The sequence below is a fragment of the Nocardioides jiangxiensis genome (assembly GCF_030580915.1).
Classification (GTDB): domain Bacteria; phylum Actinomycetota; class Actinomycetes; order Propionibacteriales; family Nocardioidaceae; genus Nocardioides; species Nocardioides jiangxiensis.
Genome location: NZ_JAUQTA010000001.1, coordinates 1361332 through 1418185 on the forward strand (window position 1 = coordinate 1361332; position 56854 = coordinate 1418185).

49 protein-coding genes (2 of these 49 running past the window's edge) are annotated in these 56854 nt (G+C 71.9%); 20 read left to right on the plus strand and 29 right to left on the minus strand.

Features of this window, described 5'->3' with window-relative positions:
* The 7 genes in view from Q5722_RS06640 to Q5722_RS06670 are tightly spaced (at most 15 nt apart) and all read left to right on the plus strand, a layout consistent with a single transcriptional unit that may run on beyond the window.
* On the plus strand, positions 1-378 hold the 3' portion of the coding sequence (locus Q5722_RS06640; protein ID WP_305027420.1) for an anti-sigma factor. 324 nt of this gene lie to the left of the window's left edge; the window shows 378 of its 702 coding nt (coding positions 325-702); its start codon lies beyond the left edge, outside the window; its stop codon occupies positions 376-378.
* Complete coding sequence (locus tag Q5722_RS06645) at positions 378-2375, plus strand: FAD-dependent oxidoreductase (RefSeq protein ID WP_305027421.1); 1998 nt, start codon at positions 378-380, stop codon at positions 2373-2375. The genes Q5722_RS06640 and Q5722_RS06645 overlap by 1 nt, the downstream gene beginning before the upstream one ends.
* Positions 2372-3688: an SAM-dependent methyltransferase gene (locus Q5722_RS06650; protein ID WP_305027422.1), complete on the plus strand. Its 1317-nt coding sequence runs from the start codon at positions 2372-2374 to the stop codon at positions 3686-3688. The genes Q5722_RS06645 and Q5722_RS06650 overlap by 4 nt, the downstream gene beginning before the upstream one ends.
* Positions 3685-4983 carry an SAM-dependent methyltransferase gene (locus Q5722_RS06655; protein WP_305027423.1) on the plus strand — a complete coding sequence of 433 codons (1299 nt, stop codon included), beginning with the start codon at positions 3685-3687 and terminating at the stop codon, positions 4981-4983. The genes Q5722_RS06650 and Q5722_RS06655 overlap by 4 nt, the downstream gene beginning before the upstream one ends.
* A gap of 1 nt (position 4984) precedes the next feature.
* Positions 4985-5788 (plus strand): DUF1295 domain-containing protein, encoded by an 804-nt coding sequence (locus Q5722_RS06660; protein WP_305027424.1) that lies wholly within the window; start codon positions 4985-4987, stop codon positions 5786-5788.
* Positions 5788-6282 carry a glutathione peroxidase gene (locus Q5722_RS06665; protein WP_305027425.1) on the plus strand — a complete coding sequence of 165 codons (495 nt, stop codon included), beginning with the start codon at positions 5788-5790 and terminating at the stop codon, positions 6280-6282. Before Q5722_RS06660 ends, Q5722_RS06665 begins: the two co-directional genes overlap by 1 nt.
* 15 nt (positions 6283-6297) lie before the next feature.
* Positions 6298-6819: a pyrimidine dimer DNA glycosylase/endonuclease V gene (locus Q5722_RS06670; protein ID WP_305027426.1), complete on the plus strand. Its 522-nt coding sequence runs from the start codon at positions 6298-6300 to the stop codon at positions 6817-6819.
* Positions 6820-6847: 28 nt separating this feature from the next.
* Here Q5722_RS06670 and Q5722_RS06675 read toward each other — a convergent pair whose 3' ends face one another.
* From Q5722_RS06675 to Q5722_RS06705, 7 genes are all read right to left on the minus strand, one after another.
* Positions 6848-8014 carry an acyl-CoA dehydrogenase family protein gene (locus tag Q5722_RS06675; RefSeq protein WP_305027427.1) on the minus strand — a complete coding sequence of 389 codons (1167 nt, stop codon included), beginning with the start codon at positions 8012-8014 and terminating at the stop codon, positions 6848-6850.
* Positions 8014-10026, minus strand: a complete 2013-nt coding sequence (locus Q5722_RS06680) for an acetyl/propionyl/methylcrotonyl-CoA carboxylase subunit alpha (protein WP_305027428.1) — start codon at positions 10024-10026, stop codon at positions 8014-8016. The genes Q5722_RS06675 and Q5722_RS06680 overlap by 1 nt, the downstream gene beginning before the upstream one ends.
* Positions 10027-10033: 7 nt before the next feature.
* Positions 10034-11587 carry an acyl-CoA carboxylase subunit beta gene (locus Q5722_RS06685; protein ID WP_305028343.1) on the minus strand — a complete coding sequence of 518 codons (1554 nt, stop codon included), beginning with the start codon at positions 11585-11587 and terminating at the stop codon, positions 10034-10036.
* Between the two features lie 68 nt (positions 11588-11655).
* A complete protein-coding gene (locus Q5722_RS06690) occupies positions 11656-12825 on the minus strand; it encodes an acyl-CoA dehydrogenase family protein (RefSeq protein WP_305027429.1) in 1170 nt (389 codons plus the stop codon).
* A complete protein-coding gene (locus Q5722_RS06695; RefSeq protein WP_305027430.1) occupies positions 12822-14570 on the minus strand; it encodes an acyclic terpene utilization AtuA family protein in 1749 nt (582 codons plus the stop codon). The genes Q5722_RS06690 and Q5722_RS06695 overlap by 4 nt, the downstream gene beginning before the upstream one ends.
* Complete coding sequence (locus tag Q5722_RS06700; RefSeq protein ID WP_305027431.1) at positions 14567-15394, minus strand: TIGR03084 family metal-binding protein; 828 nt, start codon at positions 15392-15394, stop codon at positions 14567-14569. The genes Q5722_RS06695 and Q5722_RS06700 overlap by 4 nt, the downstream gene beginning before the upstream one ends.
* Complete coding sequence (locus tag Q5722_RS06705; protein WP_305027432.1) at positions 15391-16014, minus strand: TetR/AcrR family transcriptional regulator; 624 nt, start codon at positions 16012-16014, stop codon at positions 15391-15393. Before Q5722_RS06705 ends, Q5722_RS06700 begins: the two co-directional genes overlap by 4 nt.
* A gap of 136 nt (positions 16015-16150) precedes the next feature.
* Here Q5722_RS06705 and Q5722_RS06710 point away from each other — a divergent pair, with 136 nt between their 5' ends.
* The gene (locus Q5722_RS06710) at positions 16151-16651 is read left to right on the plus strand and encodes an RDD family protein (protein ID WP_305027433.1); all 501 of its coding nucleotides are present in this window, start codon (positions 16151-16153) and stop codon (positions 16649-16651) included.
* A gap of 180 nt (positions 16652-16831) precedes the next feature.
* Here Q5722_RS06710 and Q5722_RS06715 read toward each other — a convergent pair whose 3' ends face one another.
* The 3 genes from Q5722_RS06715 to Q5722_RS06725 are packed head-to-tail and all read right to left on the minus strand — an operon-like array spanning position 16832 to position 20819.
* Complete coding sequence (locus tag Q5722_RS06715) at positions 16832-19528, minus strand: FtsX-like permease family protein (protein ID WP_305027434.1); 2697 nt, start codon at positions 19526-19528, stop codon at positions 16832-16834.
* A complete protein-coding gene (locus Q5722_RS06720; RefSeq protein ID WP_305027435.1) occupies positions 19525-20250 on the minus strand; it encodes an ABC transporter ATP-binding protein in 726 nt (241 codons plus the stop codon). The genes Q5722_RS06715 and Q5722_RS06720 overlap by 4 nt, the downstream gene beginning before the upstream one ends.
* A complete protein-coding gene (locus Q5722_RS06725; RefSeq protein WP_305027436.1) occupies positions 20247-20819 on the minus strand; it encodes a PadR family transcriptional regulator in 573 nt (190 codons plus the stop codon). The genes Q5722_RS06720 and Q5722_RS06725 overlap by 4 nt, the downstream gene beginning before the upstream one ends.
* 145 nt (positions 20820-20964) lie before the next feature.
* Here Q5722_RS06725 and Q5722_RS06730 point away from each other — a divergent pair, with 145 nt between their 5' ends.
* Complete coding sequence (locus Q5722_RS06730) at positions 20965-21486, plus strand: hypothetical protein (RefSeq protein WP_305027437.1); 522 nt, start codon at positions 20965-20967, stop codon at positions 21484-21486.
* Between the two features lie 82 nt (positions 21487-21568).
* On the opposite strand, the gene Q5722_RS06735 is transcribed toward Q5722_RS06730, so the two are convergent.
* The 5 genes from Q5722_RS06735 to Q5722_RS06755 form a co-directional block, all read right to left on the minus strand.
* Positions 21569-23746, minus strand: a complete 2178-nt coding sequence (locus Q5722_RS06735; RefSeq protein WP_305027438.1) for a 3-hydroxyacyl-CoA dehydrogenase NAD-binding domain-containing protein — start codon at positions 23744-23746, stop codon at positions 21569-21571.
* Between the two features lie 30 nt (positions 23747-23776).
* Positions 23777-24988 carry an acetyl-CoA C-acetyltransferase gene (locus Q5722_RS06740; protein WP_369415014.1) on the minus strand — a complete coding sequence of 404 codons (1212 nt, stop codon included), beginning with the start codon at positions 24986-24988 and terminating at the stop codon, positions 23777-23779.
* Between the two features lie 135 nt (positions 24989-25123).
* Complete coding sequence (locus Q5722_RS06745; protein ID WP_305027439.1) at positions 25124-26722, minus strand: acyl-CoA carboxylase subunit beta; 1599 nt, start codon at positions 26720-26722, stop codon at positions 25124-25126.
* Positions 26719-27321, minus strand: a complete 603-nt coding sequence (locus Q5722_RS06750; RefSeq protein ID WP_305027440.1) for a TetR/AcrR family transcriptional regulator — start codon at positions 27319-27321, stop codon at positions 26719-26721. Before Q5722_RS06750 ends, Q5722_RS06745 begins: the two co-directional genes overlap by 4 nt.
* 46 nt (positions 27322-27367) lie before the next feature.
* Positions 27368-27913: a TIGR03086 family metal-binding protein gene (locus Q5722_RS06755; RefSeq protein ID WP_305027441.1), complete on the minus strand. Its 546-nt coding sequence runs from the start codon at positions 27911-27913 to the stop codon at positions 27368-27370.
* A 49-nt stretch (positions 27914-27962) separates the two neighbouring features.
* Here Q5722_RS06755 and Q5722_RS06760 point away from each other — a divergent pair, with 49 nt between their 5' ends.
* Positions 27963-28235, plus strand: a complete 273-nt coding sequence (locus tag Q5722_RS06760) for a DUF7218 family protein (RefSeq protein WP_305027442.1) — start codon at positions 27963-27965, stop codon at positions 28233-28235.
* 57 nt (positions 28236-28292) lie between these two features.
* Positions 28293-29189: an NAD(P)H-binding protein gene (locus Q5722_RS06765; protein ID WP_305027443.1), complete on the plus strand. Its 897-nt coding sequence runs from the start codon at positions 28293-28295 to the stop codon at positions 29187-29189.
* A 15-nt stretch (positions 29190-29204) separates the two neighbouring features.
* Here the strand turns inward: Q5722_RS06765 and Q5722_RS06770 are convergent, their stop codons facing one another.
* Positions 29205-29888 carry a CPBP family glutamic-type intramembrane protease gene (locus tag Q5722_RS06770; RefSeq protein ID WP_305027444.1) on the minus strand — a complete coding sequence of 228 codons (684 nt, stop codon included), beginning with the start codon at positions 29886-29888 and terminating at the stop codon, positions 29205-29207.
* 32 nt (positions 29889-29920) lie between these two features.
* Between Q5722_RS06770 and Q5722_RS06775 the strand changes: the two genes are divergently transcribed.
* Positions 29921-30790 (plus strand): prephenate dehydratase, encoded by an 870-nt coding sequence (locus tag Q5722_RS06775; protein WP_305027445.1) that lies wholly within the window; start codon positions 29921-29923, stop codon positions 30788-30790.
* Positions 30791-30972: 182 nt separating this feature from the next.
* On the opposite strand, the gene Q5722_RS06780 is transcribed toward Q5722_RS06775, so the two are convergent.
* From Q5722_RS06780 to Q5722_RS06790, 3 genes are all read right to left on the minus strand, one after another.
* A complete protein-coding gene (locus tag Q5722_RS06780; RefSeq protein WP_439652480.1) occupies positions 30973-32478 on the minus strand; it encodes a DEAD/DEAH box helicase in 1506 nt (501 codons plus the stop codon).
* Between the two features lie 207 nt (positions 32479-32685).
* Complete coding sequence (locus Q5722_RS06785; protein ID WP_305027446.1) at positions 32686-33690, minus strand: family 43 glycosylhydrolase; 1005 nt, start codon at positions 33688-33690, stop codon at positions 32686-32688.
* Positions 33691-33854: 164 nt separating this feature from the next.
* Complete coding sequence (locus tag Q5722_RS06790; protein WP_305027447.1) at positions 33855-34649, minus strand: crotonase/enoyl-CoA hydratase family protein; 795 nt, start codon at positions 34647-34649, stop codon at positions 33855-33857.
* A 69-nt stretch (positions 34650-34718) separates the two neighbouring features.
* On the opposite strand from Q5722_RS06790, the gene Q5722_RS06795 reads away from it, so the two are divergent.
* Positions 34719-35519, plus strand: coding sequence for a transglutaminase-like domain-containing protein (locus Q5722_RS06795; protein ID WP_305027448.1), 801 nt, complete (start codon positions 34719-34721; stop codon positions 35517-35519).
* A gap of 32 nt (positions 35520-35551) precedes the next feature.
* On the opposite strand, the gene Q5722_RS06800 is transcribed toward Q5722_RS06795, so the two are convergent.
* The 5 genes from Q5722_RS06800 to Q5722_RS06820 all read right to left on the minus strand — a co-directional run bounded on the left by Q5722_RS06800 (position 35552) and on the right by Q5722_RS06820 (position 44854).
* Entirely contained in the window at positions 35552-36457 is a 906-nt protein-coding gene (locus Q5722_RS06800; protein ID WP_305027449.1) for a transglutaminase family protein, read from the minus strand.
* Positions 36454-38997 carry a circularly permuted type 2 ATP-grasp protein gene (locus Q5722_RS06805; RefSeq protein WP_305027450.1) on the minus strand — a complete coding sequence of 848 codons (2544 nt, stop codon included), beginning with the start codon at positions 38995-38997 and terminating at the stop codon, positions 36454-36456. The genes Q5722_RS06800 and Q5722_RS06805 overlap by 4 nt, the downstream gene beginning before the upstream one ends.
* Positions 38998-39048: 51 nt before the next feature.
* Positions 39049-42366, minus strand: a complete 3318-nt coding sequence (locus Q5722_RS06810) for a transglutaminase family protein (RefSeq protein ID WP_305027451.1) — start codon at positions 42364-42366, stop codon at positions 39049-39051.
* A gap of 155 nt (positions 42367-42521) precedes the next feature.
* Positions 42522-43736: a fatty acid desaturase family protein gene (locus Q5722_RS06815; protein WP_305027452.1), complete on the minus strand. Its 1215-nt coding sequence runs from the start codon at positions 43734-43736 to the stop codon at positions 42522-42524.
* A 20-nt stretch (positions 43737-43756) separates the two neighbouring features.
* Positions 43757-44854, minus strand: coding sequence for a ferredoxin reductase (locus Q5722_RS06820; RefSeq protein ID WP_305027453.1), 1098 nt, complete (start codon positions 44852-44854; stop codon positions 43757-43759).
* A gap of 96 nt (positions 44855-44950) precedes the next feature.
* Between Q5722_RS06820 and Q5722_RS06825 the strand changes: the two genes are divergently transcribed.
* A complete protein-coding gene (locus tag Q5722_RS06825) occupies positions 44951-46123 on the plus strand; it encodes a PucR-like N-terminal domain-containing protein (RefSeq protein WP_305027454.1) in 1173 nt (390 codons plus the stop codon).
* A 10-nt stretch (positions 46124-46133) separates the two neighbouring features.
* On the opposite strand, the gene Q5722_RS06830 is transcribed toward Q5722_RS06825, so the two are convergent.
* Positions 46134-46775: a DUF1345 domain-containing protein gene (locus Q5722_RS06830; RefSeq protein WP_305027455.1), complete on the minus strand. Its 642-nt coding sequence runs from the start codon at positions 46773-46775 to the stop codon at positions 46134-46136.
* On the minus strand, positions 46775-47227 hold the full coding sequence (locus Q5722_RS06835) for a hypothetical protein (protein WP_305027456.1): 453 nt from the start codon (positions 47225-47227) through the stop codon (positions 46775-46777). Before Q5722_RS06835 ends, Q5722_RS06830 begins: the two co-directional genes overlap by 1 nt.
* An 87-nt stretch (positions 47228-47314) precedes the next feature.
* Between Q5722_RS06835 and Q5722_RS06840 the strand changes: the two genes are divergently transcribed.
* The 4 genes from Q5722_RS06840 to Q5722_RS06855 all read left to right on the plus strand — a co-directional run bounded on the left by Q5722_RS06840 (position 47315) and on the right by Q5722_RS06855 (position 52162).
* Positions 47315-48316, plus strand: coding sequence for a cation diffusion facilitator family transporter (locus Q5722_RS06840; RefSeq protein WP_305027457.1), 1002 nt, complete (start codon positions 47315-47317; stop codon positions 48314-48316).
* 73 nt (positions 48317-48389) lie between these two features.
* Complete coding sequence (locus Q5722_RS06845) at positions 48390-49478, plus strand: hypothetical protein (RefSeq protein ID WP_305027458.1); 1089 nt, start codon at positions 48390-48392, stop codon at positions 49476-49478.
* Between the two features lie 53 nt (positions 49479-49531).
* The gene (locus Q5722_RS06850; protein WP_305027459.1) at positions 49532-50989 is read left to right on the plus strand and encodes a flavin-containing monooxygenase; all 1458 of its coding nucleotides are present in this window, start codon (positions 49532-49534) and stop codon (positions 50987-50989) included.
* 297 nt (positions 50990-51286) lie between these two features.
* On the plus strand, positions 51287-52162 hold the full coding sequence (locus Q5722_RS06855; RefSeq protein ID WP_305027460.1) for a putative endonuclease domain-containing protein: 876 nt from the start codon (positions 51287-51289) through the stop codon (positions 52160-52162).
* A 72-nt stretch (positions 52163-52234) separates the two neighbouring features.
* Here Q5722_RS06855 and Q5722_RS06860 read toward each other — a convergent pair whose 3' ends face one another.
* Both Q5722_RS06860 and Q5722_RS06865 read right to left on the minus strand, forming a co-directional pair.
* Positions 52235-53383, minus strand: a complete 1149-nt coding sequence (locus Q5722_RS06860; RefSeq protein WP_305027461.1) for a CaiB/BaiF CoA transferase family protein — start codon at positions 53381-53383, stop codon at positions 52235-52237.
* Between the two features lie 79 nt (positions 53384-53462).
* Entirely contained in the window at positions 53463-53972 is a 510-nt protein-coding gene (locus tag Q5722_RS06865; RefSeq protein ID WP_305027462.1) for a DUF4396 domain-containing protein, read from the minus strand.
* 91 nt (positions 53973-54063) lie between these two features.
* On the opposite strand from Q5722_RS06865, the gene Q5722_RS06870 reads away from it, so the two are divergent.
* Both Q5722_RS06870 and Q5722_RS06875 read left to right on the plus strand, forming a co-directional pair.
* A complete protein-coding gene (locus Q5722_RS06870; RefSeq protein ID WP_305027463.1) occupies positions 54064-54633 on the plus strand; it encodes a PadR family transcriptional regulator in 570 nt (189 codons plus the stop codon).
* Positions 54630-56666 (plus strand): NADPH-dependent 2,4-dienoyl-CoA reductase, encoded by a 2037-nt coding sequence (locus Q5722_RS06875; protein ID WP_305027464.1) that lies wholly within the window; start codon positions 54630-54632, stop codon positions 56664-56666. The genes Q5722_RS06870 and Q5722_RS06875 overlap by 4 nt, the downstream gene beginning before the upstream one ends.
* Positions 56667-56669: 3 nt before the next feature.
* On the opposite strand, the gene Q5722_RS06880 is transcribed toward Q5722_RS06875, so the two are convergent.
* Positions 56670-56854: the 3' end of a pirin family protein gene (locus Q5722_RS06880; RefSeq protein ID WP_305027465.1), read on the minus strand. The gene runs 493 nt beyond the window's last position; only the last 185 of its 678 coding nucleotides appear in the window; its start codon lies off the right edge, out of view; its stop codon occupies positions 56670-56672.

A 56854-nucleotide genomic window follows, 5' to 3' on the forward strand; every position in this document is an offset into this window, starting at 1 on the left:
GCGGTGACGCACCCCTGGACCGATGACCGGGTGGACCCGGTGCAGCAGGTGATCGCCGCGTCCGACAGCGACCAGGCCACGGCGAAGGTCGACGGCGCGAAGCTGACCGTCTACCGCTCCGCCTCGCTCGGCAAGGCCGCCCTGGTCACCGACGAGCTGCCTGCTGCGGCGAAGGGCAAGGTCTACGAGCTCTGGCTGCAGGTCGACGGGGCGATGGTGCCGGCCGGCCTGCTGGAGGGTTCCGGCGACCAGGAGCTGCTGCTCACCGGCGACGCCTCGAAGGCCACCGCTGCCGGGATCACCGTCGAGCCCGACGGCGGCTCGCGGCAGCCGACCTCGACCCCGATCGCCCTCTTCGACCTCACCCAGGACACCTGATGACCAGCTCTGCACCGGCCCGGGAGACCCCGCGCCGGGTGGCTGTCGTCGGCTCCGGCGTCGCCGGGCTGACCGCCGCACACGTGATCGCGAAGTCGTCGAGGGTGACCCTGCTCGAGGCCGACGAGCGACTCGGCGGCCACGCCGACACCCACCGGGTGACGACTGCCGACGGGCGCGAGCTCGCCATCGACACCGGCTTCATCGTCCACAACGAGCGCACCTACCCCACCCTGCTCCGGCTCTTCCGCGAGCTGGGTGTGGAGACGCAGCCGTCGGAGATGTCGATGTCGGTGCGTGACGACACCACCGGCCTCGAGTACGCCGGAGCCCTCGGGCTGCAGGGCCTCTTCCCGACCCGGGCCAACCTGGGGCGGCGGAGGTACCTGCGCATGCTGGCCGAGATCCCGCGCTTCCACCGCGCGGCGCGCGCCCTGCTGGCAGCGCCGGAGGACGAGGACGAGCCGCTGGCTGCCTTCCTCGAGCGGCACGGCTTCTCGGCGTACTTCCAGCGGCACTTCATGGAGCCGATGGTCGCCGCGGTGTGGTCCTGCGACCCGGACACGGCCCTGGCCTACCCGGCGCGGTACCTGTTCACCTTCCTGCAGCACCACGGGATGCTCTCCGTCTGGGGCTCGCCGCAGTGGCGCACCGTGACCGGCGGCTCGCACGCGTACGTCGACCGGGTCGCCGCCGGCCTGCACGAGGTGCGGACCGGCACCAAGGTGACCTCGCTGCGCGAGCTCCCCGAGGGGGTCGAGGTGACCGACGGCAACGGCCGGACCGAGCTCTTCGACGCGGTCGTCGTGGCCACGCACCCGCACCAGGCGCTGGCCATGCTGGCCGAGCCGACGGCGACCCAGGCCGAGGTGCTGCGAGCGATGGAGTACTCCCCCAACACGGCCCAGCTGCACACCGACGCCTCGCTGCTGCCGCAGGCTCGGCGCGCGCACGCGTCGTGGAACTTCCGGCGCCGCAGCGAGGCCGCCGGGCGGGTGACGGTCACCTACGACCTCACACGGCTGCAGCGGCTCGACACCGACACCGCCTACCTGGTGACGCTCGGCGGCACCGACCTGGTCGACCCGGCCACGGTGATCGCGACGCGTGAGTACGAGCACCCGCTCTACACGCCGGAGTCGGTGGCCGCGCAGCGGCGCCTGCCGGCCTGCGACACCGACCGGATCGTCTTCGCCGGCGCGTACCACGGCTGGGGCTTCCACGAGGACGGCGCGCGGTCCGGGGCCCACGCCGCCGAGCGGCTCGGCTTCAGCTGGGACGCGCCGGCGGCACTGCCCCGGGGCGGCCGCGTCTACACGACGACCATCCGGCACAGCCGGCGTGCGCCGCGACGCACGTTCAGCTACCGGTCGCGGACGTGGCTGGTCGACCTCGACGACGTGCCTCCTGCGCGCCTGCACCGCGAGTTCCGGTCAGCCGACCACATCGGCGATCCGACGCGCTCGATCCGCGACAACGTCGTGGACTTCCTCGCGCGCCGGGAGATCACCGTCGACGGCCGGATCCTGATGCTGACGAACCCGCGTGCCTTCGGCTACTGCTTCAACCCGATCAGCGTCTTCTGGTGCCACCGCGCCTCGGGCGAGCTGGCCTGCGTGCTGATCGAGGTGCACAACACCTACGGCGACCGCCACGCCTACGTCGTCCACCCGGACGCCGACGGCCGTGCCACCGTGCCGAAGCAGATGTACGTGTCGCCGTTCCACGACACCTCCGGGGACTACCAGGTCAGCGTCCCCCGCCCCGACGAGCGGGTGGCGGTCGGGATCACCCTGCAACCGCAGGGCTTCGCCGCCACCCTCACCGGCACCGCCCTGCCGACCGGTCGGCGGGCCGCCCTCGGCACCGTCGTCCGCACCCCGTGGCCGGCGCTGCTCGGGCGCCTGCGCATCCAGTGGCAGGGCATCCGGCTCTGGCTGCGCCGTGTTCCCGTCCAGCCACGGCCCCACCACGATCCCCAGGAGGGAACCCGATGAGCGACACCTCCACGCTGCGTACCGCAGCGCCCCGGATCCGCCCGGACCTCGAGCTCTGGCCCGACCTGGCGCAGCTGCCCGAGGGCCCGCGGGCCCGGGTCTCGGCCCGGGTCGCCAACGGCATCCTGCGGGCCGTCTGCCGGCGCCTCGACATCCAGCTCGTCCACCCGGACGAGGCCCTGGACCCGACCCGCCCGGCGATCGTGCTGCACGACGAGGAGGAGTTCCTCCTCCGCGTCGGCAGCGACGGCCTGATCGGCTTCGGCGAGGCCTACCTCACCGGCGCCTGGGAGTCCCCCGACATCGCTGCCCTGATCGGCACCCTCGGTGCGAACATCGACCGGATCGTGCCCCGCTGGATGCAGCGGCTGCGCCGGGTCCACGTACGCCGCGAGCCCCGCCGCCACCAGAACACCATCGACGGCAGCCGGTCGAACATCTCGCACCACTACGACCTGTCCAACGACCTGTTCACGCTCTTCCTCGACCCGACGCTCTCCTACTCCTCGGCACTCTTCCCGTCCGAGGTGGTGCAGAACGACGGTCACCGGGTGGCCCTGGCGCCGGCCCCTCCCGCGGAGGACGCCAGCACCGCGCTGACCGCAGCCCAGCACCGCAAGATCGACCGCCTGCTGGACCAGGCCGGCGTCGGCGCCGGCACCCGCGTGCTCGAGATCGGCACCGGCTGGGGCGAGCTGGCCCTGCGGGCTGCTGCGCGGGGCGCGACCGTGCGCACCGTGACCCTGTCGCAGGAGCAGCTGGAGCTGGCCCGGGAGCGCGTCGCCGCTGCGGGCCTGGCCGACCGGGTGAGCATCGAGCTGCTCGACTACCGCCTCGTCGAGGGCGAGTACGACGCGGTGGTCTCGGTGGAGATGATCGAGGCCGTCGGCGACGAGTACTGGTCGACGTACTTCCGCAAGGTGGACGAGCTCCTCGCCCCGGGGGGCCGGTTCGCCCTCCAGGCGATCACCATGCCGCACGGCCGGATGCTCGCCACGCGCGACGACTTCACCTGGATCAAGAAGTACATCTTCCCCGGCGGGCTGCTCCCCTCGGTCGAGGCGATCGAGCGGATCACCGCCGCCGAGACCTCCCTCCGGGTCGCCGACCGGCTGTCGATGGGCGCCCACTACGCCGAGACCCTGCGGATCTGGGACCAGACCTTCTCCGCCGCCACCCCGCAGGTCCGGGCGCTCGGCTTCGACGTGACCTTCCTCCGGATGTGGCACTTCTACCTCGCCTACTGCCAGGGCGGCTTCGCCTCCGGCTACACCGACGTCCAGCAGATGACCTTCGTGAAGGAGTCCCGATGACCACCGCCCTGCGTGCCGTGAACAGCGCACCGGCCGACAGCGGCGTGGCCGCCGAGCTCGCCCGCGGCCTGCGCCCGTTCGTCGGCGGCGACCTCCCGGTCCGGCTCCGCGCGTGGGACGGCTCGGAGGCCGGCCCGGCCGACGGCCCTCTCGTCGAGATCCGTACGCCGGACGCCCTGCGCCGCCTCCTGTGGCGCCCCGGCGAGCTCGGGGCCGCCCAGGCCTACGTGACCGGCGAGATCGACGTCGAGGGTGACCTCGACGCCGCCCTGACCCATGTCTGGGACGTCGTCCGGCAGCGCGGCCTCGGTGGCCGCCCCGGCCCGGCGGCGTTCGCCGCGGCGATCGGCGCGGCCCTCCGCACGGGTGCCGTCGGGCGTCCGCCGGCGGCCCCGGCGAGCCAGGCGCGGGTGCACGGCCGGCTGCACAGCAAGCTGCGCGATCGGGCCGTGATCAGCCACCACTACGACCTGTCGAACGAGTTCTACGGCCGGATCCTCGACGAGACGATGGCCTACTCCTCGGCGTACTGGCGGAAGGCTCCGGGCACTCCGGGCTACACCCTCGCGGACGCCCAGCGCGACAAGCTCTCGCTGGTCTGCCGCAAGCTCGGCCTCGAGCCGGGCATGACGCTGCTCGACGTGGGCTGTGGCTGGGGCTCGCTCTCGCTGCACGCAGCGGAGCACTTCGGCGCGCAGGTCACCGGCGTCACCATCGCGGCCGAGCAGAAGGCCTACATCGACGAGCAGATCCGCCAGCGTGGACTGGAGGACCGGGTCACCATCCGCCTGCAGGACTACCGCGAGGTGGTCGGCCGCTGGGACGCCGTCGCCTCCATCGAGATGGGCGAGCACGTCGGCGAGGGCAACTACCCCGAGTACACCCGCGTCCTGGCCGGAACCGTCCGCCGCGGCGGCCGCGTGCTGGTCCAGCAGATGTCCCGTCGCGGACGGCACCCCGGCGGTGGCCCGTTCATCGAGTCGTTCATCGCACCCGACATGCACATGCGCCCGGTCGGCCGCACGGTGGACCTGATCGAGGACGCCGGCCTCGAGGTCCGTGACGTGCACGCCCTCCGCGAGCACTACGTGTGGACCGTCGACGCCTGGATGGAGAACTTCACCACCCACCGCGAGCACCTCACCGACCTGGTCGGCGAGGAGGTCATGCGGGTCTGGGAGCTCTACCTCGTAGGCGGCCGGATGGCCTTCCGCGACGGCCGCATGGGCGTCGACCAGATCCTGGCGGTCCGGCCCGGCGAGCCCCACACGCTGGCCCCCGAGCGAGGCTGGTGACATGACCGACCTGCTGCAGGTGCTCGCCGTCGAGGTCCTCGTCGTGGCCGCGGCGATGGCCCTGACGGCGTACGCCGCCCACCGCGCCGGGCGCTACTCCGTCGTCGACACCACGTGGGGCCTCGCCCTCGCGGCGGTCGCGCTGGTCGCGGCCCTCGGGGGAGCCTCCCTCGATGCGGGCGAGCCGTGGCGACGCTGGCTCCTGCTCGCGCTCGTCGCCGTCTGGGGCAGCCGGCTGTCGTGGCACATGCACCGTCGCAACAGCGGCCACGGCGAGGACCCGCGCTACGCCGCGATGCTCGCCGGGGCGACCCCGCTGCAGCGGGTGGTCAAGGTCTGGGTGACGCAGGGCGCTGCAGTCGTACTGGTGGGACTGCCGGTCACCGTCGCGGCGGTGACCACCGGCGGCTGGGCCTTCCTGGCTCCGGCCGGCGTGGCGCTCTGGCTGCTGGGCGTCTCCTTCGAAGCCGTCGGGGACGCCCAGCTGGCCCGGTTCAAGGCCGACCCCGCCAACCGCGGACGGATCATGGACCGCGGGCTGTGGTCGTGGACCCGGCACCCCAACTACTTCGGCGACGCCTGCGTGTGGTGGGGCATCTGGATGGTCTCGCTGACCACGCCGTGGTCGCTGCTGACCGTCGTCGCTCCCCTGGCGATGACCTACTTCCTGGTCTTCGCCACCGGCGCCCGCCTCCTCGACAAGCACATGGAGGGGCGCCCCGGCTGGGCGGAGTACGCCGCCCGGACCAGCATGTTCGTGCCCCTTCCGCCGCGACGTGCGCGGCGTGACCACCCGGAGGACTGATGACCACCCTCGCCGACTTCACCGCCAGCACCCTCGCCGGCGACGAGCAGCCCCTCGCGGCGTACGCCGGCCAGGTCGTGCTCGTCGTGAACACCGCCTCGCAGTGCGGCTTCACCCCCCAGCTCGCGGGCCTGCAGGAGCTGCACCAGACCTACGCCGACCGCGGCTTCACCGTGCTCGGCTTCCCGTGCAACCAGTTCGGCGGCCAGGAGCCCGGTTCGGCCGAGGAGATCGGCGCCTTCTGCCAGCGCAACTACGGGGTCGACTTCCCGATGTTCGCCAAGGTCGACGTGAACGGGAAGGCAGCCCACCCGCTCTTCCGCTGGCTGACGCACGAGCGCCCGGGTCGGCTGGGCCGCAAGATCCGCTGGAACTTCACCAAGTTCCTCGTCGACCGCGACGGCACGGTGCTGGCCCGCTACGGCAGCACGACGTCGCCGGCGTCCATCGCCCCGCGGATCGAGGCGGCGCTGGCCGAGCACCGGCTGGACTGAGGCACCGACCGGCGCATGCAGACCTTCCTCCCCTACCCCTCGTTCGCCGAGAGCGCGGCATCGCTCGACCGGCAGCGCCTGGGCAAGCAGCGCGTCGAGAACCTGCAGATCCTCCAGGTGCTCACCGGCTTCCGCCTGGTCACCTCGGAGCGGCCGCCGGGCTCGCCGCGGGCCGTGCCGCTGCCCCGCGAGCAGTGGCACCTCGTGCCACGGAAGGTGGGCGGCTGGTCGTTCCACCCCGCGGTGCTCATGTGGACCGGCCATCTCCCGGCGCTGGGCGCCTACCAGGAGGCGATCTGCGCGGAGTGGACCGCCCGTGGCTACCGGGACACGTGTGCGGAGAAGACGGCGGTCCTGCTCGAGGCGACCGGGCACGCGCAGGGCGACGCGGAGCTGCCGGCGTGGTTCGGCAGCGAACGCTTCCACGCCGCCCATCGCGGCACGCTGCTGGCGAAGGACCCCGACTGGTACGGCCGCTACGGCTGGACCGACGAGCCGGACCCGGACGGACTCTGGCCGGTCACCCGCGAGGGGTGACCGGCCAGGTCCTGGGTGCCCTCGGCTCTCAGTAGGACTTCGGCAGCCCGAGCGAGTGCATCGCGACGAAGTTGAGGATCATCTCGCGGCTGACCGGCGCGATCCGGCCCAGGCGCGAGGCGACCAGGAGGTTGGCCAGGCCGTACTCCTCGGTCATCCCGTTGCCGCCGTGGGTGTGGACCGCGACGTCGGTGGCGTTGCAGGAGACCTCGCCGCCGGCGTACTTGGCCATGTTCGCGTACTCGCCCGCGCCGAAGTCGTCCCCGGCGTCGTACAGCGCGGCCGCCTTCTGCCAGAGCAGGCGGGCCTGCTCGAGCTCGATCTTGATCTTCGCCAGCGGGTGCTGGATGCCCTGGTGGGCGCCGATCGGGACGTCCTTCCAGACCGACCGCTCCCTGGCGTAGTCGACCGCCTTCTCCAGCGCGTAGCGAGCCAGCCCGCACGACATCGCGGCGCCCATGATCCGCTCGGGGTTGAGGCCCGCGAAGAGCTGCCAGATGCCGCCGTCCTCGTCACCGACGAGCGCCTCGGCCGGCACGCGGACGTTGTCCAGGAAGAGCGTGAACTGCTTCTCCGGCGCCTTCCAGGCCATCGGGATCACCTGCCTGGAGAAGCCCGGCGCGTCGGTCGGCACCATGAACAGCGCCGGCTTCAGCTTGCCGGTCTTCGCGTCCTCGGTGCGGGAGACGATCAGGATCACCTGCGCCTCGTCGACACCGGAGATGAAGGTCTTCTGCCCGTTGAGCACCCACTCGTCGCCGTCCCGCGTGGCGGTGGTGGTGATGTTGTGGGCGTTGGAGCCGGCGTCCGCCTCGGTGATCCCGAACGCCGCGGTCACGCTTCCGTCGGCGATCTGCGGGATCCAGTGCTTCTTCTGCTCCTCGGTGCCGCAGCGCGCGATGATCGAGCCGACGATCGCCGGGCTGACCACCATCATCAGCAGCGGGGCACCGGCGGCGGAGGCCTCCTCGAGGACGGCCGCCAGGTCGGACATGCCGCCGCCCCCACCGCCGTACTCCTCGGGGAGGTTGACGCCGAGGAAGCCGTTGCGGCCCATCTCGAGCCACATCTCGGTCATCTTGCCGCCCTCGCGGGCCTGCTTCTCGACGAACTCGCGGCCGTACTTCGAGGCGAGCTTGCGGACGGCCTCGCGGAGCGCGACGCGCTCCTCCGGCTCGGTGAACATGGTGCTCATCAGCTCTCCTCGGAGTCGGTGCTGTCGGTGCTGTCGGTGTCGGGGGCGACGACGGCGAGCACGGCGCCCGCCTCGACCTGCTGCCCGACGGCGACGTCGAGCTCGGTGACCGTGCCGGCGTACGGCGCGGAGATGGTGTGCTGCATCTTCATGGCCTCCATGACCAGCAGCGGCTGGCCCTCGGCGACCGTGTCGCCCACCGCTGCGGAGACCGCGACGACCGAGCCCGGCATCGGGGCCAGCAGCGAGCCCGCAGCGACCTGCGTCGACGGGTCGACGAAGCGGGGCGCACGGATCAGCGCCACGTGGCCGAGCGAGGACTCGACGTCCACGTGGTCGCCGTCGACGTAGACCGTGAAGGTGCGCTGCACTCCGTCCTGCTCGAGGGTGACCTCGTCCGGCCCGGCTGCCAGGACGACGACACCGTCCAGGTCCGCGGAGCGGAAGCTGCGACCGCCGTACCAGCCGACGACGAGCTCCTCGTCGCCGCGGCGGAACACCGTGCGCTGCGGCTGCGAGACGACGTTGCGGAAGCCCGCCGGGATCCGGGACTGGTACGCCGAGGCGAGACGTGCCCGCTCGGCCAGCGCGACCGCCGCGGCGAAGCCCGAGACCGGCACCGCGTCCGCGCCGCCCGTGGGGGCACCGAGGACGGCGAGGTCGGCTCCGTCGAGCCACGTGGTGTCCATCGTGGCGTCGATGACGGTCGCGGACCGAAGCAGGTTGACCAGCAGGTCGCGGTTGGTGGTCAGGCCGTGCAGCTGCGCCTTGGCGAGCGCCCCGGCGAGCTGTCGCAGCGCCTGGTCGCGGGTCGGCGCGAACGAGATGACCTTGGCGATCATCGCGTCGTAGAAGGTGCCGATGCTGTCGCCCGCCCCGACACCGGAGTCGAGCCGGATGCCGTGGCGGACGGTCTCGAACTCGGACACCACGCCGGGCAGCTCGAAGCGGGTGATGGTGCCTGACTGCGGCTGGTAGCCGTGGGCCGGGTCCTCGGCGTACAGGCGCACCTCGACCGCGTGCCCCTGCGGCTCGCCGACGGTGACCTCGGCCAGCGAGCGGCCCTCGGCCACGGCGATCTGCAGCGCGACCAGGTCGACGCCGTGGACCGCCTCGGTGACCGGGTGCTCGACCTGGAGGCGGGTGTTCATCTCCAGGAAGTAGAAGCGGTCCTTCGCCACGTCGTAGAGGAACTCGACCGTGCCGGCGCCGCGGTAGTCGATCGCCTCAGCCGCCTGGCGGGCGGCCTCGTGGAGCGCCTTGCGGGTCCCGTCGGGGAGCGCCGGGGCCGGTGCCTCCTCGATCACCTTCTGGTGACGACGCTGCACGGAGCAGTCACGCTCGCCGAAGACGATCGCCCCGTCCGGCGTGCCCATGACCTGGACCTCGATGTGGCGGCCGGTCTGGACGTAGGGCTCGACGAAGACGGTGCCGTCGCCGAACGCCGACGCAGCCTCCGACGACGCCTGCTCGATGACCGTGCCGAGATCGGCCAGGTCGTTGACGATGCGCATCCCGCGGCCACCGCCGCCGGCCGACGCCTTCACCAGCACCGGCGCCTCGAGACCGTCCGCCACCGAGGCGTCGGCCGCGAACTCCGCGCCCGTGAAACCGTCGAGGACCGGGACACCGGCATCCGACATCAGCTTCTTGGACTCGATCTTCGAGCCCATCGACTCGATCGACGACGGGTCGGGGCCGACCCAGGTCAGCCCCGCCTCGATGACGGCGCGGGCGAACGCGGCGTTCTCCGAGAGGAAGCCGTAGCCGGGGTGGACGGCATCGGCACCGGCCGCGAGCGCCGCGGCGACGACCAGGTCACCACGGAGGTAGGTCTCGGCCGGGGTGTTGCCGGGCAGGCGCACCGCCTGGTCGGCCTCGCGCACGAACGGCATCCCCGCGTCGGCGTCTGAGAAGACGGCGACGGTGTCGATGCCGAGCTCGCGACAGGTGCGGAAGACACGGCGGGCGATCTCGCCGCGGTTGGCGACGAGGAGGCGGGTGATGGTCATGGGGCCCTCACATCCGGAAGACGCCGAAGTTCATGGCGCCCTCGATCGGCTGGTTGTCGATGACGGAGAGGCAGATGCCCAGGACCGTCCGGGTGTCACGCGGGTCGATGACGCCGTCGTCGTAGACCAGGCCGGACAGGAACTCCGGCAGCGACTGGTCCTCGACCATCTGCATGACGAAGGCCTTGATCCCGTCGAACTCCTCCTGGTTCCACGGCATGCCCTTCTTCTCGGCGGACTCGCGGGCCACGATCTCCATGACGCCGGCGAGCTGTGCCGGACCCATGACGGCGGACTTGGCCGAGGGCCAGGTGAAGAGGAAGCGCGGGTCGTAGGCGCGACCGTTCATGCCGTAGTTGCCGGCTCCGAAGGAGGCACCCATGATCACCGTGAGGTGCGGGACCTTCGAGTTGGAGACCGCGTTGATCATCATCGCGCCGTGCTTGATGATGCCGCCCTGCTCGTACTCCGCGCCGACCATGTAGCCGGTGGTGTTGTGCAGGAAGAGCAGCGGCGTGTCCTTCTGGTTGGCCAGCTGGATGAACTGGGCCGCCTTCTGCGCCTCCTCGCTCATCAGGACGCCGCGGGCGTTGGCGATGATGCCGATCGGGTGGCCGTGCAGCTTCGCCCAGCCGGTCACGAGTGCGGAGCCGTAGAGGGGCTTGAACTCGTCGAACGCGACCTCGTTGCCCGGCCCCGTGCCGTCGACGATCCGGAGGATCGCGTCCCGCGGGTCGAACGGTTCCTTGAGGTCCTCCGGGAAGAGGTCGAGCAGCTCCTCGGGGTCCAGGTCCGGCTCGGCGTACGACGTCGGGTCGGGCGTGCTGCCCTTCTTGCGCCAGTTGAGGCGGGCCACCGTGCGCCGCGCGAGCCGGATCGCGTCGTGCTCGTCGACGGCGAGGAAGTCGGAGGAGCCGGAGATCCGCGAGTGCATCTCGGCGCCACCCAGCGACTCGTCGTCGGACTCCTCGCCGGTCGCCATCTTGACCAGCGGCGGGCCGGCCAGGAAGACCTTGGCCTGTTCCTTCACCATGATCACGTAGTCGCTCATGCCGGGGACGTAGGCGCCGCCGGCGGTGGAGTTGCCGAAGACCACCGAGATCGTCGGCTGCTTGCGCGCGGAGGCGCGGGTGAGGTCGCGGAAGCCCTTGCCGCCCGGGATGAAGATGTCCTTCTGGGTGGGCAGGTCGGCGCCGCCGGACTCGGTGAGGTTGATCGTCGGCAGCCAGTTGCGCTCGGCGATCTCGGCCGCGCGGAACGACTTGCGCAGCGACATCGGGTTGAGGGCGCCGCCCTTCACCGTGGGGTCGTTGGCGACGATCATGCACTCGACGCCCTCGACGACGCCGATGCCCGTGACCATGGAGGCGCCGACCGCGAAGTCGGAGCCCCAGCCGGCCAGCGGCATCAGCTCGAGGAACGCCGACCCCTCGTCGACGAGGAGCTCGATCCGCTCGCGGGCGGTGAGCTTGCCGCGCTCGTGGTGGCGGGCGATGTACTTGCCGCCGGCCTCGACGGCCTTCTGGTTCTGCTCCTCGATGTGGGCGATCTTCGCCAGCATCGCCGACCGGCGCCGCTCCGCGACGGTCGGCTCGGCGGTGGTCCCGGTCGTCCCGGTCGTCTCGGTCGTCATGCCTTCGCCCCCGGGGCGTAGCCCATCAGCCGTGCCGCGAGGTCGGTGAGGACCTCGGTCGAGCCGCCGCCGATCGGCAGCAGGCGGACGTCGCGGTAGTGGCGCTCGACCTCGGTCTCGCGCATGTAGCCCATGCCGCCGTGCAGCTGGACGGCCTCGTTGGCGACCCAGACGGCGGTGTCGACCGCCGTCTGCTTGGCCAGGCAGGCCTCGGCGATGCAGTTCTCGCCGGCGTCGTACCGGCGGGCGATCTCGAGCGTGTAGGACCGGGCGATCTCGATCTGGCGCCGCATCTCGACCAGCTTCGCCCGGACCACCTGGTTGGCGACCAGCGGCTTGCCGAACGTCGTCCGGTCCTGGCAGTACTGCGCGGTCAGGTTCAGGCAGCGGATCGCATGGCCGTAGCCCATCAGCGCCAGCCAGATCCGCTCCGTGACGAACTTGTCGGCGATGTAGTAGAAGCCGTGGTTCTCCTCGCCGACCAGGTTCGCCAGCGGGACCCGTACGTCGTCGTAGGTCAGCTCCCCGGTGTCGGAGGCCAGCCAGCCCATCTTGTCGAGCTTGCGCGAGACGCTGAAGCCGGGCGTCCCCTTCGGGACCACGATCAGCGAGATGCCGTGGGCACCCTCGCCACCCGTGCGGACAGCGGTGGTCACGAAGTCACCGCGCACCGAGGAGGTGATGAACATCTTGGCTCCGTTGATCACCCACTCGTCGCCGTCGCGGACCGCGCGCGTGGTGATGCCGGCGACGTCGGAGCCGGTGCCGGGCTCGGTCACGCCGAGCGAGCCGATCATGTCGCCGCTGAGCACGGGCCGCACGTAGGTGTCGACCAGCTCCTTCGACCCCGCCTGGATGATGTGCGGGATCGCGATGCCGTGGGTGTACGCCGACGCCATCAGGCCGCCGGACCAGCCAGCCTCCATGAAGCCTTCCTGCATCGCGCAGACGTCCATCAGGGTGCCGCCGTCGCCGCCGACCTCCTCGGGGACGCCGACGCCGAGGAGGCCCGCCGCCGCGAGCTTCTTCTGGAACTCGCGCGGGATCTCGCCGTTGCGCTCCCACTCGTCGAGGTGCGGTGTGACCTCGCGCCGGGTGAACTCCATGGCGGAGTGCTTCAGGGCGAGCTGTTCCTCGGTCCAGCCGTAGGCGGGCGAGTAGGTCACAGGAGGCTCCCTTCGATGGTGGCCGTCCGGCCGCGGACCCACTCCGCGAGGCCCTTGGCCTGCGGGTCGAACCGGGCGGTGGCCGCGACTCCCTCGTCGAGGAGGCCGTGGATGAGGATGTTGACGCCGCCGAGGTTCGGCAGCGGGTAGACCTCGATGTCGAGGTCGGCGGCTTCGGGGACCAGCTCGCGCACCTTGCGGGGGCTGAGGTACTTCGTGAGCCACCGGACGCGCTCGGCGTACTTCGGGTGGCCGTCGTTCTTCACCCAGAGGCCGATGTTGGCGTCGCCGCCCTTGTCGCCCGAGCGCCCGTGCACGAAGGTGCCCAGCGGCAGGCGACGGGTGAGCGTGTCAGCCGGCGACGGGTACGGCGAGGGCCGCAGTCCGACGGCCTTGTCGAGAGGCGCCGGGTCGGTGGGCGGGTCGGCGATGACCTCGACGGACCCGTCGTGGTGCACGACGGTGTGCTCGACGACCTCCCGCGCGATGTAGGCCGGGGTGTAGACGCCGTACGCCGTGCCCGGGCCGGGCATCCGGCAGGGCGCGAAGCCCGGGTACGAGCCGAGCACCTGCTCGATGACCGGGCCGGTGAACCCCTTGGCGACCTTGTTCGCATCGGCGTCGAACGCGGTGATCCGCAGCAGCGCCGAGGCGGCCTCCTGGCTGTCGGCGTCGGTGTCGGGCTGGATGACGTCGGACCAGACGACGCGCGCCGGTCCGTCCTCGCCCCAGGCCCGCTCGACCTGCTCGCGGACCCAGGCCGCCTTCTCCTGGACGTTGAGGCCGGTGAGGATCAGCTCCATGGAGTTGCGGTAGCCGGCGAAGTAGTTGAGGCAGGCCTTGAGCGTCGCGGGCGGCAGCGAGCCGGTGACCCCGGAGACCTTCACGCGGTCGGACGCCTCCTGCTCGAGCCTCATCGTGGTCAGGTCGACGGTGACGTCGGGGTTGAGGTACCTCGTCGTCTGGATCTCGTAGACCAGCTGCGCGGTGACGGTGTCGACGGTGACGGCGCCACCGGTGCCGTCGTGCTTCGTGATCACCATCGAGCCGTCCGCGGCCACCTCGGCGATCGGAAAGCCCAGGGGCTTGCTGCGCGCGTCGGCCGGAAGCTCCAGGAAGCCCGAGAAGTTGCCACCGACGGCCTGGGTTCCGCACTCGATGATGTGGCCCGCGATCACGGCACCGGCCAGCGCGTCGTACGACTCCGGGGTCCAGCCGTGGTGGTGGATCGCGGGGCCCACCACGACGCTCGCATCGGTGACGCGCCCGGTGACGACGAGGTCGGCACCCCGGTCCAGCGCGCTGGCGATGCCGAACGCACCGAGGTAGGCGTTCGCGGTCAGCGGGTTGCCGTACGTCGGGTGGGTGAGGCCGAGGTCGGCCACCTTCGCGCGGATGTCGTCGCCGGCGACGTAGGCGATCTTCGGGGCCAGGCCCAGGCCGGTCGAGACCTCGGCGAGCTTCTCCGCGAGGCCCTTGGGGTTGATGCCGCCGGCGTTGACGACGACCTTGACCCCCTTCTCGAGCGCGAGGCCGAGCGCGTCCTCGGCCTGCCGCACGAAGGTGCGGGCATAGCCGAGGTTCGGGTCCTTGAAGGTGTCCTTGCCGAGGATCAGCATCGTCAGCTCGGCCAGGTAGTCGCCGGTCAGGTAGTCGAGCGGACCACCCTCGAGCATCTCGCGGAAGGCCGAGAGCCGGTCACCGTAGAAGCCGGAGCAGTTGCCGATGCGGGCGGGACTGGTCATGCGCGTTCTCCCTTCGGGGCGCGACCGCCGCCGGCCGGACCGGCGAAGGCCTGGGCGATGGTCAGCCAGGTCTCCGCGTCGGCGCCGGTGGCGACGAGGTCGGTGTCGTCGCGGTGCACGCGCTGGGTGGCCAGCGCCGCGAAGTCGTACGCCGACCCGGTCACCGTCTGGGTGGCGTCGTCGGGGCCGAAGACGATCGGCTCACCCGACGGGAGCACGAGCTCGAGCCGGATCGGCTCGGCGGGGGCGTCGAGGCCGTTCTGCGCGAAGGCGAAGCTGCGGGTACGGAAGCCGATGCTGGCCACGTGGCGGATCCGGTCGGTGACCGAGTGCGGGGCACCGACGGCGTCCGCGACGTCGAGCCCGTGCGCCCAGGTCTCCATGAGTCGGGCGGTCGCCATGCTCGCCGGCGCCATCGGCGGACCGAACCACATCAGCTTCTGACCGTCGGGCACGCTGCGCAGCGCCGCGGCGAGCGCCTGCTTGGAGGCCTGCCAGCGCTCGAGCAGCTCCGCACCCGTGTGGGTCTTGGCGATGGTCAGCGCCGCGGTGTCGACGAAGCCGGACGGGTCGGCGAAGGCGTCCATGACCAGGGCGTCCCAGGGCTCCTTGTCCGCATCGCCGTTGACGAGCAGCGTGCCGGCGATCGCCTTCACGGACGCCTCGTCGGTCCACAGCAGGTGCGCGATCGTGGTCGCGACGTCCCAGCCCTCGGCGGGGGTGGCCGTGCGCCAGCCCTGCTCGTCGAGGTCGGCGAGCAGCGACTCGACGTACGCGCTCTCCGCCTGGAGGTCTCCGAGGACCTCGTCCAGCACGGGGTTCATCCGAGCTCCTTCAGTTCGCGGTCGAGGGACTGGGCCCACTGGTCGAGGATCCGTGCGCGGCGACGGGAGTCGTCGCCGAGGGTGTTGGCGAGGCCGAGGCCGCGCAGCAGGTCGAGGGTCGCCTGCACCAGCTCGCGGACACCGGGGCGCGACTCGTCCACCTCGAGCAGGTCGACGGCGATCCGGTGCAGCTCGCGGCCGAACTCGACCTCCAGCGGCGCCACCGCCGCCAGCAGCTGCTCGTCACTGCGGGCGGCGACCCACAGCTCGAGCGCCGCGGTGAAGAACGGCGAGGTCACGTAGTCGGCCATCGCCTCGAGCACCGCGCGCGTGCGCCCCTCGCCGACCGGGAAGTCGTCGCGCCCGACGACGATCTCCGCCCTGCGCTGCTCGGCGAGGTGCCGGACGGCGGCGACGACGAGGTCGTTCTTGGTCGGGAAGTGGTGCAGCTGGGCACCGCGGCTGACGCCGGCGATCTTGGAGACGAGCGTCGTCGACGTGCCGGCGAAGCCCGCGTCGACGAGGCACTGGATGGTCGCCTCGAGCAGGCGGGCCCGCATCACGCGGGTGCGCTCCTCCTGCGGCACGCGTGCGTGCTGTGTCGCGGTCTCCGAGCTCATGGGTACACCTTGTCCCCCATGAAAGAAACAGTCAAGCCTGTCTTTAAGTTGGAACGATGGTCGTGTCGCGCTCCGGAGCGGGGCGTTCCCGACATGAGAGGCTCGGACCACCCCGACCCTCCCGAGGAGAGCCGTCATGACAGAGCAGCCGAACCCCTACGCCTCCCAGCCCACGTCGTCGTACGCGACCTGGGGCGACCGCGCGGTCGCGACGCTCTGGGACGCCGTCTACCTCTGGCCCGTGGTGGTCGCGTTCATCGTGAGCGGTGTCCTGCTCGGCATCGGTGGCGGGATCAACTCCGACCAGACGACAGGTGCCGGCACGACGCTGGTCATCCTCGGCTCCCTCGGCCTCGCCGCCTCCTACATCTGGCTCTTCGTGCGGTCCATCCGCAACTACGTCGTGATCCAGGGGCGCACCGGCCAGTCCTGGGGCAAGGCGAGGAAGGGCCTCTGGGTCGTCAACGAGCAGACCGGCGCCGTCCCTGGCTGGGGCTCCTGCCTCGGCCGCATGCTGCTCCACAGCCTGATCAACCAGGCGGTCTACATCGACTACCTGTGGCCGCTCTGGGACAAGCCGAAGGTGCAGACGCTCACCGACAAGATCCTGACGACCGTGGTCGTGAAGCGCGCCTGATCCTCTGGCCGTCGAGCTCCTCACCGTTGCGCAGGATCTCCCGGGTCCGCGCGCGAGGCGCACAGGTCCTCGCCTCGGTGACGGCTCCGACCGAACGTACGCCGGCGCGGGCGAGGCCCTCCCCCGAGGAGCCCCGCCCGCGCCGTCGTCCATGCCCCCGCCGGTCCGGGTACGACGCGATCAGTCGATGCGCGCCACCAGCGGGAGCCGCGACCGGGCACACAGCCCGACCACGAGCGCGGTGAGGAGCGGCAGCCCCACGACGACCACCAGGATCACCAGCCACGGGATGTCGAGGTAGTGGCTCGGGCCCGCACCATCCCAGGTGTTGCTGGTCAGTGGCCAGGTGGCCGCGATGCCCGGGACCAGTCCGATGACCGCTCCCCCGACCGCCCCGATGCCACCGACCACGAGGGCGTAGCAGGCGGCGACCAGGCGGCGTTCTCGCGGAGAGGCGCCCACGGCCGAGAGGGTCGCGAGGTCGGGAGCCGCGTCGGACAGCGCGAGGAACGTCGCCGTGAGCGTCCCACCGAGCATGAGCACCCCACCCAGCGCCGCGAGCACCCACAACAGCAGGACGTTGTCACGGCCGTTCCAGCCGCGCTCGACGTAGACGCGCGCATCCGGGTAGCCGATGCCGGCCAGCGCCTTCTCGATCGTGTCCTTCTCCGCCTTCGAGACGGGGCCGGGGAGGCTGATCGTCGACGGCATCACCTGCGCGCCCGTCCGCTTGGCGACCGCATGCGGGACGATGCCCTGGGTGGTCACGAACGAGACCCGGATGACCTCGGCGGGTGCGCTGGTCGTGCGGCCGGAGTGGCCCGCGCCGTCCTCGCCGTACGTCGTCACCTGGAGGTCCACGGAGTCCCGGTGGAGATCCGGCGGGACCACCTTGCCGTCCCGGGTGACGCCGGGCGAACCACCGTCGGTGAAGAGCACGACCTTGCCGGCTGCGAGAGCTGCCGCCGCCTTCGCCTTCCCTGAGGCATCGAGCCCGAGATCCGCAGCGGGCACGTGGTCATCGACGATCCAGCTGCCCATGTAGCCGCCCCAGCCACTCAGCAGGGACCCGCCGTCGCGCCCCTCGACTGCCTGCACCTCCTGGTCACCGGGCATGCCGCCCATGTGCCCGAGCTGGTACATCACCTCGGACTCGGGGTCCTCCTCGTGCACCGCCTTCTCGATCGCGTGCCAGGCCACGGCGCGCTCGTCCGGTGCCAGGGTCGCGTCGTCGAAGGACACGAAGCCCGCGTGCAGCCCAGCCGAGGGCCGGTAGGTCTCCCGCGACTCCTCGGCGTCGCTCGCGTTGGCGATGCACAGGGCGACCACCCCGGTCACCGTGGCCAGCACCGCGCCGATCGCCGGCACGGTGCGTGCGCGATGCCGCGCCGCGTCGCGGACGGCGTACCGCAGCGGGAGGGGCGCACGCCCCGCCAGCCGCCCGACCAGAGCGAGCACCGGCGACAGCAGGAGCACCCCACCGACCACGGCGAGCACCGCCGCAGCGGCGATCGCGATCGTGCCCCAGTCCCCGCCGTGCCGCGCGCCGACCACCGCGGCCGCGATGCCGGCGGCAGCCAGCAGCGCGCCGAGCACCGGCGAGGCCTTGCCCGGAGCGCGGTCACCCCGGCGACCACCGAGGACCTTCACGATGTCCTGGCGAGAGGCGATCCAGGCCGGGACGAGCGCCGCGATGACGGCACTGAGCCAGCCGAGGAGGGCGATCAGCAGGACCTGGCTCCACACGACGTCGAACGGCCCGAAGACCGACTGGTCGTAGTGCTGGGCGATCGGAACCCCGACGCGGCCCAGCACGACGCCGACGACGAGACCCACGCCTGCTGCGATCCCGCCGAGCACCACGGCCGTGGCGAGCACCGCGCGCCGCACCTGCCCGGGCGTGCCACCGGTGGCCGCGACCTGCGCGAGGTTGCGCTGCATCCGCCGTGCTCCCACGGCGAACGCGGGACCGGCGAGCAGCACGACCTCGAGCAGCGCCATGGTGCTGACCAGGATCGCCGTCGCGAGAATCACGTCGGCCCGGTCGTCGCCGAAGTCGGACATCTCCGGCGGGAGCTGGTCCTCCGACGGCGGATGGGCGATCACCTCCCGGCTGAGGACGGAGACGCCGAGCTTGTTCAGCGCGCGTACCGCGTCCCAGTCGACCCCACCCGGGACGGTGGCGAGGTAGGTCGTGTTGGTCGAGTACATCGGCCCCTGGCGGGTGTCGTCCACGCTCCCGGGATAGGCCCATGCCGACGGCTCACCACGGTACGACGCGTCCTCGGCCTCGCCGACCACCTCGAGGGGGCGGCCGGTGACCAGCTCGACCGTGTCGCCCATCCGCACGCCGCGCTTCACGAGCTGGGCGTTGACGGCGATCTCGCCGACGCGCGCCGGTGCCCGACCCGCCGTCAGGTCCCACGTGCCGTCGAACACGGGGTCACGGAAGTCGGCGCTGTGCACCGTGACGTTGACGTTGTGCTGCCCGATGCGGGTGTTGAACCAGTCCAGCCGCTGCGCGTGCAGCTTCGTGCCCTCCCCGAGCACCTTCGCGATGTCTGCCTGGGTCGCCGTCCGGTCGGTCCCGCCGTCCTCCGGTCCGGCCCAGCCGGCGTTGTCGTGCGGGTCGGCCCCCTGGTAGACGACCCCGCCACCCTCGTTGACCTCGAGCAGCGCGTCGGCGGTGCCGAGGTGGCGGTCGAGTCCCTCGGCAACGCTGACGTCGGCCGTCGAGATCACGACGTGGGCAGCCGTCACGCCGAGCACGGGCAGGGCGATCATCGCCAGGATCAGCGCACTCCGCCCCTTGTTGCGCAGGACGTCGCGCCACGCGAGGCGGAGCAGGGCGCGCCAGCCGCCCAGCGGGCCCCTCATCGGGCACCGTCCATCGCGAGCAGGTCCTCGGGGCCCGACGTCCGGCCGGACTCGTCGACGACGAGGCCGTCCCGCAGGAAGACCACGCGGTCTGCCCAGGCCGCGTGCCGCGGCTCGTGCGTGACCATCACGACCGCCGCACCCGCATCGCACCGGGTACGCAGGAGCTGGAGGATCTCCTCCCCTGTGGCCGTGTCGAGGGCCCCGGTCGGCTCGTCGGCCAGGATCAGCCGGCGCTCGCCGACCAGCGCACGGGCGATCGCGACGCGCTGCTGCTGGCCACCCGACATGTCGTCCGGGAAGCGGTCCGCAGCACCAGCGACGCCGACCTCCTCGAGCGCGGCGAGCGCATCGCGGCGCGCCTGCCGCGCACCGACACCGTCGAGCTCACGCGGGAGGGCGACGTTCTCGATGGCGGTCAGCGCGGGCACGAGGTTGAAGTTCTGGAACACGTAGCCCACGGACGTACGGCGGAGCCGGGCACGCTGGGCGACCGAGAGGCCGACGAGCGAACGCCCCTCGATGACGACGTCGCCGCTGGTCGGCGTGTCCAGGCCACCGGCGAGGTTGAGCAGCGTCGACTTGCCGGAGCCCGACGGGCCCATGACGGCGACGAGCTCGCCCGGCGACGCGGTCACGGTGACGCCACGCAGGGCGTGGACCTCGGCGGCGCCGGTGCCGTGGACCCGGGTGACATCGGCAACGGTGAGGATGGGGTTCATCGGGCTGCCTCCTCGGCGACGGTGGAGCGGGTCGGGGCGGAGGACCGGCGGGCGAGCCGCGCCTCACAGTGGTCGAGCCAGCGGATCTCCGCCTCGGCGGTGAAGATGAGCGAGTCGAGGACGAGGCTCCAGGCCAGGTCGGCGGGCTCCTCCGTCGCGGCTCCGCGCTTGAGGCGCGTGTAGTCGTGGAGGGCGTTCATGGTCGCCGTGCGCTGGCGCTGCACCAGCGACGCGACGTCGACGCCAGGGATGGTGACCGCGATCGCCAGCTTGATCGCGAGCTCGTCACGCGGCGGCTCACCACGGCCGACCGGCTCGTCGAACCAGGTGGCCACCTCGACCCTGCCGTCGGTCGTGATCGCGTAGCGGCGCTTGCCCTCCTCGCCGACCTCCTCATCGGACGCGGCCTCGATCATCCCGTCGCGCTCGAGGCGGGCGAGCGTCGTGTAGACCTGCCCGATGTTGAGCGGCCAGGTCGAGCCGGTGCGGCCCTCGAACTCCGTGCGCAGCTGGTAGCCGTACATCGGACCCTGCTCCAGCAACGCGAGCAGTGCGTGTCGGACTGACATCTGTTCCCCCTTTCCGGATACCCGGTGAATGCATACTAGGTATGCATACCGAGTATGTGTCAAGGAAACGCGCGCGACTCCGCCCGGGAACAGGGAAAACGGACGGGCCTCGCGTGGCCTTCGGACGCGTGGTTGACTCCCCGCCATGCGCCTCACCACCCCCGCCCTCGGACTCGTCGTGGCCACCGCCGCCCTCGGACTGACCGCCTGCGGCGGGCCGGACACGCCGTACTCCGACACCGATGTGGCCGTCGCCGCCCTGGCCTCGCGGATCGCGACCGACATGCCCCCGGCACAGGCGCGCTGCACCGCGAAGAAGCTCGTCGCCGCAGCCGGCGTCGACACCCTGACCAAGGCGGGGATGCTGACCAAGGACCACGTCGCGCAGCTGACCTACCAGTTCGACAAGACGACCGCCAACGAGATCGCCGACGCCACCGTCGCCTGCTGGGACTGGCGCAAGAACACCGAGTCCTGGGCCAGCTCCTACCCGACGGCTCAGCCGCAGGACTGGGACTCGTACGTCGCCTGCGCCGAGAAGCTGGACGACAAGCTGCACGCCGCCGTCGTGGCCGCGAACCTCAAGGGCGGCACCGCGAAGCCGCGCGAGGCGTTCGCGAAGGCGCAGCTGGCCTGCCGCAAGGTGCTCGGCACCCCGGTCGGCTGACCGCGACGCCACCGCCCGCCGACGCCAGAGGGCCCGGCTCCGCGATCACTCGCGGGGCCGGGCCCTCCGTCGTACGGGCCGATCAGGCGGGGAAGGACTCGCCGTTCTTCGCCATGTCGCGCAGGTACTGCGTCGGGCGCAGCTGCTCGCCGTACTTGTCGGCCAGCTCGTCGGCGCGCTTGAGGAACGCCTCGATGCCGTAGGTGCCGTCGGGGGCGTCGTAGCCGGTGATGAACTGCGCGGCACCACCGGTCATCGGTGGGAAGCCGATGCCGAAGATCGAGCCGATGTTCGCGTGGGCGGCCGAGGTGACCACACCCTCCTCGAACGTCTTGGCGGTCTCGATCGCCTCGCGGAACATCATGCGGTCGCGCAGGTCCTGGAGCGGGTACTGCGTCTCCGCCACCGGGAAGAGCTCGCCCACGACCGGCGAGAGCGAGCCGCGCTTGCCGTCGACGTACTCGTAGAAGCCCGCGCCCTTGAGCTTGGACGGGCGACCGGCCTCGATCATCTTGTTGCAGACGACCTCGGACTTGGTCGGCTCGGCGATGCCCATCGCCTCACGCGTGGTGGAGGCGATCTTCACCATGAGCTCGAGGTTCAGCTCGTCGGCGATCTGCAGCGGGCCGACCGGGAAGCCGGCCGACGTGGCCGCGCGCTCGATCGACAGCGGGTGCTGGCCCTCGAGGAGGAGCGAGAGGCCCTCGTCGATCTGGGTTCCGATGACCCGCGAGGTGTAGAAGCCGCGCGAGTCGTGGGCGATCATCGGGGTCTTCTTGATCAGCAGCGTGATGTCGTACGCCTGGGCCAGGGCCTCGTCGCCGGTCTCGTTGCCGCGGATGATCTCGACCAGCGGCATCTTGTCGACCGGCGAGAAGAAGTGCAGGCCGATGAAGCGGGCGGCGTTGCCGTCGCCGTCGATGCCCTTGGCGAGCTCGGTGATCGGCAGCGTCGAGGTGTTGGAGCAGAGCAGCGCGCCCTCGTTGAGGAACGGGATGACCTCGTTGAAGACCTTCTGCTTCAGCTCGACGTTCTCGAAGACGGCCTCGACGACCGTGTCGCAGCCCGCGGCGTCGGCCGGGTCGATGGTCGGGGTGATCCGGTTGAGGATCTCGTCGGCCTTCTCCTGCGTGAGCTTGCCGCGCGAGACGGCCTTCTCGTTGAGGCCCGCGGTGTAGGCCTTGCCCTTCTCGGCGGCCTCGATGGTGACGTCCTTGAGGACGACCTCGACACCCGCGCGCGCCAGGACGTAGGCGATGCCCGCGCCCATCATGCCGGCGCCGAGGACGATCGCCTTCTGCGGGACGTACTTCTCGACGCCCGCCGGGCGCTCCTTGCCCGCGTTGATCGAGCCGAGGTCGAAGAAGAACGCCTGGATCATGTTCTTCGCCTGCTGGCCGGTGACCAGCGTGGTGAAGTAGCGCGACTCGATCCGCGAGGCGGTGTCGAAGTCGACCTGCAGACCCTCGGTGGCGGCCGCGAGGATCGCCTTGGGGGCCTTGTAGTCGGCCTGCTTGATCTGCTTCTTCAGCATCGGGGCGAACGCCGGCAGCATGCCCGCGAGCGACGGGTGCGACGGGGTGCCGCCCGGGATCTTGTAGCCCGGGGTGTCCCACGGCTGCGCCCACGCCTCGGGGTTGGCCTTGATCCACGCCTTGGCGGCGGGGATCAGCTCGTCCTCGGTGGCGACGAGCTCGTTGACCAGGCCCTTGGCCTGGGCGGCCGCCGGCTTGAACTCGGTGCCCTGGCCCAGGATCTCCATCAGGGCCGTCGCGAGGCCGAACATGCGCACGGTGCGGGTGACGCCGCCACCGCCGGGCAGCAGGCCCAGCTTCACCTCGGGCAGGCCGATGGAGTACTTGCCGTCGACCGCGATGCGGTGGTTGGCGGCGAGTGCGATCTCGAGGCCGCCGCCGAGCGCGGCGCCGTTGATGGCGGCGACAACCGGCTTCTGGAGGAGCTCGAGCTTGCGCAGGGTCGCCTTGACACCCTCGACCATGCCGAAGATCTCGGCAGCGTTCTCCTTGCGGACGCTCATCATGCCCTTGAGGTCACCGCCGGCGAAAAAGGTCTTCTTCGCGGAGGCGATCACGACACCGGTGATCTTGTCCGCGTCGGCGACCAGCTGGTTCACGGCCGCGTCCATCGAGCTGACGTACAGCTCGTTCATCGTGTTGGCCGACTGGTTCGGGTCGTCCAGGGTCAGCGTGGCGATGCCGTCGGCATCGATCTCAACGCGGACAGCAGTCTGCTCAGTCATGTCTCTCGTCTTTCCTGTTCTGTCCGCGTCTCAGAGGGCTTCGACGATGGTCGCGATGCCCATGCCCGCGCCGACGCAGAGCGTGGCCAGGCCGTAGCGCTTGCCCTGGCGCTTGAGCTCGTCGACGAGCGTGCCCAGGATGATGGCGCCGGTCGCACCCAGGGGGTGACCCATGGCCATGGCGCCACCGTTGACGTTGACGACGTCCTGGGTGATCCCCATGTCCTTGATGAAGCGGAGGGCGACGGCCGCGAAGGCCTCGTTGATCTCCCACAGGTCGATGTCGTCGACCGTGAGGCCGGCCTTCTCGAGGGCCTTGTACGCCGCCGGCGCCGGGCCGGTCAGCATGATCGTCGGCTCGGAGCCGATGACCGCGGTGGAGACGATGCGGGCCTTCGGGGTCAGGCCGTGCTTCTTGCCCGCCTCCTCGGAGCCGATGAGCATGAGGGAGGCACCGTCGACGACGCCGGAGCTGTTGCCGGCGTGGTGGACGTGGTTGATCTTCTCGACCTCGGTGTACTTCGAGAGGGCGACGTCGTCGAAGCCCGCGTCCACGCCCATCGCGATGAACGACGGCTTGAGCGAGCCGAGCGACTCCGCGGTCGTGCCCGGGCGGACCGTCTCGTCCTTGTCCAGGATGACGAGGCCGTTCTCGTCCTTCACCGGGATGACGCAGTCGTCGTAGTAGCCGTTGGCCCAGGCCTTCGCGGCACGCTCGTGCGACTGCGCGGCGAGCGCGTCGACGTCCTCACGGGTGAAGCCCTCGACCGTGGCGATCAGGTCGGCGGACACGCCCTGCGGGATGAAGTAGGTGTCGAGCGACGTCTTCGGGTCCATGGCCCAGGCACCGCCGTTGGAGCCCATCGGCACGCGGCTCATCGCCTCGACGCCACCAGCGAGGATCAGGTCCTCCCAGCCGGAGCGGACGCGGGCAGCAGCCTGGTTGACGGCCTCGAGCGCGGAGGCACAGAAGCGGTCGATCTGGACACCGGCGACGGTCTCGGCGAGGCCGGCCTTGACGGCGGCGACGCGGGCGATGTCGGAACCCTGGTCACCGATCGGCGTGACACAGCCGAGGATCACGTCGTCGATGCCGGCGGTGTCGAGGCCCTCGTTGCGCTCCTCGATCGCGTGCATGAGCGTGACGACCAGGTCGATCGGCTTGACCTCGTTGAGCGAGCCGGTCTTCTTGCCACGGCCGCGCGGCGTACGCACGTGGTCGTAGATGAATGCTTCAGCCATCAGGGTTCCTCACTGAGTGGATTGGTACACCGTGTACCCGGTGATCATAACGGCAGGTCGGTACATCGCGTACCCGTGGTTCCGGTCACACCGGCGACCGGCCGGCGACGGTCTCGCGGCAGTGGGCGGCAGGCCTCAGGCGGGCGCGATCGTACGGCGCTTGCCCGGGACCCGCGGAGCGCGGCGCGGCACCGCGCGCGCGAAGGTCTCGACCAGCAGTCGACGGGTCTGGCTCGGCAGCACGACGTCGTCGATGCCGAAGCCGTCCGCGGCCAGCACCGGGTCGATGTTGGCGCGCATGAGCTCGATGAACTCGGCCCGCTTCTTCTCCGGCTCCGGGTCGTCGAGGTAGACGGACTTGAAGGCGATGTCGACGGCGCTCTCCACGGGGATCGCGCACAGCTCCGCGGTCGGCCAGGCCAGGCTGAGGTCGGCGTCGATGCTCCGGCCGCCGCCCATCACGACGTACGCCGCGCCGTACGCCTTGCGGGTGGTGATGACGACCCGCGGGACGGTCGCGTTGGCCAGCTCGTAGGCGATCCGGGCGCTGCGGCGGACCAGCCGGCTCTCCTCTGCGGCCGTGCCGACCTGGAAGCCGGGCATGTCGATGAGCACCACGAGCGGCAGGCCGAAGGTGTCGCAGACGGCGACGAAGCCACCGAGCTTCTCCGAGGCGGGGCCGTCGATCGCGCCGCCGAAGACCTGCGGCTGGTTGGCCACGATGCCGACCGGGCGGCCTGCGAGCCGGGCGAACGCACAGACCATGTTGGGCGCGTAGCCGGGCTTGATCTCGAAGACCGTCTCGTCGTCGGCGAGGCCCTCGATGACGTAGCGGACGTCGTAGGCCTGACGCATGTTGGCCGGGACCAGGGTGTCGAGCCGGTCGGCGGTGTGGCCGGGGCCGGCGTCGCGATCGCCCATGTTCTGTGCGCCGTCCTGCCAGCTCGGCAGGTAGGAGAGGTAGAGCCGGATCGCGTCGAGGGCCTCGTGCTCGTCGTCGACGGCGAGGTCGACGACGCCGCGGCGGGCGCAGTTGTCGGCACCACCGAGCTCCTCGTTGGTGGCGTCCTCGCCGGTGCCGTTCCTGACGAGGAAGTCGCTGCTCAGCCCCATCGTGCCCTGACCGCGGACGATCACGACGAAGTCGCAGCACGCGGCCAGGTTGCCGGGCGCACCGAAACCCGGGCCGAGCATGGCGGAGACCAGCGGCACGTACCCGGAGAGGTCGCACATCTTCATCAGCAGCTCGGACCCCGGCGCGGCCAGCCGCGAGTCGAGCGCCTCCTGCATGCGGTGGCCGCCGCCGTCGTGCAGCAGCACCATCGGGATCCGGTCGTGCAGCGCCCGGTCGGCGATGCGCATCACCTTGGCCATGCCGACGGCTCCGTTGCTCCCGCCGAGCACGGTGAAGTCGAACGCCGCGAGCGCGACAGGCCGCCCGTCGACGTAGCCGATGCCGGTGACCACGCCGTCGGCTGGCGCGACGAGCGGCGCGGCGCCGTTGTTGGACGGACCCGGGCCGGCCAGGCCGCCGAACTCGATGAACTCCTCCCCCGCGAGGTAGGCGATCCGCTCACGGGCGGTGAGCTTGCCGCGCGCGTGCTGCTTGGCGATCTTGTCGGCCCGGGCGTCGTCGAGCAGGGCCGCCTTGGCGCGCTCGACGTGCGCCACCAGCGCCTGCTCGGGCGTGGGCTCGACGGTCGGCTGGGCGTGGGCGTGGGCGTCGGTGGTCATCGGGCGTCCTCGGAGGAGATGGTGGTGAGGGTGGTCAGCAGCAGGGGCTTGAGCGAGCGCCAGTCGGCATCGATGTCGGCGTCGACGTAGAGGGCACGGCGCATGGCGAGACCGCGCATGGTCGCCACGGCGCAGCGACCGACGAGAGCACCGGCGGGCGTGGTCAGCTCCGGCGCGATCGACGCGGCGAGGGCGACACCCTCGCGATCGATGCGCTCCTCGACGACGAGCAGGTGCTCGCGCAGCTCGGGGTTGGTGCGCGCGGCGACCCACAGCTCGAGCGCCACCACGAACGTCGGCCCGGCGTAGAACTGCCAGACCACGTCGAGGGCGGCCTCGGCCCCGCGGCGGGGCTCCCGCTCGAGGTCGGCACGGACGTCGGCGATCCGGCGGGCCGCGAGGGCGTCGACAGCCGCGGTCACGAGCGCAGCCTTGGTGCCGAAGTGGTGCAGGTGTGTGCCGACCGAGCGGCCTGCGCGCTGGCAGACCTCGGCGACCGAGATGCCCGCGTACCCGACCTCCTCCATGAGCTCGAGCGTCGCCGCGATCAGGTCGGCACGGCTCGCCTCACGGCGTTCGGCCTGGGTCCGGCGGGTCATGGGCGTGACCGTAGCCCATTTCCGTTACGGCCGTAATGTTTGTTGCTCAGACCACCCGACCGATGAAGGCCAGGAGCTTCGTCTGCGGGTCGGCGTCGGCGGCGACCGGCACACGCGGCCCGTAGTGGCCGCTCGACCGCAGCGCCTCGTCCCACGGCTCCATGCCGGCGAGCATCGCCGCGCACCGCTCCGGGTCGAGGGCCTCGTCCTGGCCCGTCGCCCGCGCCAGGTCCCAGGTGTGCAGGAAGAGGTCGCTGGTGAAGAACTGGTCGATCGCCCGGTCCAGCGGGTGCGTGCCCGGCGGGCCGGTGTAGGTCCTCTCCGCGGTGGCGGGATCCTCCAGCAGCGCCTGGACCTGCGCCGCGAACGCATCCCACGCGGCGACCGGGTCGTCGTCCACGCTGGGCACGGGCTCGAGCCGCACCGCCGCTCCGCCCTCGAGGAACGCCGGCAGCCACTCCACGAGGTGGCGCACGACGTCGCGTGCGACCCAGCCCTCGCACGGAGCCGGGTCGTCCCACTCCGGGGCGGCCCCGTGGACCCGGGCGGCGAACGCGGCGTTGGTCCGACGGAACGCGTCAGCAGCACTCATGACCGCAGCGTAGGCGGGTACGGGTCGCGGAACACGAGAGGAGAGACCCATGCCTGGACGACGAAGCCCCGGACCCAGCGTCAAGGACAAGGAGCTCTACGAGACGCTCCGCGACGAGGGCAACAGCAAGGAGAAGTCCGCCCGGATCGCCAACGCCGTCGCCAAGGAGGGGCGGTCGAAGGTCGGCGCGCGCGGCGGACGCGGCGGCGACTACGAGGACCGCACCGTGGAGGAGCTGCGCAAGCGCGCCCGCGAGGTCGGCATCGAGGGACGCTCGCACATGCGCAAGAGCGAGCTCATCGACGCCCTGCGGCACCACTGACCCGATGGCCCACCCCATCCTGCCCGCGGCTGTTGCCGCGTGCGACAGGATGGGGGCGTGAGCGCCTCCCGCACGGCACTGGTCACCGGTGCGACCGGCTTCGTCGGTCGCCACCTCGTCCCCGCACTGCTCGACGAGGGGTGGCACGTGCGCGCCCTGACCCGCCACCCCGAGAGGTACGACGGCCCCGGCGAGGTCGTGGGCGGTGACGTGTCCGACCCCGCGTCGCTGCGACCCGCGCTCGCGGACGTCGACGTGGCCTTCTACCTCGTCCACTCGCTCGACCACGCCGACTACAGCGAGCGTGACGCGCGGGCGGCGCGCGCCTTCGCCGCCGCGGCCGACGAGGCCGGCGTGGGCCAGATCGTCTACCTCGGCGGGCTCGGCGCCGACGGCGCAGACCTCTCCGAGCACCTCCGGTCGCGCCGGGAGGTGGAGCATCTCCTCGCCGGCACCTCCGTGCCGGTCACCGCACTCCGTGCCGCGATCATCGTCGGCGCGGGCGGCATCTCGTGGGAGATCACCCGGCAGCTGGTGAAGAACCTTCCCGCGATGGTGGTGCCGCGCTGGGTCACCACCCGGACCCAGCCGGTCGCGCTCGACGATGCCGTGCGCTACCTCGTCGGAGTGGCGGGCGAGCCCGCGGCCCACGGGCGGACGTTCGAGATCGGCGGCACGGATGCCCTGACCTACGAGGAGATGCTGCAGGTCGCGGCCGAGCAGATGCTCGGCCACCGGCTCCCGATCGTGCGCGTGCCACTGCTCACGCCACGGCTCTCGTCGTACTGGCTGGCGCTGGTCACCGACATCGACACCAGGACCGGCCGCAACCTGATCGACTCGCTCGGCACCGAGGTCGTCGTCACGGACACCTCGATCCGGGAGATCGTGCCCGGCACCCCCACGTCGTACGCCGAGGCGGTGCGGCGGGCCCTCGCGCAGCCGCACGGGTGACGCCTCCGGCGGCTGTCAGAAGACGAGCGGCAGGCCGAAGAGCATCAGCAGCGCCCAGGTCACGTGCGTGATCGCAGGTCCGAGGATCCCGCCCGACGCACGTCGCTCGAGGCCGACCACGAGGCCGAGCAGCAGCGCAGCGACGACGAGGAGCAGGTTGCCGGCCGCGATCGTGGTGAGCGTGTAGGCGACCGTCGACACGAGCACCGGGCGGCGGGGCACAGCGGCGTACACCGCTCCGCGGAAGAAGAGCTCCTCGGCGATCCCGTTGACGACCGTGACGACCGCGACGAGCGTCAGGGAGCCCTCGGCAGCGTGGTCGAGCACGCCACGTACCTGGTCGGCGACGAAGGGGACGGGCCGCAGCACGAGAGCCGCGACCAGGAAGACGGCGGCCAGACCGGCGCCGACCAGCAGCGGCGCGAGCACGGGACGGCGCAGCTGGTCGCGGACCGCGATCCGGCCCAGGTGCAGCCGCCCGGAGGCCAGCGCACCCGCGACCCAGACGGCCGCCAGGGCGAAGGTGGCCGGGTAGAAGGCAACGCTGCCGGGCTCGATCCGCAGCGACACCCCGAGCAGCACCGCCCCGGCGACGACGGTCGCGACGGCCACCACCTGGCGCCGCCGCAGGCCCGCAGGCGTGTCGCGCTGGTCGCGCGGGACCAGGTCCCACAGCGAACGACGCAGCCAGGTGCGCACGGGTCCTCCAGAGGCTCGTGGATGATGTTCCTGTGACTGCGAAGATCATCGCCTACCAGGGCGAACCCGGCGCCAACTCCGACATCGCGTGCCGCGATGCCTACCCGGCGTGGGAGACGCTGCCCTGCGCGTCGTTCGAGGACGTCTTCGCTGCCATCCAGGAGGGCCGTGCCGAGCTCGGCATGATCCCGATCGACAACTCGCTCGCCGGCCGTGTCGCCGACATCCACCACCTGCTGCCCAAGTCGGGCCTGCACATCGTGGGCGAGTACTTCATGCCCATCCACTTCCACCTGATGGCCATCCCGGGTGCGTCGATCGAGGGCATCAAGACCGTCCACTCGCACGTGCACGCACTCGGCCAGTGCCGCCGGATCATCGCCTCGATCGGGGCGCGTCCGGTCATCGCCGGTGACACCGCGGGATCGGCGCGCGAGGTCGCGGAGTGGGGCGACCCGACCCGCGCCTGCCTGGCACCGCCGCTCGCAGCCTCGGTGTACGGCCTCGACGTCCTCGCCGAGAACGTCGAGGACGAGGACCACAACGCCACGCGCTTCGTCATCCTGTCGCGGGAGTACGTCGAGGCGCCCGCTCCCGCGCCCGGCACCGACGAGATGGTCGTGACGACCTTCGTCTTCCGCGTGCGCAACCTGCCCGCCGCGCTCTACAAGGCGCTCGGCGGCTTCGCCACCAACGGCATCAACATGACCAAGCTCGAGGCCTACATGGTCGACGGCGAGTTCACCGCGACGATGTTCCTCGCCGACGTGGAGGGGCACCCCTCCTCGCCGGGCCTGGCCCGGGCGCTGGAGGAGCTGGAGTTCTTCACCGACGAGCTGACGGTCCTCGGCGTCTACCCCGCCGCGCCGTACCGCATCGAGGGCGAGCACCAGCCCAAATAGCCCCTGCCCGCGCCGAGACGAGGCCTGTGCCGAGACGAGGCCTGTGCCGAGACGAGGCCTGTGCCGGCGTGGCACGAGCCCCGTCTCGGCGCTGCGGTCGGCAGGAGAGCACCAAGGGGTGGACTTCCCGTCATCATGTGACGGGAAGTCCACCCCTAGGTCGGAGCTGGCGCCCTGGGGCCTCAGCGGCCGCGGCTGAACGACGCGGCGCTGTGGCCGCCACCGCCCGAGCGACGCTGACCGCCCTGGCCGCCGGAGCGCGCCTGGCCGCCGTTGCCGGAGCCACCCGAGCGGGAGCCACCCGAGCGGGAACCACCCTGCCCGGAGCCACCCTGTCCGCCACCCGAGCGGCGCTGACCGCCCTGGCCGGAGGCCGTGGCACCCGAGCCGCCGGCGTTGCCGCCGTTGCCACCGCGCGAACGCGAGCGCGAGCGGTTGCGACCGCCGCCCGAGCCGGAGCCCGATCCGGCACGCTGGGCCTGCTGCTGGCCGGGGACCTCGATCGTCAGGCCGCCCGGCACCTCGACGCGCTCACCCGGAGCGAGCTCCTTGAGGAGCGGGTGGGATGCGTCGCTGACGACGGTGGTGGTCGGCTTGATGCCGGCTGCCCGCGCCAGCGCGCGCACGTCGCGCACCTGGTCGTCGGTCATCAGGGTGATGACGGTGCCCTCGGCACCGGCGCGCGCCGTACGGCCGGAGCGGTGGAGGTAGGCCTTGTGCTCGGCCGGCGGGTCGGCGTGCACGACGAGTGCGACGTCGTCGACGTGGATGCCGCGCGCAGCGACGTCGGTGGCGACGAGCGTGGTCGCGGCGCCCGAGTGGAACGCCTCCATGTTCCGCGTGCGGGCGTTCTGCGAGAGGTTGCCGTGCAGGTCCACCGTCGGTACGCCGTTGGCGTTGAGCTGGCGGGCGAGCGCCTTCGCGCCGTGCTTGGTGCGGGTGAAGACGACCGTGCGACCCGGCGCCCGGGTGAGGTCGACGAGGATCGGCAGGCGCGACTCGCGCTTCACGTGGAACACGTGGTGGTCCATCTTCGCGACCGGCGACTGCGCCGAGTCGGCCTCGTGGACGACCGGCTCGTTGAGGAACTTCTTCACCAGCTGGTCCACCGCGTTGTCGAGGGTCGCGGAGAAGAGCAGCCGCTGCGAGCGCGGCGGCGTGGCCTGCAGGAGCCGGCGCACGGCCGGGAGGAAGCCGAGGTCGGCCATGTGGTCGGCCTCGTCGAGGATGGTGACCTCGATCGAGCCGAGGTTGCAGTGGCCCTGACCGATCAGGTCCTCGAGACGGCCCGGGCAGGCCAGGACGATGTCGGCGCCCTTCCGCAGGCCGGCGACCTGCGGGTTCTGGCCGACGCCACCGAAGACGGTCTGCGTGCTCAGGCCGTACTCAGCGGCGAGCGGCTTGAGCGAGGCCTCGATCTGGGTCACGAGCTCGCGCGTCGGCGCGAGGACCAGGGCGCGCGGAGCACCGGCGCGCGCGGTCCGGCCCGATGCCGCGAGGCGCGCGACGAGCGGGATCAGGAAGGCGTAGGTCTTGCCCGAGCCGGTGCGGCCGCGGCCGAGCACGTCACGTCCGGCGAGCGAGTCGGGCAGCGTCGCCTTCTGGATCGGGGTGGGAGTGGTGATGCCCTGGACAGCCAGGACGGTGGCCAGCGGCGTGGGTACGCCGAGGTCGGAGAAATCAGACACAGGAGAGTCGTTTCGTTCGGTGTCTCACCAGAACGCCCGCGCGAAGCGGGTGAGTGGCCTCGGGAAGCGAGGCGCAGCCGCGAGGCGGCTGCCGATCCGCGGCAAGACTGGGCGGATGTCAAGAGAGTACCGGACGCGCCCTCTGACCAGCGAAGACGAGCGAGGTGAGATCGCCCACCCGGGGCGGCACGAGCCCCGTCCCGGCGGTCAGCGGCGGGCGACGAAGGGGCGGCCGCCGTGCCAACGGAGGATCGTGGAGAACGGCACGCGTCGTCCTCCGGTCGACTCGGTGCCGCCGCGCCAGGCGTGGAAGAAGAACCGCACGTCCCGGCCGGTACGCAGCACCTCGCCGCCGCCCGCCCCGCAGAGCGTCCGGCCCGAGCGCGAGCGCAGCACGAGGTGTCCGTGGTCCGGGCCTGCCGGCACGAACCGGCTTCCCGGCGTACGGGCCCGGTAGACCTCGGTGCGGTAGTGGCAGCCGCGGTAGGAGTAGCGGCTGACGAAGAGCCAGGTGCGGCCACCTCGGGTGAGCATGCTCGGCGCCTCGGTGATGGTCCGGCCGTTCTGGACGACCAGCCGCGAGCGCGCGCCGCGCGCCGGCGCCAGCCCCGCCGGCCCGAGCTCGACCATGCGGATCTGCCCGACACCCGAGCGGTGGTCGCGGCGGACGTAGGTGAGCCAGCGGCGCCCGTGCGGTCCCACGTAGACCGACGGGTCGATCGCCGTGGCGCCGGGACCGCCACAGACCAACGGCCGGCCGACCGTGCGGAAGCCCCGGGTCGGCGAGGTCGAACGGGCGACGCCGATGCAGTCGCGCGCGCCCCGACGCGTGGCCGCGAAGTACATCAGGAAGACCGGTCCACGCCGCCCCCGGACCACCTCCACGTGCGGCGCCCACAGGTGGCGCGCGCCGCCGATCCCGGTGCCGAACCAGCGCGGTACGCCACCCGGGGGCATCGCCCGCCCCACGGCGCGGTAGCCCCAGCCTGCGTGCCGCGACCGCAGCGCCGGGAAGCCGGGCCCCGTGCCGTAGAGATGGAACCAGCCACGGGCCTGCGCAGGGCCCGGGTCGGCCAGCCCGCCCCTGGCGAGCTGGGTGACCACATAGCCACGGTGGTGCGCCGACGCCGCGGGCGCGGTACCCGGCACCACCCCTGCGACGACGACCAACGAACCGACCAGGGCGACGAACGCCCCCCGTACTGCCTGCACTGCGACTCCACACGAGATCCCTCGACGCACACCGAGCGCGCCGCGAGAAGGGTGCGCCACGGGTGGTCCAGACGTCTCCGGAAATGCCGAACGCCACCCGTTCGGGGCCGCGAATGGCCCGAACGGGTGGCGTCAACGAGTCCGCGTTGTCGGAGTTGCCGGAATCAGCGCTGGCGCGGGCTGTACGACGGCGTCGACTTGTTGAACGCCGCGTTGCGCGCGGCCGCGGTGTTGCGCGCGAGGAGGAGGAAGAGCTGCTCGACCCGCTCCCGCGCGAAGGTGCGCCGGGGCGAGGAGTTCCAGCTGTCGTTGAAGAGCCGCTTGGCCGCGGCCAGCTGGTCGGGCGAGCGGCCCTTGAGCTGCTCGGCCAGGGCGAAGGCGGCAGCCAGCGGGTCGGCGTCGATCTCGGTGACCAGACCCATGTCGCGGGCCTCCTTGCCGGAGAACATCTCGGCGGTCATGGTGAGCTTCTTGGCGGTGTCGATCCCGACCAGCTCCTTGAGCGCCTGGATGCCCGACATGTCGGGGATCAGACCCCACTTGCCCTCGAGCACGGACCAGGTCGAGTCCGGCGTCGCGAAGCGGAAGTCGGCTGCGAGCGCGATCTGCAGGCCACCGCCGAGGCAGTTGCCGTGGACCGCGGCGATCACCGGCACCGGGATCCGCCGGAAGCCCCACGGGGCCTCCTGGAAGATGTTGGTGCCGCGCAGCGGGTTCGGCACGAAGGCACGGAGGATGCCGCGCGGGTTCTTCAGCACGTTGGCGAAGTCCAGGCCGGCACAGAACGAGACGCCCTGGCCGCTGACGACGACCGCGCGCAGGGTCTTGTCCTTGCGCAGCTTCTTCGACGTCGCCGCGAGGTCCGCCAGCAGGTCGAGCGTCAGCGCGTTCATCTTCTCGGGGCGCGCGAGCTGGACGTGGGCGATGCCGTCGACGGTGGTGCAGGAGACGTAGGACATGGGCCGAGGTTACTCCCGGGTAGCCACTGGCGGCGAGGGCGATTCCCCTCACACCGCTACCGTCTCCCCATGCGCGACGTGAGCAGCAGGGTCCGGCTCTCCGTGAGCACCCCGGCCGACCTGGTCTTCTCGGTGGCCGTGGCATCGACCAACACGGTCGAGTCCGAGTCGCTGACCGTCACGCTCGACGGCGTACCGCTCGACCCCTCTGCGGTCGTCGAGCTCACCGACGCCCACGGCACCCGGCTGCACCGGGTCGCCGCCCCCGCCGGCGTCCTCCAGGTGGAGTACGCCGCGACCGTCGGCGGCAGCACGCCGCTCGACGCCGAGCCGATGGACCAGGTGGAGTACCTCCGCCCCAGCCGCTATGCCGACTCCGACCGGCTCGCCAACGTCGCCTACTCCCACCTGGGCCACCTCATGGGCTGGGACCTCGTCGAGGGTGCGCGGACCTGGGTGCTCGACAACGTCGTCTACGCCCCGGGGAGCACCGACCCGGTGGACGGCGCACTGGAGACCTACCTCAGCCGCGAGGGCGTCTGCCGCGACAGCTCCCACCTGATCGTGGCCTTCCTGCGTGCGCGCGGGATCCCGGCACGCCTGGTGTCGGCGTACGCGCCGGGGCTGCAGCCGATGGACTTCCACGCGGTAGCCGAGGTGCTCGTGGACGGCGCCTGGTTCGTCGTCGACGGCACGGGCCTCGCTCCCCGACCGGCCCTGGTCAGGATCGCCACCGGCCGCGACGCGGCGGACACGGCGTTCCTCACGATCGTCAGCGGTCGCGCCGACCTGCTCGAGGTCTCCGTGTCCGCCACGTCACGCGACGGGCTGCCCGCCGACGACGGCCGCCAGCGGGTCCGCATCGGCTGACCCCGAGCAGCGGACGCCGCAGGCCGATGCGGCTAGACCCGGGTGACGTCGACTGCGACGTTGAGGGTCGAGGCTCCCGCCGCCTCGGCGAAGACCACGCCCTTGAGCGGCGAGACGTCGCGGAAGTCGCGGCCCCAGGCGGTGACCACGTACCGCGAGTCGGCGAGGTGGTCGTTGGTCGGGTCCAGGTCGACCCAGCCACCGCCCGGCACCATCACCGACGCCCACGCGTGGGAGGCGTCGGCACCGGCCAGCTTGACCTGTCCCGGCGGAGGCTGCGTCTCGAGGTAGCCCGAGACGTAGCGCGTCGGCAGGCCCAGCGACCGGAGGCAGCCGATGGCGAGGTGGGCGAAGTCCTGGCAGACGCCCTGCCGGAGCTCGAGCAGCTCGGGCAGCGTCGTGCGCACGGTGGTGACGCCGGACTTGTAGGCGAAGTCGCGGTGGATGCCGCGTGTCAGCGCGAGGATCGCCTCGCCCAGCGGCGTGTCCGGACCGATCACCGACCGGCAGTAGTCGAGGACCGCCGGGGCGGGCTGCACCAGCGGCGACGGGAGCAGGTGCCCGACGCGCTCCACCGAGTCGGCCGTCTCCAGCAGCGCGGCCGCGGCCGAGGCGACGGTCCAGCGGTCGAGGGCAGCCAGGTCGGGCTGCGGCCAGTGCACCTCGAACCGGCTCCGCTTCTCCACCACGAGCTCGTTGTGGGCGGTCTGGATCTCGACGTAGAAGGAGTGGTTGCCGAAGTGGTCGACGTGCTCGGTCATCACCTGCGGGTCGGGCGAGACCAGCACCTCGTTGGAGAGGACGCGCTGCGACGGGGTCTCCCGTGGCGCCAGGAAGCCACGCTCGAAGCACGCCTCCACGGGACCCTCGTAGGTGTACGTCGTGCGGTGCCGCACGTCGTACTGGCGCGGGGTCCAGTCCTCGGGCCCCTGGCTCACGACGTCACCGCCCAGCTGATCGGCAGCGTGCGCTGCGAGGTCTTCCGCGCGAAGCGGCGGCGGGTCAGGTCGTCGGACACCGCGTGCAGCGTGGCCCGCACCTCGGCCAGGATCTCCCCCAGGCCCGAGCGGTCACCGGCGCAGGCGTCGACCAGGTCGACGCGTGCGATGTGGTCGGCCAGTGCCTCGGCCTTCGCGGCGAGCACGTCGTCGCCGACCAGGCGCAGGTCCTCCACGAGCCGGTCGACGCTGAACGCGACCGAGCGCGGGTTGCCCCTGTCGAGCAGCAGCAGCGACACCGCCGAGTGGATCGGCCAGACCGGGCCCTCACCGGCCACCGTGCGGCGACGGTGCGTGAGGATCGACTCGCCGACCTCGAGCACGGCCTCGGTCAGCTGGCCGTCGATGATCGGCGGCCGCTCGTGCGCCAGCGTCGACGCGAGCAGCGCCACCGTGAACTGGGCGCGCTCGAGGCGGATGCCACCGTCGAGGAAGCCCCACGTCTCGTCGCGGACCATCGACTCGGCGATGACGCCGGAGACGGCCAGCAGCGACTCCAGCACGTCGTACAGGCGCGGCTGGAGCTGGTGCTCGTCGGAGGGCACGTGCGCCAGGGTCCGGTCCAGGCGGGACAGGACGTGCCAGATGTCCTGGGAGAGCTGGTCACGGACCCGCTGGGCCGCGTCGCCGAGCCGGTCCGCGGCGTAGCGCAGGCTCCCCGACTGCTGCGGGTCGACCACCATCGCGCGGACGTGCTGACGCGGCTGGGCGGGATCGCCCGGCACGCGCGTGATCGCCGTGGCCGCGGCGAGGAGGGCGCGCATCGCCTGCTCGCCGGGGGTGCCGGGTCGCGCCGCGTGATCCTCGACGAGGTCGTCGCACACACGCAGGATGCGGCCCGCCGCCTCGGCCCGCTCGGCGTACCGACCCAGCCAGAAGAGGTTGTCGGCGACGCGCGGCGCGACGACGGCGCGGGGCCGGACCGCCACGAGCTCCGGACGTACGCCGGGGTCGCCCCAGCCCGCCTCCGCCGTCTCCGGCGCGAGGACCCAGACGTCCTTCGCGACCGCGCCGGCGGAGCTGGAGACCTGCAGCCGCGAGGGCCCGGTCGCGGCCCGGGCCAGGCCTCCCGGCATGACGTGGCGCTCGCCGTCGCGCTGCGCCCAGAAGGTCCGCAGGACCAGGCGCCCGGGCACCAGCCCGGTCGGGGTCGCGACGGGCGTCGTCGACAGCGGCAGCGGCTCCTGGCCGACCCACGCCCACGGCTCGGCCTCGATCCGGCGGCGCAGCAGGTCGCGGTCCTCGGCCGACAGTGCCCCGCCGAGCTGGGCCTCCACCTCGCGACCGGGCGCCAGGGGACGCAGCACCAGCCGGTCGAAGTTCGCCACGACGTGGGCCAGCCCGTCACGGTCGCCACACCACCAGGCCGGCTTGGCCCCGAGCTCGAGGTCCTCGCCGAGGAGGGCCTGCGCCACGGCCGGCAGGAACGGTGTGAGACCGGGGTTCTCGAGCACCTGGGCACCGAGCGGGTTCGCGACCGTCACCGTCCCCTGGCGGGTCGCCTCGACCAGGCCCGGCAGGCCCAGCTGGGAGTCCGCGCGCAGGTCGAGGGAGTCGCAGTACTCCGGGTCCACGCGGCGCAGCACGACGTCGACCGGCTCGAGCCGGCCCGCGGCACGCAGCCAGACCCGTCCGTCGCGCAGCGTCAGGTCGTCGGACTCGGCGAGGGGGAAGCCGAGGAGGCTGGCCAGGAAGCTCTGGTCGTACGCCGTCTCCGACATCGGGCCGGGCGAGAGCAGGACGACACGGGGCACCTCGCTCGTCGGCGGAGCGGCCTCCCGCACCGCCGCGGACATGGTGTGGAAGAAGCCACGCAGGCGAGCCAGCTCGGTGCTGCGGTGCAGGCCGGCGAGCACCCGGGTCGTGACGCGGCGGTTGGCCATCGCATAGCCGGCGCCGGACGGCGCCGACGTGCGGTCGGCGAGGACGCGCCAGCTGCCGTCGCTGTCGCGGCCCAGGTCGTGCGCGCCGAGGACGAGGCCGCCGCGGCTGCGGATGCCGTCGACCTGGCGGAGGAACCCGGGGTGGCCCAGGACGACCTCGGCCGGGATCACCCCGCGACGCAGCAGGAGGCGGTCGCCGTAGAGGTCGTCGAGGAGGGCGTCGAGCAGCGCGGCGCGCTGCTGGACGCCGCGCTCGATCCCGGCCCACTCCTCGGCCGTCAGCACCACCGGAAGCGGGTCGAGCCGCCAGTGGCGGTCGTGGATCCCGTCCGACCCGCCGACGCCGTAGCGGATGCCGTCGTCGTGGACCAGCCGGCGGGTCTCCGCCCGGGCCGCCATCAGTCCGCCCTGGCCCATCGCCTCGAGCGCGTCCGCGAGCAGTCGCTGTGTCGGCCGGACGTCGTCGCCGGAGACCAGCTCGTCCTCGCCGCGCAGCGGGTCCGGCTCACGGCCGTCCAGCCGCGCGCGGTAGGCCGCGAGCACGCCGGACGCCGCAGCAGGCGCGGCGGCGACGGCCGGGTCGGGCGAGGAGGTCACGCGCTAGACCTTAGGCCGTGCCGGACGCAGCGGACGTCGTCCATCCATCGCCTACGGCCGGTTGCCCGGCGAGAAGCGCCGGAGGTCCAGGGTCGTCGGGTACTCGACGCCGGCTGCCGCGTCGATGGGGGCGACGGCGTCGACATCGACCGGACCGGGCGTGTGACCGCCGGCGCGGAACCGGGTCGCCCGGCGTGCCTCGGCGCTCATCGCGTTGACCGGCCGGTCGTCGTACGAGCGGCCGCCGGGGTGCACCACGTGGTAGGTGAACCCGCCGAGGCTGCGCGCGTTCCAGCGGTCCACGAGGTCGACCACGATCGGCGAGTGGACCCCGATGGTCGGGTGCAGGGCCGAGTACGGCGCCCACGCTCGGTAGCGGACGCCTGCCACGAAGTCGCCGGGCACGCCGGTGGCGGTCAGCGGCACGGGTACGCCGTTGCAGGTGACCACGTGACGCCCCTCGACCAGGCCCGTCGCGCGGATCTGCAGCCGCTCGACGCTCGAGTCGACGTAGCGGGCCGTGCCACCGAACGCCATCTCCTCGCCGAGCACGTGCCACGGCTCGATCGCCTGCCGGGCCTCGAGGTGGACTCCTGCGACGTCGACCTCTCCCAGCCGCGGGAAGCGGAACTCGAGGAAGGCGTCGAACCAGGCCGGGTCGAAGAGCGGGGCGTCCGGGTCCTGCGCCCGGAGCCAGGCGTTGAGCTCGGCCACCACGTCGTACAGGTCGGCGGTGGCGAAGGCCGGCGTCAGGAAGCGGTCGTGCAGCCGGGTGCCCCAGCGCACGAGGGCGCCGGTGTAGGGCTTGTTCCAGAAGCGGGCCACCAGGGCCCGCACGAGCAGGGCCTGCACGAGCGCCATGCGCGGGTGCGGGGGCATCTCGAAGCCCCGCAGCTCGAGCAGGCCGAGCCGGCCGCGGTCGCCGTCGGGGCTGTAGAGCTTGTCGATGCAGAACTCGGCGCGGTGCGTGTTGCCGGTGAGGTCGGTGAGCAGGTGCCGCAGCAGTCGGTCGACGATCCACGGCGCGGGCACGCCGGCCGCTCCGTTCGATGCGGCCTCGCGGGTCGCGCGCTCCAGCTCCGCGAAGGCGATCTCGAGCTCGTAGAGGGTCTCGTTGCGGCCCTCGTCGACCCGCGGAGACTGGCTGGTCGGGCCGAGGAAGCGGCCCGCGAAGACGTAGGACAGCGCCGGGTGGTGCTGCCAGAAGGTGAGCAGGCTGCGCAGCAGGTCGGGACGGCGCAGCAACGGGCTGTCGGCGGCCGTCGGGCCGCCGAGGGTGAAGTGGTTGCCGCCACCGGTGCCGGTGTGGGTGCCGTCGACGTCGAACTTCTCGGTGCCCAGCCGGACCGCCTTCGCGTCCTCGGCCAGGGTCTCGGTCACCTCCCGCAGCTCGTCCCAGCTGGCCGTCGGCTGGATGTTGACCTCGATGACACCGGGGTCGGGGGTGACGCTGAGGCTCAGCGTGCGCGGGTCCCCGGGCAGCGGATAGCCCTCGATCACGACCGGCATCCCGACCGCCGCCGCACTCGCCTCGATCGCGGCGACCAGCGCGAGAGCGCGGTCCAGGTCCGTGAGTGGAGGGAGGAAGACGAACAGGTGACCCTCGCGCGCCTCGACGACCACCGCGTGCCGCGGCGCCGACTCGACGGGGAGGACCTCGGCCGGCTCGTCCGCGACCAGCTCGGCGTACGCGGTCAGGGCGGGCCGCGGCGCGAACGGCGAGGCGTCCGGCAGGTCCGGCGGTGGGTTCCAGGCGATGCTGTCGAGCGGAAGGCGCAGCCCGGCCGGCGAGTCGCCGGCGGTGAGGTAGAGCCGACGGCGACGCAGGCGCCACCGGGTGGTGCCCCAGCCCTCGCCGGAGGGGTTCTCGAAGACCGGCACCACCCAGGCGCGCTCGCTGGCCAGGGAGGCCTCGTCGACCTCCTCGACCATCCGGGCCGACCCCTCGGGCTCCCCCCAGGGCTGGCGCGCGGCGTCCCAGCGCGCGGCGTACGGGTCGTCATAGGCAGGGAGGACGTGGTCCGCCGGCACTCCCAGGCGCGCTCCGAGCCCGGCCGCGAGCTCCCGGACCTGGTCGCCGGTCGGCTCGGTCGGCGGGCCCCACGGGTGGTCCAGCAGGGTCGCATCCGACCAGACCGGCTCGCCGTCCGTGCGCCACGTGACCTGTGCCTGCCAGCGCGGCAGCGGCTCCCCGGGGTACCACTTGCCCTGGCCGTGGTGGACCAGGCCGGACGGCGCCCAGCGCTCCTTGAGCCGTGCGGTCAGCTCCCGCGCCAGCGCGCGCTTGCCGGGTCCGTCGGCTGCGGTCGCCCACTGCTCGCTGGCCTGGTCGTCGATGCTGACGAAGGTCGGCTCGCCACCCATCGTCAGCCGGACGTCGCCCGCCTCGAGCAGGCCGTCGACGTACCCGCCGAGGGCGTTGACGGCCGCCCACTGGGCCTCGCTGTAGGGCAGCGTGATGCGCGGGTCCTCGTGGATCCGGGTGACGGTGTTGGAGAAGTCGAAGGTGACGCCGACCGGGTCGGTGGCACCCGCGATCGGCGCCGACCCACTGGGATGCGGGGTCGCGGAGAGCGGGATGTGACCCTCACCCGCGAAGAGCCCCGACGTCGGGTCGAGGCCGATCCAGCCCGCCCCCGGGACGTAGACCTCGGTCCAGGCGTGCAGGTCGGTGAAGTCCGCCGCGGGGCCGCCGTCCGCGACGTCGTCGGGGGTCAGCTGCACGAGGTAGCCCGACACGAAGCGAGCCGCCAGCCCGAGCTCGCGGAGCACGCTGACCAGCAGCCAGGCGGAGTCGCGGCACGATCCGATCGCCCGCTCGAGGGTCTGGTCCGGCGTCTGCACGCCGGGCTCCATCCGCACCGCGTAGGCGACGCTGCCGTTGACCGCCTGGTTGGCGCGCACGAGGAAGTCGACGATGCCGGTCGTGCCGGCGAGCGAGGCCAGGTCGTGCTCGGCGAGCCATGCCGTCACCAGCGGCCCCGGGCCCGTGCCCGGCTTCTCGTCGACGGGCCTGAGGTAGGGCTCGAGGTCGGCGAGCAGGTCGGCGGGGTAGGCGAAGCCGTAGTGCTCGGCGTACTCCTCGACGAAGAAGTCGAACGGGTTGATGACGGTGAGGTCGGCGACCAGGTCGACGGTGATCTCGAGCTCCGTGACCGGCTCGGGGAAGACCAGCCGCGCCATGAAGTTGCCGAACGCGTCCTGCTGCCAGTTGAGGAAGTGGCCCCGCGGGCTGACCGTCAGCGAGTAGGACTCGATCGGCGTCCGGGCGTGCGGCGCCGGCCGGAGACGGACCGTGTGCGGGTGCACGGTCACCGGTTCGGCGAACGTGTACGAGGTGCGGTGCTCCAGTGCTACACGGATGGTCACGGCCGCCACCGTAGGGGCGCCACATTGCGCGCGCGTTTCCGCCGGGGCCGCCCGCGTGAACTCGTGGCCACACCGCGGGCTCGCTCCGCACGACCACAGGCCCCGCCCCGTTGTCGGGGCAGGGCCTGGGAGCGACGCGGTCGAGGTGCTCGCGGTCAGGCCGCGGCGGCGTCGAGCTCGGCCTGGATCGCCTTGCGTGCCTTCCGGCCACCGGTCGACATCCTGTAGAGCTGCGCCATCCGCTTCGGAGCCGTGCGCGGCGTCGTCGTCGCGAGCCAGCCATTGGGCAGGGAGAGGCGGAAGACCTTGTGCCAGGCCGAGCCGAGCTGGCGCGGGAACGAGCCGGTGGCGTACGGCAGGCCGTACTTCTCGAAGACCGCGCGGACCTTCGGCGCGACCTCGGCGAGGCGGTTGGAGTTGAGGTCGGGGAAGAGGTGGTGCTCGATCTGGTGCGACAGGTTGCCGCTCATGATGTGCATCAGCTTCGACCCGGAGATGTTCGCGGACCCGAGGCCCTGGCGGAGGTACCACTCGGCCTTGGTCTCGCCCTCGATCGAGGTCTTCTCGAAGACCGCGACGCCCTCGGGGAAGTGACCGCACATGATGACGGAGTGGCTCCAGATGTTGCGGCCGACGTTGGCGATGAAGTTCGCCGCCAGGGTCGGGAGGAAGCCACCGAACGGCGCAGCGACGAGCGGGTGCACGACGTAGTCCTTGGTCGCCTGCTTCCGGATCTTCTTCAGCGCGGCCGTCACCCCCTTGGTGAAGTGCTCGGGGCGGTCCTCCTTCTTCATCGGGAGGTACTTGCCGAGCTGCAGGTCGTAGGCGGCGATGCCGTACTCGAAGAAGCAGGCGTTGAGGGCGTTCCAGAGCGGCTGGGCGAGGAAGAAGGGGTGCCAGCGCTGGTCCTCGTCGACGCGCATGATCGAGTAGCCGAGGTCGTTGTCCTTGCCGAGCACGTTCGTGTAGGTGTGGTGCAGCTCGTTGTGGCTGTGCTTCCAGGCCTCGGCCGGGGTGGCGTTGTCCCAGTCCCAGGTGGTCGAGTGGATCTTCGGGTCACGCATCCAGTCCCACTGGCCGTGGAGGACGTTGTGGCCGATCTCCATGTTCTCCAGGATCTTGGCGACCGTCAGGCCCGCCGTGCCGGCGACGAAGGCCGGCGGGAAGACGCTGGCCAGCAGCGTCACGCGCGAGCCGACCTCGAGCCAGCGCTGGAAGGCGATCATCCGGCGGATGTACGCCGCGTCGGACGCGCCGCGCTTGGCGAGCACCTCCTGGCGGATCGCCTCGATCTCGGCGCCGAAGGCCTCGATGTCCTCCGGCGTGAGGTGGGCCGTCGGGTTGTCGTCGAGCTTCTGGATGGCAGTCATGGTGTCTCCCTGTCCGAGGTTCAGTGGTCGAGGTGGCACGGGCCGGCAGCGGCCGTGATGCAGGTCTGGATGTTGGCGGGGCCGGACATCGCGTCGGCCGTGGTGACCTCGCCGGTGCGGAGGTCGCGGACCGCGCCCTCCTTCAGCGGGAGGACACAGCCCATGCAGATGCCCATCCGGCAGCCACTGGGCATGAGGACGCCGGCCGACTCGGCGGCGTCGAGGACGGTGGTCGCGCCGTCGGCCTCGATCTCCTGGCCGCCGACGTGGACGGTGCCGCCCTCGCCGGCGACGATCGTGCTCGCCCGGAACTGCTCCGTCTGCAGCGGCAGGCCCAACGCCAGGTGGTGCGCCTCGAGCGCGGCGAGCAGGCCACCCGGCCCGCAGGCGTACGTCGTCCGGCTGGCGAGGTCGGGCACGAGCAGGCCGAGCGCGTCGACGTCGAGGACGCCGTGCTCATCGTCGTAGCGGGCAACGAGCGTGATCGCGCCGGCGGCGTCGAGAGCCTGGAGGTCGCTGAGGAAGATCGAGTCGGGCCTGCTCGGCGCGACGTGGACGACGGTGATGTCGAGGTCCGCGCTGCGGGCCGGCTTCAACACGCCCGAGTCCGTCGACGGGAAGAGGTTGCGCAGCATCCCGACGACGGGCGTGACACCCGAGCCTGCGGTGACGAAGAGCAGCTTGCGGTGCGACTCCGGGGTCACGCCCTGCTCGTCGGCCGGCAGGACGAACTCGCCGGCGGCCTGCTCGAGGTGGACCAGCGTGCCGACCTTCGTGCGGTGCACGAGGAAGTTGCTGACCTTGCCCTCGGGCACGGCCTTGACCGTGACCGAGATGAGCCCGTCGCGACGCGGGCCGTGGGTCAGCGAGTAGGCGCGCCAGTTGCGCACGCCGTCGACGTCGACGCCGATGCGGACGTACTGGCCCGGCACGTGGCCGGCCCAGTCGGCGCCGGGCTTGATCACGATGGTCGCGGCGTCGCGGGTCTCGGGCTCGACGGCCACGATGCGGCCGCGCAGCGGAGCGCCGGCGCGGAGCGGCGCGACCAGGTCGAGGTAGTCGGCGGGCAGGAGCGGCGTGGTGGCCGCTTCGACGACCCGCGTGAGGAGCGAACTCATGTGTTCCAGTCTCGGCGCCGTCGCGCGTAAACTCCTGACTGCTGCCGGTGAATCCAGCGGCATCTTTTGTTCGCTCCGCACAAAAGGATGCAGGACGTGACCGATCGCCTCATGACTCAGCCGCTCGGCTTCTCCGAGGAGCAGCTGGCCGCACTGCGGGCCCGCCTCCCGCGCCTCGGCGAGAAGGTCGTGGCAGCGATCATGGCCGAGGTCCCGGCGTACTCCGCGGCGTTCCAGGGGCGGATGGGCAAGACCATCCAGACCGCCGTCACGGTCGCGCTGGCCGGCTTCTTCGACATGACGACCTCGCCGGGCGCCGACGCGACGAACGCAGCGGCGCAGGTGCGCGCTGCGGCGTACGAGCTGGGCCGGGGCGAGGCCCGCTCGGGGCGGAGCCTGGACGCCCTCACCGCGGCGTACCGGATCGGCACGGCCACCGCCTGGCGCGACATGAGCCGGGTCGCCGTCGAGCACGGCCTGAGCGCGGAGGGGCTGGCCGGCTTCGCCGAGGTGGTCTTCGACTTCCTCGACCAGCTCTCCGCCGAGAGCCTCGCCGGCCACGCCGAGGAGCTGGCCCGCAGCGGTCGGCTGCGCGAGCGGCAGCTGGCCCAGCTCGCGACCGCCCTCATCGGCGGACGTGAGGAGGAGCGCCTCGCGCAGCTGGCCGAGCAGGCCGACTGGGCTGCTCCCCAACGACTGACCGCCGTGATCCTCCCGCTCGCCGCCGCCCGCTCGGTGCGTCCGATCCTCGACCCCCGCACCCTCGGCCTCGCCGGCGACGTGGAGGCGCTCGAGCCGTACGGCGGGCTCCCCGACCACGCGGTGCTCCTCGTGCCGGGCGCGCGGGCGGTCCTGCTGCGAACCCTGGGCAGCACCACCGCCGTGGTCGGTCCGACGCTGCCCTGGAAGCAGGCGCAGGCGTCCTTCCAGCGCGCCGCCCGCGCCCTGACCCTCGGGCTGGACGACGGCCTCGTCGACACCGACCTGCACCTCGCCTCGCTCGTCGTCCTCGCCGATGCGGCCGCCCACGACGACCTGCGCGCCCGGGTCCTTGCGCCCCTGGCGCCCCTGCGCGACGGGCAGCGCGAGAAGCTCACCGATACGCTCCGCGCCTGGCTGCTCCACCAGGGCCGCCGCGACGACATCGCCGAGGCCCTCTTCGTGCACCCGCAGACGATCCGCTATCGCATGGGCCAGCTCCGCGAGGCGTACGGCGAGCGGCTGGAGGATCCGTCGTTCGTCCGTGACGCGACGATCGCGCTCGGCTGAGGCCGCTCCGTCAGGCGTTGACGATGGCGACGACCAGGTTGATCGTGGTCGCGAGGATCAGGGCGCCGAAGACGTACGACAGCAGGCAGTGCCGGAGCACGACCGACCGGATCTCCGTGCGGGTCACGTCGGTGTCGGAGACCGCGTAGGTCATGCCGAGGTTGTAGCTGAAGTAGAGGAAGTCGCGGTACGACGGCTCGGCGTCCTGACCGTCGTCGTTGAAGTCGATGCCGCCGGCCGAGCCGGTGTAGTAGAGGTCGGCGTAGCGCGTCGCGTACATGAGGTGGACCGAACCCCACGCCAGGAAGACGCCGGCGAGGGCGAGCGCAGCCGTTGCACCGTCGGCACCGTGGCCCAGTGCCATCAGCACCACGATCGCGGCCAGCCCGCCGACTGCGGCGAAGACGATGATGGCCTCCTCGAGCGCCTTGTCGACCACCTCGCGGCCGACGAACTCGCGCGTCTCCCCGGCGTCCATCGGCCAGAGGACGACCCAGCCCACCACGACGAAGACACCTGAGCTGAGGGTGATCCCGACGAGGACGCCGAGCTCGGGACCGGCGAGGGCAGCCGTCGCGAGAGCGCCGAGCAGACCGAGGACCGAGGCACCGATCACCCGCGGGATCGCGGACATCGGCTGACGAGGGGCCATCAGGCGACGGTGTCGAGCGTGTGGCTCTGACCGTTGACCGTGAAGGTGTCGCCTGCGCGGAGGCCGGCGATCGCCTCACCGACCGGCGAGTCGCCACTGATCCCCTCGTAGGTGACCCCGTCGACCTCGAACGCGTCCGAGAGCACGCCGACGACGTACGACGAGCCGTCGAAGCAGACCACGGCCCCCGGGCCCACGACGTCCGTGGGCGCGACATCGAGCGCCTGCGCTGCGTCCAGTGCCGCCTGCTGCCGGCTCAGCGAGATCTCGAGGAGCGCACCGAGGTCACCCGCCTCGTCGGCCTGGGACAGGTCGTCGTCCTGGTAGGTGTCGCCCTCCGGGATCCGGCTGGCTGCATCGTCGTCGCGGACCTGGGCCCGGAGTGCGTCCAGCGCCTCGGTCGCACGGGCGACGAGTGCCGCCTTGATCCGCTGCTTCGCTGCCTGGTCCATGTGACTGCCCCTCGTTCGCGGTGACCCCCAGGAGCCATGATGCCGCGTCGGCGCGCCTGTCGCCCGGCATGACCTAGCGTCGGGTCCGTGAGCACCCAGTCCTCCGACGAGAGCCTGCTGACCATCGTGGTCGCCTTCGCCGCCAACTTCCTGATCGCGGTCGCGAAGACGGTCGCCTCGGTGCTCACCGGGTCGGCCTCGATGTCGGCGGAGGCCGCGCACTCCTGGGCGGACACGGGCAACGAGGTCTTCCTGCTGGTCGGCGCCCGCAAGGCCTCCCGGCCTGCGGACGCGACCCACGTCCTCGGCTACGGAAGGGTCGGCTACATCTGGTCGATGTTCGCGGCGTTCGGCCTCTTCACCGTCGGGTCCGCGGTCTCCATCTGGCACGGCATCCAGTCGCTGTCGGCACCGGAGGCGGATGCCTCCTACCTCTGGGCGTACGGCGTCCTCGCGGTCGCGCTGCTGCTGGAGGGCACGTCGTTCCTGCAAGCGGTGCGGCAGACCCGGTCGGCGGCAGTGACCCGCCGCCTGCACCCGCTGCGCTACCTGCACGTGACCTCCAACCCGATGCTGCGCGCCGTCGTCGCAGAGGACCTCTCCGCGCTCGTCGGTATCGGCATCGCCACCACCTGCATCGCACTCCACCAGGTCACCGGCGATCCCACCTGGGACGCCGTCGGCTCGATCCTGGTCGGCCTGCTGCTCGGCGTGGTCGCGCTCTTCCTCATCGGGCGCAACATGGACTTCCTCGCGGGCGAGGCGGTCACACCCCTGGCCCGCGACATCGCCCTGAGGACCCTCGTCGAGCACCCGGAGATCGACCGGGTCAGCTACCTCCGCATGGAGTGGATCGGAGCCGACCAGATCTACCTGGTGGCCGCCGTCGACCTCGTGGGGGACGCGCCGGAGTCGTCGGTCGCGGGTCGCCTCGCCGCGATCGCCGACCAGCTCCAGGAGCGACCCGAGATCGTGCGCGCGGTGCTCACGCTGACCCGCCCCGGGGACGCCACCGACCTGCAGCCGGGCCCGCTGCCGGCCTGGTACCGCCAGCCGACCCCGGGCACGACCCCAGTCCCTCCGCACTAGACAGGCTCTGACCACCCCAGACCACCGCCGGAACCGCTGCGCTCCGCCGCTGCCGGCCGTGAGCATCGAACGCATGAAGCGGACCCGACTCGCAGCCGTACCTCTCGGAATCCCGCTCGGCCTCCTCGGCGTCGCCGCCACGGGTGGCATCGCCCAGGCGGCCGACGAACCGGCCCCCGTCGACGCCACGGCCGCGGCCGCGCCCGCAGTGGCGTGGCGCCCGATCCCGCACGGCCTGTCCACCCGCGACGAGGACCTGCTCGACGTGCCGGACCGCGCGCTCGCGGCGTACCAGCGGGCGGCGGTCGTCATGGAGGAGGCCGCCCCGGAGTGCCATCTCACCGCTCCCCTGCTCGCCGCGATCGGCAAGGTCGAGACCGATCACGGCCGGATCGGTGCCTGGAGGCTCGGGCCGCGCGCCCGGATGTTCCCTGCCCTGATCGGCACGCCCGTGGCCGGGCGCTCACGTCACCTTCCCCCGTTGCCCGACACCGACGGGGGCGCCTGGGACCACGATCCCCACGCGGACCACCCGCTGGGGCCGCTCCAGCTGCTCCCCTCCCTCTGGCAGCGGGTGGCGGTGGACGGTGACGGCGACGGGCTGCGCAGCCCCTACGACCTCGACGACGCCGCACTCGCCCTCGGCGTAGCCCTGTGCAACCGCCATGCCGACCTCGCTGACGAGCAGGACCTCCGCGACGCGCTGCGGGCCCGCAACGACCGACCGCGCTACGTGCACGAGGTCGAGGCGTTCCGGGACGCCTACGCCGCACCCGTCGAGCTCCCGCCCGTCTCGATCACCACGATCGGTATCGTGATCACCCCGCCGCCGGCACCGGACGAGACCGCCCCGGACGCGGCCCCCGACAAGCCGTCCAAGCCGGCTCCGTCGGCTGCGGACCCGACGCCCGCACCCAAGCCGCACACGCCGGACCCCACGCCGAAGCCGACGCCGACGCCTACGCCGACGCCCAACCCGACGCCGACCCCGGACCCCACGCCCGACCCGACGCCGACCCCGGACCCCACGCCCGACCCGACGCCGGACCCGACGCCGGACCCGACGCCCTCGGTCACCGACGCCTCGCCGGAGAGCACCACCGGCGTCACGGACCCGGCACTCGAGCCGACCGCCGCCGATGTACTCGCTCCGACGTCCTGATTCACGCGGATTCGGCGCTCGCTGACGCAGCGCGCTGTCGCTAGCGTGACCCCATGGCGAGCCCCAGCATTGCAATCATCGGCAGCGGCTTCGGCGGTCTCGCCGCGGCGATCGAGCTGAAGAAGCGCGGCCACGACGACCTCGTGATCCTCGAGAAGGCCGACGACGTCGGTGGTGTCTGGCGCGAGAACACCTACCCGGGCGCCGCCTGCGACGTGCCGTCGCCGTTCTACTCCTACTCCTTCGAGCCGAACCCGCGGTGGCCGCACCGGTTCTCCCGGCAGCCGGCGATCCTCGACTACATCCGCCACGTCGCGGCGAAGTACGACCTCGAGCGGCACCTGCGCTTCGGCTCCGAGGTCACCTCCGCGACGTACGACGACGCGACGGGCCGGTGGACGGTGGCCCTGGCCGGCGGGGAGACGCTCACCGTGGACGTCGTGGTCTCGGCGGTCGGGCAGCTGAGCCGCCCCGTCTTGGCCGACATCCCGGGACGCGACTCGTTCGCCGGCCCGTCGTTCCACTCGGCGACGTGGGACCACGACGTCGACCTGGCCGGCAAGCGGGTCGCCGTGATCGGCACGGGCGCGAGCGCGATCCAGTTCGTGCCCGCGATCCAGCCCGTCGTCGGACAGATGACCGTCTTCCAGCGGACCGCGCCGTACCTGCTGCCGCGGGCGGACCAGAAGTTCTCCGAGCGCCACCACAAGGTCTTCGAGAAGCTCCCCGTGACCGAGCTCGCCGAGCGCGGCACCTGGTACGGCGTGGTCGAGTCGCTCAGCATCGCCTGGGTCTACGCCAAGCCGCTGGCGGCGTTCCTCCGTGCGGTGTCGAAGGCGCACATGCGCCGCCAGGCGAAGGCGAAGCCGGGCCTGTTCGACAAGGTCTGGCCGACGTATCCGATCGGCTGCAAGCGTGTGCTCTTCTCCAACGACTACCTGCCGGCGCTCGCCCAGCCCAACGTCGACCTGGAGACCGCACGGATCCGCGAGATCACCCCCGCGGGCGTGGTGACCGAGGACGGAACGCTGCACGAGGCCGACGTCCTCGTCTGGGGCACCGGCTTCGCCGCGACGGAGTTCCTCGCTCCGATGACCGTCACCGGCGTGGGTGGGCGCTCGCTCCACGACGACGCGTGGAAGGACGGCGCACACGCCTACTACGGCATGAGCGTGCCCGGCTTCCCCGGCCTGCAGATGCTCTACGGCCCCAACACCAACACCGGCGGCGGGTCGGTCATCTACTTCCTCGAGGCCCAGGCGAAGCACCTCGGGGCGTACGTCGACGCGATGGTCGCCGCCGGCCGCCCGCTCGACGTGAAGCCCGAGGTCGAAGCGGCCTACGACGCGGAGGTGCAGGCCGAGCTGACCGGCTCGGTGTGGAGCGCCTGCCACTCCTGGTACCGCCAGGCCGACGGCCGGATCACCACGAACTGGCCGTGGCTGGGCGTGCAGTACCGCGCGCGGGTGAAGTTCGACGCCGAGGACTACGCCCCCGTCGCGCTCGCCTGACGCGAACCGAGCAGTAAGCACCATCGCGACCAGTGAAGTGGCGCTTACTGCTCGGTTCACGGACTCCAGCAGGCGGGCTGTGGAGGACCACCCGCACGTCCGCCGCATTCACCGCATCGTGGGCGGATGCCTCGCCACCGCTGGGATCCGAAGGTCCCGTCACCGACCACGCTCGTCCTTCCCGTTCAGCTGTCACCGGACGGAGGTGGTGGCCCGACGCGAGGCCAGGCGCGTGGGACTGCATGGCAGCGCTCGTCACGAGGGTTCTTCCTGCCGAACGGGGTGGACCGCGACGACGTGACGCAGCGGATCGCCACTGCCGCGAGCCACATCCCGCCCATCGGGGCGGTGACCGGCTGGGCAGCGTGCCGACTCCATGGCGCCGCCTTCCACGACGGCCTCGCGCCAGACGGCCGGACCCGCCTGCCAGTCCCGATCGCCGTGGGAACCCGAGGCTGGGTACGTCGTCATCCCTCGGCCACCTACTCCTACGCCGCCATCGACATGGACTGCGTCCACACCATCGCGGGGGTGCCCGCGACAGACCCCGTCCGGGCGACGTACGACGCGATGCGCGCCGCCACCCTCCTGGTCGACGCGGTCGTGGAGCTCGAGAAGTCGGTGATGGCGGGGATCATCTCGCTCGAGGAGATGGCTGCGTACGTCCAGACCAAGGCAGGGACCCAAGGCGTCCGGCTCATCCGGGAGGCCGTGCCGCTGGCCAGCGAATTCAGCCGCTCGCCCCAGGAGGTCCGCACCCGCTTCGTCGCCGAGCAGGTCGCTCGCGTTCCGAGGCTTCTGGTGAACTCGACGGCCTGGACCGTCGACGGCCTCCGGATCGGCGAGGTCGATCTCGCTGATCCGACCTCAGGTCTCGTGATCGAGTTCAACGGCGCCTACCACGAGGACGGTCCGCGCCGCCACGCCGACGCAGTCAGGCTCGAGCGGCTGCGAGCCGTCGGCGCCGAGCTGCTCCAGGTCACGACGCCGCAGCTCGGCTCCCACCAGTCGCTCGCCCAGACCATCGTCGCGGCCCGCATGCGAGCCCTGACCACCCCCGGCGAGCAGCGTCGCTATCGGTTCGTTCCACGCCAGCCTTTCCTGCACCAGCAGCTGCTCGCTAGGCGGGCATTGGCCGGGCTCAACGCATCGCTCGAGGACCGGTGCCGCTGAACCGAGCAGTAAGCACCATCACGAGCCGCGAACCGGTGCTTACTGCTCGGTTCACGGACGCGAAACGCGCGATCACGCCTGGACGGCGGCACCCGCCTCGATCAGCTTGTCGACGCCCTCGATCCCCCAGGCCTCCAGCGCCTCGCGGGTGTTGGCACCCGCCGCGACGGCCGGGGAGCCGATGCTGCCCTGCGTGCGCGAGAAGCGCGGGGCGGGCGTGGGCTGCAGCATGCCGCCGACCTCGGCGTAGACCCCGCGGGCCTTCATGTGCGGGTGCTCCGCCGCCTCGAGGATGGTGAGGATCGGCGCGACGCACGCGTCGGTGCCGTCGAAGATGGCGGCCCACTCGGCCATCGTCTTGGTCTTGAACTTCTCGACCAGCACCGGACGCAGCGCCTCGGCGTCGAACTGCTGGGGCGCGTCGTCACCCAGCTCGAGCAGCGCGGCCATGGCGGCGTAGAACTGCGGCTCGATCGCGCCGACGCTGACGTGCCGGCCGTCGGCGGTCTCGTAGATGTCGTAGAACGCGGCGCCGCCGTCGAGCATGCCGGCCGCGCGCTTGTCGGGCTGGGCGAGGCCGGTGCCGACCATCATCGCGCCCATCGCGTTGAGGTGGGCGGTGCCGTCGACGATCGCTGCGTCGACGACCTGACCCCTACCGGAGACGCGGGCCTCGAGCAGCGCCGCGAGCACGCCGATCACGAGGTAGGACGAGCCGCCGCCGAAGTCGCCGAGCAGGTTGGCGGGGAACTGCGGCTTGCCCGGCTCCTGGCCGAGGCCGAAGAGCGCGCCCGCGATCGAGATGTAGTTCATGTCGTGGCCCGCGGTGAGGGCGAGCGGCCCGTCCTGCCCCCAGCCGGTCATCCGGCCGTAGACCAGCTTCGGGTTGCGCGCCCAGCAGTCCTCGGGGCCGAGGCCGAGGCGCTCGGTGACGCCGGGCCGGTTGCCCTCGATGAGGATGTCCGCGTCCTCGACCAGCTGCAGGACGGTCTCGACGCCGGCGGGGTCCTTGAGGTTGAGCGCGACCGAGGGACGGCCGCGCCCCATGAAGTCCTTCTCGCCGAAGGAGAGCATCTGGCCGCCGGGGCGGTCGACGCGGATGACGTCCGCGCCGAGGTCGGCGAGCGTCATGCAGGCGTGCGGGCCGGGGCCGATGCCGACGAGTTCGACGACCTTGATGCCGCGGAGGGGACCGGTGCCCTGACCGAGTTCGATGCTCATGGGTACGCAGCGTACCCGGCGGGGGCGGCGCTGTCGCGGAGAAGCATGGACACGCTGTCCACAGTTCTGCGCAGCCCTGTCAGTGGTGATGCCCGTGGCGCCCGTGCTGCCCTGCATGGTCGCGACCTGCATCGCCGTGCCCGTGCAGCGCATGCACCGCCGCATGCCCGAGGCCGCGGCCGATCATCCAGCGGTTGACCGGCACCGTCACCGCGAACGCCACCGCGAGGGAAGCCGCGAGGGAAGCCGCGAGCGACGACCAGAAGAGGAGGTCGCCGAGCGTGGCGTCCATCGCGCCGGGCACGGCGAGGATGAAGCCGTTGTCGGCGAGCTCCATCACCAGGATCGAGACGGTGTCGGCGGCGATGGCGGTGCGGACCGCCGTCGCGACGTCCGCCCCCGAGCGGCGTACGCCGGAGAAGGTGAGCAGGTAGCCGAAGAAGAAGGCGAGTGCGACCGCGAGCAGGATCGATGCGGCGCCGCCCCAGCCCCACCACGTGGCGAGGACCATGCCCAGCACCTCGCCGATGGCGCAGCCGGTCAGGCAGTGGAGGGTCGCGGAGACGGCCGTGCGCCAGGTGGTGTCCATGGTGCCGACCATATACCCCCTAGGGGTATATGCCAAGAGACTCCGGCCACAGGGCTTGCAACTTGTTGCATAGGTGCTCCACACTCGTGCCATGGCCCTCGAGCACGCACTCCTCGTCTCCCTGCGCGAACGCGCGGCGAGTGGCAGCGAGCTCACCCGCCGCTTCGACAAGTCGTTCGGCCACTTCTGGTCCGCGACCCACCAGCAGATCTACCGGACCCTGGCCCGCATGGAGGCCGACGGCTGGGTGACCTCCACCGTCGTGCCGCAGCAGGGCAAGCCCGACACCAAGGTCTACGAGGTGTCCCCGCTCGGCGAGAAGACCCTCGCCGTCTGGCTCACCGAGGCCCCCGCCGACGCCCCGCTGCGCAGCGACCTCGCGGTCAAGCTCCGCGGTGCGTCGTACGCCGAGGACCGGGCCGGCGTGCTCGCCATGGCACGGGCCCAGCGCGAGGTCCACCGCGCCCGCGCCGCGGCGTACGAGCAGATGCTGCAGCGGCAGTTCCCCCACCCCGACGAGCTCTCGGACGCCGACCTGGACCGCTACCTGGTCCTGCGCGCCGGCGTCCGTGTCGAGGAAGGCTGGATCGGCTTCCTCGACGAGTACCTCACCACCCACGAACGCCGGGCAGCCGGCGCGACGGACAAGGAAGCACGATGAGCAACAACGGCATCACCAGGTATCCGCACCTCCTCCAGCCGCTGAAGGTCGGCACCACCGAGCTGCGCAACCGCGTGGTCATGGGCTCGATGCACAACGGGCTCGAGGACAAGGTGGCCGACGTGCCGAAGCAGGCGGCGTTCTTCGCCGAGCGTGCCCAGGGCGGCGTCGGCCTCATCGTGACCGGCGGCTACGCGCCCGAGTGGCAGGGCTGGGTGAAGCCGTTCGCCGGCGGCATGCGCACCCGCAAGGACGCGATGCACCACCGCGAGATCACCGAGGCGGTGCACGCCCACGGCGCCAAGATCGTGATGCAGATCCTGCACACGGGCCGCTACTCCTACCAGCCGTTCAGCATCGCCCCGTCGGCGATCAAGGCCCCGATCAACCCGTTCAAGCCCAAGGCGATGTCGACCAAGCGGGTCGAGAAGACCGTGCGTGCGTTCGCCCGCTCGGCGTGGCTGGCCCAGAAGGCCGGCTACGACGGCGTCGAGATCATGGGCTCCGAGGGCTACCTGATCAACCAGTTCCTCGCCGAGCGCACCAACAAGCGCACCGACCGCTACGGCGGCTCCGCCGAGGCACGCATGCAGTTCCCGCTCGAGATCGTCCGCGCGACCCGCGCGAAGGTCGGGCCGGACTTCATCATCCAGTACCGCATCTCCCTGCTCGAGCTCGTCGAGGGCGGCCAGAGCTGGGACGACATCGTCACCCTGGCCAAGAAGCTCGAGGAAGCCGGCGTCGACATCCTCAACACCGGCATCGGCTGGCACGAGGCACGCGTCCCCACGATCATCACGCAGGTCCCCCGCGGGGCCTGGATCGACTCGACCGCTGCCCTCAAGCCGCACGTCGGCATCCCGGTCATCGCCTCGAACCGGATCAACACCCCGCAGCTGGCCGAGCAGATCATCGCCGAGGGCAAGGCCGACGCGGTCTCCATGGCGCGCCCGTTCCTCGCCGACTCCTTCCTCGTCCAGAAGGCCGCCGAGGGCCGCGAGGACGAGATCAACATCTGCATCGCCTGCAACCAGGCCTGCCTCGACCACGCGTTCCAGAACAAGAAGGTCTCCTGCCTGGTCAACCCGCGTGCGGGCCGCGAGACGACGCTCGTCCTCTCCCCCACGCGCTCGAAGAAGAAGGTCGCCGTCGTCGGCGCCGGCCCGGCCGGCCTCTCCGCCGCCGTCTCCGCCGCCGAGCGGGGCCTTGCCGTCACGCTCTTCGAGAAGAACGCCGAGATCGGTGGCCAGTTCCGCCTCGCCATGCAGGTGCCCGGCAAGGAGGACTTCAAGGACTCGGTGGCCTACTTCGGCCGCAAGCTCGAGGTCCTCGGCGTCGACCTCCGCCTCCACACCGCCGCCGACCCGGCCACCCTCGCCGCCTTCGACGAGGTGATCATCGCGACCGGCGTCGAGCCGCGCACCCCGGCCATCCCCGGCATCGACCACCCCAAGGCCGTCTCCTACGCCGACGTGCTGTCCGGCAAGGTGACGCCCGGCAAGAAGGTCGCCGTCATCGGTGCCGGCGGCATCGGCGTCGACATCTCGGTCTTCCTCACCCACGAGGAGGAGACGCTCGAGGAGTGGAAGGCGCACTGGGGCGTGGGCAACCCGCTGGTCGACCCGGCCGGCCTGACCGAGAAGAAGCCGCGCACGCCGTCGCGCGAGGTGTGGCTGCTGCAGCGCAAGGCGGAGCGCATCGGCAAGGGTCTCGGCAAGACGTCCGGCTGGGCGCACATGGCCCACCTCAAGCAGGACGGCGTGCACCAGATCAGCGGTGCGTCGTACGACCTGATCGACGACGAGGGCCTGCACATCACCGTCACGGCCAAGGACGGCTCCACCACGAAGCAGGTCCTCGCTGTCGACACCGTCGTCATCTGCGCCGGCCAGGAGTCCGTCCGCGGCCTGTACGACGAGCTGCACGTCGCCGACCGCCCCGGCCTGCACATCATCGGTGGCGCGGACGTCGCTGCCGAGCTGGACGCCAAGCGCGCGATCCTGCAGGGCACGGAGACCGCCGCGGCGCTCTGACCCTCAGGGCCCGAAGGTCCACAGCATCAGCTGCCCAGGGGCGGTGACCGTGAGGTCGCCGCCCCTGTCGCTCATCCGGACCGCGTCACCCTCGGCCAGCTCGACCTCGCCCAGGCGAGCGGCACCGGTCGCCACGAAGAGGTGGGCGTGCGGCACCTCCGGCACGACCAGCTGGTCGCCGGCCGAGG

Excerpts from the sequence above, each read along its gene's own strand:
- Q5722_RS06645 (WP_305027421.1), top strand. The coding sequence starts at position 378 with ATGACCAGCTCTGCACCGGCCCGGGAGACCCCGCGCCGGGTGGCTGTC.
- Q5722_RS06650 (WP_305027422.1), top strand. The coding sequence starts at position 2,372 with ATGAGCGACACCTCCACGCTGCGTACCGCAGCGCCCCGGATCCGCCCG.
- Q5722_RS06655 (WP_305027423.1), top strand. The coding sequence starts at position 3,685 with ATGACCACCGCCCTGCGTGCCGTGAACAGCGCACCGGCCGACAGCGGC.
- Q5722_RS06660 (WP_305027424.1), top strand. The coding sequence starts at position 4,985 with ATGACCGACCTGCTGCAGGTGCTCGCCGTCGAGGTCCTCGTCGTGGCC.
- Q5722_RS06665 (WP_305027425.1), top strand. The coding sequence starts at position 5,788 with ATGACCACCCTCGCCGACTTCACCGCCAGCACCCTCGCCGGCGACGAG.
- Q5722_RS06670 (WP_305027426.1), top strand. The coding sequence starts at position 6,298 with ATGCAGACCTTCCTCCCCTACCCCTCGTTCGCCGAGAGCGCGGCATCG.
- Q5722_RS06675 (WP_305027427.1), bottom strand. The coding sequence starts at position 8,014 with ATGAGCACCATGTTCACCGAGCCGGAGGAGCGCGTCGCGCTCCGCGAG.
- Q5722_RS06680 (WP_305027428.1), bottom strand. The coding sequence starts at position 10,026 with ATGACCATCACCCGCCTCCTCGTCGCCAACCGCGGCGAGATCGCCCGC.
- Q5722_RS06685 (WP_305028343.1), bottom strand. The coding sequence starts at position 11,587 with ATGCTGGCGAAGATCGCCCACATCGAGGAGCAGAACCAGAAGGCCGTC.
- Q5722_RS06695 (WP_305027430.1), bottom strand. The coding sequence starts at position 14,570 with ATGACCAGTCCCGCCCGCATCGGCAACTGCTCCGGCTTCTACGGTGAC.
- Q5722_RS06700 (WP_305027431.1), bottom strand. The coding sequence starts at position 15,394 with ATGAACCCCGTGCTGGACGAGGTCCTCGGAGACCTCCAGGCGGAGAGC.
- Q5722_RS06705 (WP_305027432.1), bottom strand. The coding sequence starts at position 16,014 with ATGAGCTCGGAGACCGCGACACAGCACGCACGCGTGCCGCAGGAGGAG.
- Q5722_RS06710 (WP_305027433.1), top strand. The coding sequence starts at position 16,151 with ATGACAGAGCAGCCGAACCCCTACGCCTCCCAGCCCACGTCGTCGTAC.
- Q5722_RS06715 (WP_305027434.1), bottom strand. The coding sequence starts at position 19,528 with ATGAGGGGCCCGCTGGGCGGCTGGCGCGCCCTGCTCCGCCTCGCGTGG.
- Q5722_RS06720 (WP_305027435.1), bottom strand. The coding sequence starts at position 20,250 with ATGAACCCCATCCTCACCGTTGCCGATGTCACCCGGGTCCACGGCACC.
- Q5722_RS06725 (WP_305027436.1), bottom strand. The coding sequence starts at position 20,819 with ATGTCAGTCCGACACGCACTGCTCGCGTTGCTGGAGCAGGGTCCGATG.
- Q5722_RS06730 (WP_305027437.1), top strand. The coding sequence starts at position 20,965 with ATGCGCCTCACCACCCCCGCCCTCGGACTCGTCGTGGCCACCGCCGCC.
- Q5722_RS06735 (WP_305027438.1), bottom strand. The coding sequence starts at position 23,746 with ATGACTGAGCAGACTGCTGTCCGCGTTGAGATCGATGCCGACGGCATC.
- Q5722_RS06740 (WP_369415014.1), bottom strand. The coding sequence starts at position 24,988 with ATGGCTGAAGCATTCATCTACGACCACGTGCGTACGCCGCGCGGCCGT.
- Q5722_RS06745 (WP_305027439.1), bottom strand. The coding sequence starts at position 26,722 with ATGACCACCGACGCCCACGCCCACGCCCAGCCGACCGTCGAGCCCACG.
- Q5722_RS06750 (WP_305027440.1), bottom strand. The coding sequence starts at position 27,321 with ATGACCCGCCGGACCCAGGCCGAACGCCGTGAGGCGAGCCGTGCCGAC.
- Q5722_RS06755 (WP_305027441.1), bottom strand. The coding sequence starts at position 27,913 with ATGAGTGCTGCTGACGCGTTCCGTCGGACCAACGCCGCGTTCGCCGCC.
- Q5722_RS06760 (WP_305027442.1), top strand. The coding sequence starts at position 27,963 with ATGCCTGGACGACGAAGCCCCGGACCCAGCGTCAAGGACAAGGAGCTC.
- Q5722_RS06790 (WP_305027447.1), bottom strand. The coding sequence starts at position 34,649 with ATGTCCTACGTCTCCTGCACCACCGTCGACGGCATCGCCCACGTCCAG.
- Q5722_RS06795 (WP_305027448.1), top strand. The coding sequence starts at position 34,719 with ATGCGCGACGTGAGCAGCAGGGTCCGGCTCTCCGTGAGCACCCCGGCC.
- Q5722_RS06815 (WP_305027452.1), bottom strand. The coding sequence starts at position 43,736 with ATGACTGCCATCCAGAAGCTCGACGACAACCCGACGGCCCACCTCACG.
- Q5722_RS06820 (WP_305027453.1), bottom strand. The coding sequence starts at position 44,854 with ATGAGTTCGCTCCTCACGCGGGTCGTCGAAGCGGCCACCACGCCGCTC.
- Q5722_RS06830 (WP_305027455.1), bottom strand. The coding sequence starts at position 46,775 with ATGGCCCCTCGTCAGCCGATGTCCGCGATCCCGCGGGTGATCGGTGCC.
- Q5722_RS06835 (WP_305027456.1), bottom strand. The coding sequence starts at position 47,227 with ATGGACCAGGCAGCGAAGCAGCGGATCAAGGCGGCACTCGTCGCCCGT.
- Q5722_RS06845 (WP_305027458.1), top strand. The coding sequence starts at position 48,390 with ATGAAGCGGACCCGACTCGCAGCCGTACCTCTCGGAATCCCGCTCGGC.
- Q5722_RS06850 (WP_305027459.1), top strand. The coding sequence starts at position 49,532 with ATGGCGAGCCCCAGCATTGCAATCATCGGCAGCGGCTTCGGCGGTCTC.
- Q5722_RS06860 (WP_305027461.1), bottom strand. The coding sequence starts at position 53,383 with ATGAGCATCGAACTCGGTCAGGGCACCGGTCCCCTCCGCGGCATCAAG.
- Q5722_RS06865 (WP_305027462.1), bottom strand. The coding sequence starts at position 53,972 with ATGGACACCACCTGGCGCACGGCCGTCTCCGCGACCCTCCACTGCCTG.
- Q5722_RS06870 (WP_305027463.1), top strand. The coding sequence starts at position 54,064 with ATGGCCCTCGAGCACGCACTCCTCGTCTCCCTGCGCGAACGCGCGGCG.
- Q5722_RS06875 (WP_305027464.1), top strand. The coding sequence starts at position 54,630 with ATGAGCAACAACGGCATCACCAGGTATCCGCACCTCCTCCAGCCGCTG.